The sequence below is a fragment of the Streptomyces atroolivaceus genome (assembly GCF_000717025.1).
Lineage (GTDB): Bacteria > Actinomycetota > Actinomycetes > Streptomycetales > Streptomycetaceae > Streptomyces > Streptomyces atroolivaceus.
On the sequence record NZ_JNXG01000018.1, the window covers coordinates 114982 to 172652 of the forward strand.

General features: G+C 70.5%; 46 protein-coding genes and 4 pseudogenes (2 of these 50 only partly in view). 43 read left to right on the top strand and 7 right to left on the bottom strand.

Annotated features, from left to right (window positions below; genetic code table 11):
• Positions 1–1090, bottom strand: the 5' portion of a protein-coding gene (locus OO67_RS29345) for a lysyl oxidase family protein (protein WP_033304786.1). The gene continues 635 nt to the left of window position 1, outside the view; the window shows 1090 of its 1725 coding nt (coding positions 1–1090); it begins with the start codon at positions 1088–1090; the stop codon falls past the left edge of the window.
• Positions 1091–1531: 441 nt separating this feature from the next.
• On the opposite strand from OO67_RS29345, the gene OO67_RS29350 reads away from it, so the two are divergent.
• From OO67_RS29350 to OO67_RS29415, 14 genes are all read left to right on the top strand, one after another.
• Complete coding sequence (locus OO67_RS29350; protein ID WP_033304787.1) at positions 1532–2293, top strand: DeoR/GlpR family DNA-binding transcription regulator; 762 nt, start codon at positions 1532–1534, stop codon at positions 2291–2293.
• A gap of 155 nt (positions 2294–2448) precedes the next feature.
• Complete coding sequence (locus OO67_RS29355) at positions 2449–3807, top strand: ABC transporter substrate-binding protein (RefSeq protein ID WP_033304788.1); 1359 nt, start codon at positions 2449–2451, stop codon at positions 3805–3807.
• A complete protein-coding gene (locus OO67_RS29360) occupies positions 3804–4769 on the top strand; it encodes a carbohydrate ABC transporter permease (RefSeq protein ID WP_033304789.1) in 966 nt (321 codons plus the stop codon). The genes OO67_RS29355 and OO67_RS29360 overlap by 4 nt, the downstream gene beginning before the upstream one ends.
• Positions 4766–5644, top strand: a complete 879-nt coding sequence (locus OO67_RS29365) for a carbohydrate ABC transporter permease (protein ID WP_033304790.1) — start codon at positions 4766–4768, stop codon at positions 5642–5644. The genes OO67_RS29360 and OO67_RS29365 overlap by 4 nt, the downstream gene beginning before the upstream one ends.
• The gene (locus OO67_RS29370) at positions 5644–6633 is read left to right on the top strand and encodes a zinc-dependent alcohol dehydrogenase family protein (RefSeq protein ID WP_033304791.1); all 990 of its coding nucleotides are present in this window, start codon (positions 5644–5646) and stop codon (positions 6631–6633) included. The genes OO67_RS29365 and OO67_RS29370 overlap by 1 nt, the downstream gene beginning before the upstream one ends.
• Positions 6630–7535: a PfkB family carbohydrate kinase gene (locus tag OO67_RS29375; protein WP_033304792.1), complete on the top strand. Its 906-nt coding sequence runs from the start codon at positions 6630–6632 to the stop codon at positions 7533–7535. Before OO67_RS29370 ends, OO67_RS29375 begins: the two co-directional genes overlap by 4 nt.
• A 273-nt stretch (positions 7536–7808) precedes the next feature.
• Positions 7809–10247, top strand: a complete 2439-nt coding sequence (locus OO67_RS29380) for a SpoIIE family protein phosphatase (protein ID WP_244300342.1) — start codon at positions 7809–7811, stop codon at positions 10245–10247.
• 167 nt (positions 10248–10414) lie between these two features.
• Positions 10415–10837, top strand: a complete 423-nt coding sequence (locus OO67_RS29385; protein WP_033304793.1) for a DUF6221 family protein — start codon at positions 10415–10417, stop codon at positions 10835–10837.
• 209 nt (positions 10838–11046) lie between these two features.
• Entirely contained in the window at positions 11047–11937 is an 891-nt protein-coding gene (locus OO67_RS29390; protein ID WP_033304794.1) for an SDR family oxidoreductase, read from the top strand.
• A gap of 99 nt (positions 11938–12036) precedes the next feature.
• Positions 12037–12279, top strand: coding sequence for a hypothetical protein (locus OO67_RS29395; protein WP_341864665.1), 243 nt, complete (start codon positions 12037–12039; stop codon positions 12277–12279).
• 341 nt (positions 12280–12620) lie between these two features.
• The gene (locus tag OO67_RS29400) at positions 12621–13214 is read left to right on the top strand and encodes a lamin tail domain-containing protein (RefSeq protein WP_033304795.1); all 594 of its coding nucleotides are present in this window, start codon (positions 12621–12623) and stop codon (positions 13212–13214) included.
• Between the two features lie 149 nt (positions 13215–13363).
• On the top strand, positions 13364–13861 hold the full coding sequence (locus tag OO67_RS29405) for a peptidylprolyl isomerase (RefSeq protein ID WP_033304796.1): 498 nt from the start codon (positions 13364–13366) through the stop codon (positions 13859–13861).
• Between the two features lie 345 nt (positions 13862–14206).
• Positions 14207–15001, top strand: coding sequence for an SDR family NAD(P)-dependent oxidoreductase (locus OO67_RS29410; RefSeq protein WP_033305005.1), 795 nt, complete (start codon positions 14207–14209; stop codon positions 14999–15001).
• Between the two features lie 26 nt (positions 15002–15027).
• Complete coding sequence (locus tag OO67_RS29415; protein WP_033305006.1) at positions 15028–15738, top strand: ribonuclease H family protein; 711 nt, start codon at positions 15028–15030, stop codon at positions 15736–15738.
• Positions 15739–15751: 13 nt separating this feature from the next.
• On the opposite strand, the gene OO67_RS29420 is transcribed toward OO67_RS29415, so the two are convergent.
• A complete protein-coding gene (locus OO67_RS29420) occupies positions 15752–16147 on the bottom strand; it encodes an ATP-binding protein (RefSeq protein ID WP_033305007.1) in 396 nt (131 codons plus the stop codon).
• 248 nt (positions 16148–16395) lie between these two features.
• On the opposite strand from OO67_RS29420, the gene OO67_RS29425 reads away from it, so the two are divergent.
• The 6 genes from OO67_RS29425 (at position 16396) to OO67_RS40195 (ending at position 20587) form a co-directional block, all read left to right on the top strand.
• Complete coding sequence (locus tag OO67_RS29425) at positions 16396–17250, top strand: helix-turn-helix domain-containing protein (RefSeq protein ID WP_033304797.1); 855 nt, start codon at positions 16396–16398, stop codon at positions 17248–17250.
• A gap of 120 nt (positions 17251–17370) precedes the next feature.
• The gene (locus OO67_RS29430; RefSeq protein ID WP_033304798.1) at positions 17371–17628 is read left to right on the top strand and encodes a WhiB family transcriptional regulator; all 258 of its coding nucleotides are present in this window, start codon (positions 17371–17373) and stop codon (positions 17626–17628) included.
• A gap of 41 nt (positions 17629–17669) precedes the next feature.
• Positions 17670–18008 (top strand): YkvA family protein, encoded by a 339-nt coding sequence (locus tag OO67_RS29435; protein ID WP_033304799.1) that lies wholly within the window; start codon positions 17670–17672, stop codon positions 18006–18008.
• Positions 18009–18045: 37 nt separating this feature from the next.
• Complete coding sequence (locus OO67_RS29440; RefSeq protein WP_033304800.1) at positions 18046–19947, top strand: rhamnogalacturonan lyase; 1902 nt, start codon at positions 18046–18048, stop codon at positions 19945–19947.
• 169 nt (positions 19948–20116) lie between these two features.
• Positions 20117–20323 (top strand): hypothetical protein, encoded by a 207-nt coding sequence (locus OO67_RS40190; RefSeq protein ID WP_244300343.1) that lies wholly within the window; start codon positions 20117–20119, stop codon positions 20321–20323.
• Between the two features lie 117 nt (positions 20324–20440).
• Positions 20441–20587 (top strand): hypothetical protein, encoded by a 147-nt coding sequence (locus OO67_RS40195; protein WP_244300344.1) that lies wholly within the window; start codon positions 20441–20443, stop codon positions 20585–20587.
• Between the two features lie 82 nt (positions 20588–20669).
• Here the strand turns inward: OO67_RS40195 and OO67_RS29450 are convergent, their stop codons facing one another.
• On the bottom strand, positions 20670–21401 hold the full coding sequence (locus OO67_RS29450) for a VOC family protein (RefSeq protein WP_033304801.1): 732 nt from the start codon (positions 21399–21401) through the stop codon (positions 20670–20672).
• A 223-nt stretch (positions 21402–21624) separates the two neighbouring features.
• Here OO67_RS29450 and OO67_RS29455 point away from each other — a divergent pair, with 223 nt between their 5' ends.
• Positions 21625–24060: a GH92 family glycosyl hydrolase gene (locus OO67_RS29455; RefSeq protein ID WP_033305008.1), complete on the top strand. Its 2436-nt coding sequence runs from the start codon at positions 21625–21627 to the stop codon at positions 24058–24060.
• 172 nt (positions 24061–24232) lie between these two features.
• Positions 24233–27559, top strand: a complete 3327-nt coding sequence (locus OO67_RS29460; RefSeq protein ID WP_033304802.1) for a LamG-like jellyroll fold domain-containing protein — start codon at positions 24233–24235, stop codon at positions 27557–27559.
• A gap of 227 nt (positions 27560–27786) precedes the next feature.
• Here the strand turns inward: OO67_RS29460 and OO67_RS29465 are convergent, their stop codons facing one another.
• Positions 27787–28806: a LacI family DNA-binding transcriptional regulator gene (locus OO67_RS29465; protein ID WP_033304803.1), complete on the bottom strand. Its 1020-nt coding sequence runs from the start codon at positions 28804–28806 to the stop codon at positions 27787–27789.
• Positions 28807–29022: 216 nt separating this feature from the next.
• Here OO67_RS29465 and OO67_RS29470 point away from each other — a divergent pair, with 216 nt between their 5' ends.
• Entirely contained in the window at positions 29023–29850 is an 828-nt protein-coding gene (locus OO67_RS29470) for a phytanoyl-CoA dioxygenase family protein (protein WP_033304804.1), read from the top strand.
• A gap of 60 nt (positions 29851–29910) precedes the next feature.
• Here the strand turns inward: OO67_RS29470 and OO67_RS29475 are convergent, their stop codons facing one another.
• Positions 29911–32262: a glycoside hydrolase family 2 gene (locus tag OO67_RS29475; protein WP_033304805.1), complete on the bottom strand. Its 2352-nt coding sequence runs from the start codon at positions 32260–32262 to the stop codon at positions 29911–29913.
• Positions 32263–32732: 470 nt separating this feature from the next.
• Here OO67_RS29475 and OO67_RS29480 point away from each other — a divergent pair, with 470 nt between their 5' ends.
• From OO67_RS29480 to OO67_RS29510, 8 genes and pseudogenes are all read left to right on the top strand, one after another.
• Complete coding sequence (locus tag OO67_RS29480) at positions 32733–33818, top strand: ABC transporter substrate-binding protein (RefSeq protein WP_033304806.1); 1086 nt, start codon at positions 32733–32735, stop codon at positions 33816–33818.
• 102 nt (positions 33819–33920) lie between these two features.
• Positions 33921–35528, top strand: a complete 1608-nt coding sequence (locus OO67_RS29485; protein ID WP_033304807.1) for a sugar ABC transporter ATP-binding protein — start codon at positions 33921–33923, stop codon at positions 35526–35528.
• The gene (locus tag OO67_RS29490; RefSeq protein ID WP_033304808.1) at positions 35525–36523 is read left to right on the top strand and encodes an ABC transporter permease; all 999 of its coding nucleotides are present in this window, start codon (positions 35525–35527) and stop codon (positions 36521–36523) included. The genes OO67_RS29485 and OO67_RS29490 overlap by 4 nt, the downstream gene beginning before the upstream one ends.
• Positions 36520–37560 (top strand): ABC transporter permease, encoded by a 1041-nt coding sequence (locus OO67_RS29495; RefSeq protein ID WP_033304809.1) that lies wholly within the window; start codon positions 36520–36522, stop codon positions 37558–37560. Before OO67_RS29490 ends, OO67_RS29495 begins: the two co-directional genes overlap by 4 nt.
• A 67-nt stretch (positions 37561–37627) precedes the next feature.
• On the top strand, positions 37628–38665 hold the full coding sequence (locus OO67_RS29500; protein WP_033304810.1) for a LacI family DNA-binding transcriptional regulator: 1038 nt from the start codon (positions 37628–37630) through the stop codon (positions 38663–38665).
• On the top strand, positions 38665–39762 hold the full coding sequence (locus OO67_RS29505; RefSeq protein WP_033304811.1) for an aldose epimerase family protein: 1098 nt from the start codon (positions 38665–38667) through the stop codon (positions 39760–39762). Before OO67_RS29500 ends, OO67_RS29505 begins: the two co-directional genes overlap by 1 nt.
• A 107-nt stretch (positions 39763–39869) precedes the next feature.
• Positions 39870–40146 (top strand): annotated as a pseudogene (locus OO67_RS40930) (GTP-binding protein); the annotation flags it as partial.
• A pseudogene (locus tag OO67_RS29510) lies at positions 40146–40865 on the top strand (GTP-binding protein); the annotation flags it as partial. The pseudogenes OO67_RS40930 and OO67_RS29510, both read left to right, overlap by 1 nt.
• Positions 40866–40988: 123 nt before the next feature.
• On the opposite strand, the gene OO67_RS29515 reads toward OO67_RS29510, so the two are convergent.
• On the bottom strand, positions 40989–41573 hold the full coding sequence (locus OO67_RS29515; RefSeq protein WP_078598349.1) for a YdeI/OmpD-associated family protein: 585 nt from the start codon (positions 41571–41573) through the stop codon (positions 40989–40991).
• Between the two features lie 100 nt (positions 41574–41673).
• Positions 41674–42054 (bottom strand): annotated as a pseudogene (locus OO67_RS29520) (alpha-L-rhamnosidase C-terminal domain-containing protein); the annotation flags it as partial.
• 205 nt (positions 42055–42259) lie between these two features.
• Between OO67_RS29520 and OO67_RS29525 the strand changes: the two are divergent.
• The 12 genes and pseudogenes from OO67_RS29525 to OO67_RS29580 form a co-directional block, all read left to right on the top strand.
• Positions 42260–43441: a S8 family peptidase gene (locus tag OO67_RS29525; RefSeq protein WP_033304813.1), complete on the top strand. Its 1182-nt coding sequence runs from the start codon at positions 42260–42262 to the stop codon at positions 43439–43441.
• A 377-nt stretch (positions 43442–43818) separates the two neighbouring features.
• Positions 43819–47910: pseudogene (locus OO67_RS29530) on the top strand (discoidin domain-containing protein).
• Positions 47911–48301: 391 nt separating this feature from the next.
• Positions 48302–49714: an extracellular solute-binding protein gene (locus tag OO67_RS29535; RefSeq protein WP_033304814.1), complete on the top strand. Its 1413-nt coding sequence runs from the start codon at positions 48302–48304 to the stop codon at positions 49712–49714.
• A gap of 88 nt (positions 49715–49802) precedes the next feature.
• The gene (locus OO67_RS29540) at positions 49803–50765 is read left to right on the top strand and encodes a carbohydrate ABC transporter permease (RefSeq protein WP_033304815.1); all 963 of its coding nucleotides are present in this window, start codon (positions 49803–49805) and stop codon (positions 50763–50765) included.
• Between the two features lie 15 nt (positions 50766–50780).
• Positions 50781–51728, top strand: coding sequence for a carbohydrate ABC transporter permease (locus OO67_RS29545; protein WP_078598350.1), 948 nt, complete (start codon positions 50781–50783; stop codon positions 51726–51728).
• 169 nt (positions 51729–51897) lie between these two features.
• Positions 51898–53532 (top strand): glycoside hydrolase family 13 protein, encoded by a 1635-nt coding sequence (locus OO67_RS29550; protein ID WP_033304816.1) that lies wholly within the window; start codon positions 51898–51900, stop codon positions 53530–53532.
• Positions 53533–53564: 32 nt separating this feature from the next.
• Positions 53565–53882, top strand: a complete 318-nt coding sequence (locus OO67_RS29555; RefSeq protein ID WP_033304817.1) for a cupin domain-containing protein — start codon at positions 53565–53567, stop codon at positions 53880–53882.
• A 159-nt stretch (positions 53883–54041) separates the two neighbouring features.
• Entirely contained in the window at positions 54042–54911 is an 870-nt protein-coding gene (locus OO67_RS29560; protein WP_033305011.1) for a YihY/virulence factor BrkB family protein, read from the top strand.
• 67 nt (positions 54912–54978) lie between these two features.
• Positions 54979–55671: a GNAT family N-acetyltransferase gene (locus OO67_RS29565; RefSeq protein ID WP_033304818.1), complete on the top strand. Its 693-nt coding sequence runs from the start codon at positions 54979–54981 to the stop codon at positions 55669–55671.
• A 5-nt stretch (positions 55672–55676) separates the two neighbouring features.
• Positions 55677–56558: a hypothetical protein gene (locus OO67_RS29570; RefSeq protein ID WP_033305012.1), complete on the top strand. Its 882-nt coding sequence runs from the start codon at positions 55677–55679 to the stop codon at positions 56556–56558.
• Positions 56559–56625: 67 nt separating this feature from the next.
• Entirely contained in the window at positions 56626–57252 is a 627-nt protein-coding gene (locus tag OO67_RS29575) for a helix-turn-helix domain-containing protein (protein WP_033304819.1), read from the top strand.
• Positions 57249–57671, top strand: the 5' end (the start) of a protein-coding gene (locus OO67_RS29580; RefSeq protein ID WP_051709995.1) for an MFS transporter. The gene runs 915 nt beyond the window's last position; only the first 423 of its 1338 coding nucleotides appear in the window; its start codon is at positions 57249–57251; its stop codon lies off the right edge, out of view. The genes OO67_RS29575 and OO67_RS29580 overlap by 4 nt, the downstream gene beginning before the upstream one ends.

Below are 57671 nucleotides of genomic sequence, written 5' to 3' on the forward strand. Positions count from 1 at the left end.
CACCCTCACCGATGGTGATGCCGTAGGCGGGCAGTGAGCGCAGGTCGGGCTTGGGGACGTCCGGCACGGTCGCCGTGCCCGTGGGGCGCTTGGCGTTCGGCCGTTCCGCGGGTGCCTGCCGGGAGCCGTCCGTGCGCCCCGGCCCGTCGCCCTGCGCCGAGCGGAGTCCCGAGCGCTTGGCGGCCCAGGGCACCGCGGCGGGCGCGGGCGGGTGAGGGCCGTGGCCCACGTTGTACGAGGGGCCCGCACCGGTGGTTCCGGACACCGGAGCGGGTGTACGCGCCGGGGTGTGGCCGGTGTGGCCGGTGTGGCCCGAGTGTCCGGCTCCATGGGCGGCGTGCCCCGTCGCGGAGCGGGCGCCCGCCTCGGCGGCGGCGCTCCCTTCCTCCCAACTGCGCTCGCGCACCGTCACCTTGACGGTCTGCGGCTTGGCGTCGATCTTGAACAGGTCGCGGTAGCGCTGGGTGACGGCCACCTCCGCGGTGTACGTCCCGGCCGGGAGCGCGACCGGCGCCGCGTAATAGCCGGCGTACGTGTTGGACGCCCATCCGTTCTCGACACCCCACACCGAGCCGAGCGTGAAGGGATTCGTGGGGCAGCTCTCGGGATACTTCGACGTGGCCGGGGCGTCGGGCTGGATCCTGCCCGAGGCGTTGTTCGGGCAGAACGGCTCCGTACGGTTCACCACCGCCTTGCCCGCGGCGTCCCTGACCGTGATGCGGATGAAGTCCGGCAGCCCTGAGAAGTCCTTCACCAGGCCCTCGGGGAGGGTCCTGGTCCGTGTCTTCGTCCCCTCTCGGATGACCTGGGTGGCGACGACCGGATCCTTGTAACTCTTCCGGGTCACCCGCAGTTCGAGCGGCGCTCCGGACGCCGTGAGATACGTCCCCAGATCCAGATAGACGCCCGGATCCTCCTTCCATGAGTCGAGTGTCACCGACTTCGACGCGGCGACCAGGCCGAGCTGCGGTCCCGTCTTCGCCTGCTTGCTGTCGGGCGCTGCCGCGACGACGCCCGCGGTCACGACGATCGCCGCGGCGGCCGCGACCGCCGGACGCCACAGGCGGCTGCGGGGGGTTCTGTTGCTCATCGTTCTCCGATGTCCGAGTGCCCCGTGGGGCAGTGGATTCGCTTTGCCCGTGAGAGAGGGCAACCATGGCCGCAGGTTGTCCGAAGTCCCCGTCGGCAGGGATTGTTGGCCGAAATCAGGCATTGAGGTGTGCAATGAGACATTTTCAGGCTGTTCCTGACGTGATCTTGAGATGGCTGTGCTAGAAGCCCCTGCGCCTGCGTGACCGCTGACGGGCGCGAAACGGGCGCCACCGGGGGTGAAACAGGCATCGCCCCGCTGCCCGGTCGTCACCGCAAGCCCGCCACCAGCGCGGAGGCCGGAGATGAAACGGGCGTGAACGGGCACAGGCCAGGGGGCGAAGAAGCTGGTCGAACAACCGTTTCTGCTTGTACAAACAATGCGTGGGCCCGAACGGACGCCGGGCCCACACCGGATTCGCACTAGCGCAGGGATGGTGGCGTGGGCACCGAGGAACGCCGACGAGGAATTCTCGAGACGGCCCGACAGGACGGTTCCGTCGACGTGAATCAGCTGGCCGAACGGTTCCAGGTGGCCAAGGAGACCATCAGGCGCGATCTGCACACGCTCGAGGAGCACGGTCTCGTACGGCGCACGCACGGTGGCGCGTACCCGGTCGAGAGCGCCGGGTTCGAGACGACCCTGGCCATGCGCACCACGCACCACGTGCCGCAGAAGTCACGGATCGCGACAGCCGCCGCGGATCTGCTCGGCGACGCCGAGACGGTCTTCATCGACGAGGGCTTCACCCCGCAGCTCATAGCCGAAGCCCTTCCCCGTGACCGGCCGCTGACCGTGGTCACCGCCTCTCTGGCCGTCGCGACGGTCCTCGCGGACGCGGAGAAGACCTCCGTGCTCCTGCTCGGCGGGCGGCTGCGCGGCAGCACCATGGCGACGGTCGACCACTGGGCCACCCGCATGCTCGCCGACTTCGTCATCGACCTGGCGTACGTCGGAGCCAACGGCATCTCCCGCCAGTACGGGCTGACCACCCCGGACCCGGCGGTCGGCGAAGTCAAGGCACAGGCCATGCGCAGCGCCCGGCGCCGTGTGTTCGCCGGGGTCCACTCGAAGTTCGGCGCGGTGAGCTTCTGCCGTTTCGCCGGTGTCGGCGACTTCGAGGCGATCGTCACCGACACCGGGCTGCCGTCGGCGGAGGCGCAGCGATACTCGCTCCTCGGCCCGAACGTCGTGCGGGTCTGACCGGACCGACCCGGGAACCGCCGTCCCCACACCCCGCCGACCTGGTCCCCGCACTCTCAGGAGGCCGGAGGTCAGCCCCGCCGTGCCCGGAACCGCCGAGGAGAGCGGGACACGGGCACCGATCCACGAGCCGCTACGACCGATCAGGAGAACTTATGCCCCACCAGCATCGACGCCGTGGAACCCGCGTGCGTGCGGTCGCGGGCACGGCAGTGATGGCTTTCCTCGCCTCCGGGTGCGCCGGAGCGGGCGGCACCGCGTTCGGAGGAGGTGACGCACTGAACGTACTCATGGTGAACAACCCGCAGATGGTCGAGTTGCAGAAGCTCACGGCGGAGCACTTCACCGAGGAGACCGGCATCAAGGTCCACTTCACCGTGCTCCCGGAGAACGACGTCCGCGACAAGATCAGCCAGGACTTCTCCAACCAGGCCGGCCAGTACGACGTCGGCACCATCAGCAACTTCGAGGTGCCCTTCTTCGCGAAGAACGACTGGCTGCACCCGCTCGACTCGTACGCCGCGGAGGACACCGCCTTCGACCAGGACGACATCCTCGAACCCCTGAGGGAGTCGCTCACCGCCGAGGGCAAGCTCTACGCCCAGCCGTTCTACGGCGAGTCGTCCTTCCTCATGTACCGCAAGGACGTCTTCGAGGCGAAGGGGCTCACGATGCCCGCGCACCCCACCTGGAACCAGGTGGCCGGACTCGCGGCGCGGGCGGACGGGGCCGAGCCCGGCATGAAGGGAATCTGCCTGCGCGGACTGCCCGGCTGGGGCGAGATCATCGCCCCGCTCACCACCGTCGTCAACACCATGGGCGGCACCTGGTTCACGAAGGACTGGGAACCCCGGCTCACCTCACCTGAGTTCAGGAAGGCCACGAAGTTCTACGTCGACCTCGTGCGCGAGCACGGGGAACGCGGCGCCTCCCAGGCCGGGTACGCCGAGTGCCTCAACAACATGACACAGGGCAAGACCGCCATGTGGTACGACGCCACGGCCGGTGCCGGCTCGCTGGAGGCGGCCGGCTCCCCGGTCAAGGGGAAGATCGGCTACGTATCCGCGCCGGTCGAGGAGACCAAGAGCTCGGGATGGCTCTACACCTGGGCGTGGGGCATCCAGAAGGCGTCCAAGAAGTCCGACGACGCATGGAAGTTCGTCTCCTGGGCGTCCAGCAAGGAGTACGAGTCGCTCGTCGGCGAGACCAGCGGCTGGTCCAACGTCCCGGCGGGCAAGAGGGCCTCCACCTACGACAACCCCGCATACCGAAAGGCGGCAGGCGCCTTCGCGGACGTCACCGAGCAGGCCATCTCGGGTGCCGATCCCAAGAACCCGGGCACCCAGCCACGCCCCGTGCCCGGTATCCAGTTCGTCGGCATCCCCGAGTTCACCGATCTCGGCACCCGGGTCGCGCAGGAGATCAGCGCGGCCGTCGCCGGCCGCCAGTCCGTCGACAAGGCGCTGGCCACCTCCCAGAAGCTGGCCGAACAGGTCGCCAAGGAGTACCGATGACCACAGCAGTCGGAACCACGCCCCAGTCGCCACCCCGGCCACCCGCACCCGCCCGCTCACGGAGGACCGGCCCACGGGCCTGGGCCACCAGAGCACCCCTCCTGCCCGCCCTGGTCTTCCTGATCGCCGTCACCCAGTTGCCCTTCGTGGCCACCCTGGTGATCTCCCTCTTCGACTGGAACTCCCTCAACCCCGACAAGCGCGCCTTCAACGGGCTCGACAACTACGCGTCCGTCTTCACGGACGCCGCCCTCCGCGACTCGGTCCTCACCACCATCCTGCTGACCACGGGTGTCGTCATCGCCACCGTGGTCATCGGACTGGCCCTCGCGCTGCTGCTGGACCGTACGTTCTTCGGCCGGGGCATCGTCCGCACCCTGCTCATCACGCCGTTCCTGATCGTGCCCGTCTCCGCCGCGCTGCTGTGGAAGCACGCGCTGTACAACCCGGAGTACGGCCTCCTCAACGGCGCGCTGAGCTGGGTCGGTGAGCTCTTCGGCGACACCAGCCCGAGCCAGCCGGACTGGATCGCGGACATGCCGCTGCTCGCCGTGATCGCCGCGCTCGTCTGGCAGTGGACCCCGTTCATGATGCTGATCCTGCTCGCGGGCCTCCAGAGCCGCCCCGCGGAGGTCGTGGAGGCCGCGCGCCTGGACGGGGCGAGTGCCTGGCAGACCTTCCGCTACCTGACCCTGCCGCACCTGCGCAGGTACCTCGAACTCGGAGTCCTGCTCGGCGCCGTCTACATCGTGCAGAACTTCGACGCGGTCTTCACGATCACCGCGGGCGGACTCGGCACCGCCAACCTTCCGTACACGATCTACCAGACCTTCTACCAGGCCCACGAATACGGACTGGCGTCCGCCGCGGGGGTCGTCGTGGTGATCGGCACGATCATCATCGCCACCTTCGCGCTCCGGACCGTCTCGTCCCTCTTCAGTGAGGAGGCGAACCGCGCATGACCACCACCACCGCCCCCGCGCCGGCCCCGTCCGCGCGACGGGTCCTGCGCAGAGCCAAACGGCGCAACACCGCGCTCGGTCTGCTGGCCTGGGCGGCAGGACTCGTCTTCTGCCTGCCCGCGTTGTGGATGCTGCTGACGTCGCTGCACGCGGAGTCCGACGCCGCGACCAACCCGCCCTCCCTCTTCGCACCGCTCACCCTCGACGGCTACCGGGCGTTCTTCGGCTCCGACACCGGCGTCACCCCGTGGCCGCCCCTGCTCAACTCCCTGGGCGCCTCCTTCTTCTCCACCGTCCTGGTGCTCCTGCTGGCGCTCCCGGCGGCGTACGCCCTCTCCATCAGGCGCGTACGCAAGTGGACGGACGTGATGTTCTTCTTCCTCTCCACGAAGATGCTGCCCGTCGTCGCGGGGCTCCTCCCCGTCTACCTGTTCGCGAAGAACGCCGGGATGCTGGACAACATCTGGCTCCTCGTCCTGCTCTACACCTCGATGAACCTGCCGATCGCCGTCTGGATGATGCAGTCCTTCCTCGCGGACGTGCCGGTGTCCGTCATCGAGGCCGCCCAGGTCGACGGCGCGAGGCTGCCGACCGTCCTGGCCCGGGTGGTCGCGCCGATGGCCGCTCCGGGCATCGCGGCGACCGCCCTGATCTGTTTCATCTTCAGCTGGAACGAACTGCTCTTCGCACGGGTGCTGACCGGCGTCGTCGCCCAGACCGCACCCGTCTTCCTCACCGGGTTCGTCACCAGCCAGGGCCTCTTCCTCGCCCAGCTGTGTGCCGCGTCCGTCGTCGTGTCCCTGCCGGTGCTCGCCGCCGGCTACGCCGCCCAGGACAAACTCGTCCAGGGCCTGTCTCTTGGAGCAGTGAAATAATGCGGGCAGCGATCGTCGAAGCCCCCGGCAAGGTCTCCGTCACCACCGTCCCCGACCCCACGCCCGGCCCCCGTGAGGTCGTCGTCTCCGTCGCCTCGTGCGGGCTGTGCGGCACCGATCTGCACATCCTGCAGGGCGAGTTCGCGCCCACGCTGCCGCTCGTCCCCGGCCATGAGTTCGCCGGGGAGGTCGTGGGCGTCGGACGTGACGTCACGGAGCTGGCCGTCGGTGACAGGGTCGCCGTCGACCCCTCGCTGCACTGCCACGAGTGCCGCTACTGCCGCAGCGGACGCGGCAACCTCTGCGAACGCTGGGCCGCCATCGGCGTCACCGTCTCCGGTGGCGCCGCCGAGTACGCCGTCGCCCCCGTCGCCAACTGCGTCAAGCTGCCCGAGCACATCGACGTGAAGGACGCGGCCCTGATCGAGCCGCTCTCCTGCGCGGTCCGCGGTTACGACGTACTGAGCAGCACCCTCGGAGCCGAGGTGCTGATCTACGGCTCCGGGACCATGGGCCTGATGATGCTGGAGCTCGCCAAGCGCACCGGGGCGGCAGGCGTGGACGTCCTCGACGTCAACCCCGAGCGCCTCGCCACGGCCGGCCTCCTCGGCTGTTCCCGGTCGGCGGCCGGAGCCGACGAGCTGGACAGGCCCGGTGGCTGGGACGTCGTCATCGACGCCACCGGCAACGCGGCGGCCATCCAGGACGGCCTCGGACGTGTCGCCAAGGGAGGGACGTTCCTGCAGTTCGGGGTGGCCGACTACGCGACGACGGCGGTCATCGAGCCGTACCGCATCTACAACCAGGAAATCACCATCACCGGCTCGATGGCCGTCCTGCACAGCTACGAACGCGCCGCGGCGCTCTTCGCCACCGGGGTCCTCGACCCCGCCGTCTTCATCAGCGACCGGCTGCCCCTCGACCAGTACCCGCAGGCCATCGACCGCTTCAAGGCGGGCATCGGCCGCAAGATCGTGGTCGAGCCGTGACCGGCGGGCCCGGTGCCGTCCTCGTACTCGGCGAGGCCCTGATCGACCTCGTACCCGTGGCCGGGGACGGAGGCGTGCGGGCCGCCCAGTTCGGCGGGGCTCCGGCGAACGTCGCCGTCGGGCTGGCCAGGCTGGGCACCCCGGCAGCGTTCGCCGGGGGCCTGGGCGGCGACGGTTTCGCCCGCACGATCGAGGAACGGCTGCTGGCGGCCGGGGTCGACCTCACGCTCTGCGAACGCTCCGGGCTGCCCACCGCGCTGGCCGTCGCCGAACCGGACGCCGGGGGGACGGGGTACCACTTCCATCTCCAGGACACGGCGACGTTCCGGCTGCCGGACCTCTCCGCGCGGGCCTCCGGCTTCGGGGCCGTGTACGTGGGCGGTCTCGCGGCCGTCGTGGAGCCGGCGGCAGCGGCCGTACGGGCCACCGCCCTCGCGGCCGCCGAGCACTCCCTCCTCGTCGTGGACCCCAATGTCCGCCAGGACCGCACTCTGGGCGCCGATCACGGCTCGGCGGCGCTGCGCGAGCTGTGCGACCTCGCGCACGTCGTGAAGGCCAGCGACGAGGACCTGGAGCGGCTGTGGCCCGGGGCGGACGCGGAGGAGACCTGCCGGAAGCTGGCGGCCGGCGGACGGCTGGTGATCCTCACCCGGGGCGCGAGGGGCAGTACGGCGTACACAGCCACCGCGCCGCCCATGTCCGTGGCAGCCACGCCGGTCGAGGTGGTCAACACGATCGGGGCGGGGGACGCGTTCGCCGCGGGTCTGCTGAGCCGGATGGGCGCCCTCGGCACGTTCACGGCGACACCGGAGCCGGAGGAGGTACGGGACATGCTGGCCTACGCGTCCGAGGCCGCCGCCTCGGTGTGCGCGCAGGCGGGCACGGAGCCCACCGTGACCTAGGTGTTGCCCTGTGAGGTTGGGGGCGCGGCGAGGTCCCGGCTTCCCCGCTCCGTGGAAGGAGCCGGGAGCTCGGGAGCCCATGGAGCGGGGGAGGCCGCCGATCGCCCTGCGGGGGAAGCAGCCGAATGCGTCCGGTACGGGGCCCGTACTCCGCCTCGCGGTCGCACCCACCGCGGGCCACGCCCTTCGGGCGTGCGGCGGGACTTCGCCGGCACCCCCTGGGCGCACGGTCGTGGACATGCGCACCCGCGCGCGGGTGCGCATCCTGACTGTGTGACCCGGAGCCCCGATGGCAGCCGAACGCCCGACGGACTGTCGCTCGTGCTCGCCCAGGCCGTGGTGAGTGCCGTCGACGGCGTCGGGGGGTACGCGGGCGGGGTCTACCTGCGCTCCCGGACCCCGGGCCTCCTGCTCATGGCCGTGCTCGCAGGGTTGCCCGGCCCCCTGCTGCGCCCATGGTGGCGGATGCATGTCAACCGGCCCTTCCCGGTCGCCGAGGCCTACCGCTCGGGCCGGCCGGTGTACCTGGGCGATGCCGAGGAATCCATGCGCCGGTTCCCCCAGCTGATGGCGGGGCTGCCGTTCCCCTTCGGATCGCTCTACGCTCCCGTCCCGGCCGGCACCACTCCCGTGGGCGTGCTCGTCGTCCTGCGCTATGCGACCCGGGGGGTACCGGTGGGCGGAGCCGACCGGCGCCGGTTGGAGGCCGTCGCCCGGGAGCTGGGCGCCGACATCGCCGCTCAGGGCTCGCCGGCCACGTGGGACGGCGAGCCCATGACCGTCCGGCTGCCTTCGGAGGCCGAGCGGCAGATGCGCGTCGGACACTTCGAGTGGGACGTGGGCAGCGGGGCTGTCACCGCGGACGACCGCACCCACGAGATGCTGGGGCATGAGCCCGCCGGCGCACGGGTGCGCTCCATGGAGGCCCTCACGGCCGGGCTGCTGCCCGAGGACGTGTACGGACTGTGGACACTGGGGAGCGGGGCCGCGCGGTCGGCCGAGCCCCGTGTGCGCCGGATGCCGCTGTGGGGGCCCGACGGCAGGCCCCTCGTGGTCGAGCTCTCCGGCCACCGGGAGCACGGCGGCGCGGCGGGCCTGCTGACGGGTGTCCTCCTCGACCCGGGAGCGGGCCCGGCCGTGCCCGACGCGGCCGACCGGATCCCGCGCGGCACGCTCTCCCACGACCGGCTCGGACGGATCACCTACGTCAACGGGGCGGCGGAGGACATCCTCGGCCACACCCGGGCGGAGCTGACCGGCCGGCCTCTGGGGGAGGCGCTGCCCTGGCTGGCGAACCCGGCCTACGAGGATCACCGCCGTGCATCCCTGTTCTCCGACGGCCCGGTCCACTTCCTCGCCCGGCGCACCCCGACGCAATGGCTGTCCGTGGCGATGTTCCCCGGCCGCGACGGGGTCACGATCACCTTCAGCCCGTCGCGGCGCCCCGGCCACAGCGCGGACACGTTCACAGCGAGGGGGGAGCCCGGCTCACCGGCCGACCGCTCCACCGTCCTGTACCGGCCGGTCGCCCTGGCCATCGCACTGACGGAGGCCGTCACCGCGCGTCAGGTATCGGCCGTCGTGACCGAGGAGCTGCTGCCCGCCTTCGGAGGCAGGCAGCTGGCCATCTACCTCCAGAACGAGCGGCGCCTCTACCTGGCCTGGGAGACGGGCTTCCCCAAGGGATTCCTCGACCGGTTCGACGGGGTGGGTCTCGACACCCACATCCCCGGTGTGGAGACCCTCACGACCGGCCGGCCGCTGTTCTTCGAGTCCATGGAGGCGCTGGGTGACGCCTATCCCGGCATCCCCATGGACGCCAGTGTCGGCGCCCGTGCCTTCCTGCCGCTCATCGCCTCCGGCCGCCCCGTCGGTTCGTGCATCCTCGGCTTCGACCAGCCCCGCGGGTTCAGCCCCGAGGAGCGCACCGTGCTCACCGCGCTGGCCGGGCTCATCGCCCAGGCACTCCAGCGCGCCCAGCGTTACGACACCGAGGCCGCTCTCGCCCGGGGGCTCCAGGACGCACTGCTGCCCCACCGGCTCCCCGTCGTCGACCACGTCGAGACCGTCGGGCGCTACCTCTCGGGCACCCAGGACATCGAGATCGGGGGCGACTGGTACGACGTCATCGAGACGGGAAGCGGCCTGGCCCTGGTCATCGGGGACGTCCAGGGACACGGTGTCGCCGCGGCTGCCACCATGGGCCAGCTGCGCAGCGCCGTGCGGGCCTTCGCCCTCATCGGGCACGAGCCGCAGGAGATCATGAGCGCCACGAACCGGCTGCTCATCGGCCTCGACCCCGGTCAGTTCGCCAGCTGCTGCTACGTGCTGCTCGACCCGGAAACCGGTGCCACGCGGGCCGTGAGGGCCGGGCACCCCCAGCCCGTCCTGAGGCATCCCGACGGCGAGGCCGAGGTCCTCGCTCTTCCCGGAGGAGTGGTGCTCGGAGTCGACCCGGACGCCTCGTATCCCGTCACGGAGCTGCGGCTCGGGCCGGGAGCCGTCCTCGCCCTCTTCACGGACGGGCTCGTGGAGAAGGCGGGTACCGACATCGACGAGGGCATCGAGCGCCTGCGCAGCACCCTTGCGGCGGTGGGCCACATGCCGCTCGCCGAGACCGCGGACCGCATCATCCGGCAGGCCAGGCAGGACGAGGACCGGCCCGACGACATCGCGCTGCTGGTGGCCGCCCGCCGCGCCCCGTCCCGCTGATTCCCGCCGGCCGGGCCGGGCGCGGTGTCCGTCATGCGGAACGCGCCGGGTGCCGGCTGCGCGCATGCGGCGCTGGTGAGGCATCCTCTGCTGGTCGGGCAGAACAGGCCCCTGGCGGTGAGTGGATCTTCCGCCGCAGCCTGTGACGGAGAAGGATTCGGAACCAGATGGCAGACAACTCGGACCTGTTGGCCTTCGTGCGGGCGCGCCTCGCCGAGGAGGAGGACATCGCGCGGGAAGCGGGTGGCGACGGCTGGCGGACTCCGGCGGAGGCGCCCGGTGAGGTGCACGACCGCACGAGCGGTATCGCGTTCGTCGTACGGTCCCGTGGCTACGACCGGCACATCGCCTTCCAGGACCCGGCACGCGCCCTGCGCCGCATCGAGACCAACAGGGTCCTTCTGGACGAGTACGAGGAGATCGCGGTCCTGGACACCGACCGGCCGGCCCAGGACTTCACCTCGGGCCGCGCCGTCGGGCTGGGTTTCGTCGTCCGGCAGATGGCCGCCGAACACGCGGGGCACCCCGCTTACCGGGTGAAGTGGCTGCCGCGGTTCTCCCACTGGGGCCCGCCCTCCCCTCCGGAATAGAAGGCGCGTCGGAGCCCGTCGGGCCACTCCGTGACCCCTCACCCGGGGTCCACCCCGACCGGACGGGCGACGTCCCGTGGCGGAGCGACGCCGGTTCGTCTCGCGGGGCGACCGCGCACCGGCAATGCTGGGGTGTGAGCGGTGGAAGCACCGTCCGTTCGCGAGCCGGCGCCGGCGACGCAGTCGCGGCCGATCCCGAGGAGACGCGTATGACGGGCACAGCTGGTCCTCTGGCAGGGCGCGTCGCCGTCGTGACCGGCGCGGCACGGGGTCTCGGCGCCGCCGTCGCACGGGACCTGGCCGACCGCGGAGTCACGGTCGCCCTGATCGGCCGGGAGGAACGGGGTCTGGCCGAGGTGCGGGACTCCCTGCCCGGCCGGGCGGAGTGCTGGGAGGTCGATGTCACGGACGAGGCCGGAATGGCGGAGGCGGCCCACGACGTCCGGGAGCGGCTCGGGCCGGTATCGGTCGTGGTCGCCAACGCGGGGCTGGCCGAGGGCGGTCCCTTCGCCGAGTCCGATCCGGTGACCTGGCGGCGCGTGATCGAGGTGAACCTGATCGGCAGCGCGATCACCGCGCGTTCCTTCGTGCCCCAACTGCGCGCCACGCGGGGCTACTACCTCCAGATCGCCTCGCTGGCCTCCATCGGTGCGGCTCCCCTGATGAGTGCCTACTGCGCGTCCAAGGCCGGTGTGGAGTCGTTCGCGCACTCGTTGCGCGCCGAGCTCGCCCATGAACACGTCGGCGTCGGCATCGGCTACCTGAACTGGACCGATACCGACATGATCCGTGACGCCGACCAGAAGCCCGTGCTGCGCGAGCTTCGGGCTCACATGCCGAGGCCCGCGCGCAAGGTCTACCCGGCGGACCAAGTGGCGCGCCACATGGTGCGGGCGATCGAACGGCGCCGTGCTGCCGCGTACGTCCCCGCGTGGCTCCGCGCGACGCAATTGGTGCGTGCCGGGATGCCCCCGGTCGTCACCGCGTTCTCGAAGCGCGAGCTGCCCAGACTGATGCGGGAGACGTCGTTCGAGGCCACGGGGCTCCTGGGGGCCGGCGGCCGGGCCGACTCCCTGGGCCGTCGAGGGCCGGACGGCTGAACGGCGTCCCGCGCGGAGCCGGCGCGCGCCGGACTGAGTACGGGGCCGTCGTGGGTCTGAGTACGTGACCCGATCCGGACCATGGCCTCCGCTGGTCGAATGGGACCCATGCTCCCCGACGCGCCGACGCGCCCCCGCATCCAGAACCTGACCTGCGCCGGAACGGCGCTGGTCGTGACCCTTCTCCCGCTGGCCGTCGGCGTCCTTCTGGCCAGGACGACGGCGCTGGATCCGATGGCACCCGTGAACGCGCTGGTCACCAGCGGCGGCCAGCGCGCACGTCTCGCCCCCTCGCGATGGATGCTGAAGGCTCGAACGCGCGAACTCCTTTCCCGGCGGTGAGGGAACTCCTGTCCAGGTAAGCGCTGTCCCTTCTGTTACACGGATACGCGCTGCCCGCGCAGGGCGCCGAGGGGAGCTGGGTGGGGGTGGGCGGGGCGCCATGACCAGGTGAACGGTGCCCCCGACGGGTCGGTGCAGCGATCAACGATTGACAGGTCTACGACCGGCGACATCCGTGCCGAATGCAGTCGTGTGTGACAGAAATGTCCGTACTTCGTCACATGAATCAGGGCACCTTTCGGCCATCTCGAAAGCGGGACAAAGTTTGCGTTCCCGGCACGACGCCGGGGTCGGAAAAGCGCCCGGCACTCCATTCCGGGCCTGCATGATGAGGGGTTTCCATGTCCCGTTCCGCACGACGGATCACCGCCACCGCTCTCGCCTCAGGCGCCCTGCTCGCCGCAGCGGCTCTGCCGGCAACGGCCGATGGCCGGGACCGCGGCCACAACCGGCCGGCGCAGCGCTCGGCTGTCGTCCTGGGCGAGATCCAGCACGACAGCCCCGGCCGCGACAACGGATCGAACCGCAGCCTGAACGCCGAGTGGGTGACCGTCACCAACACCAGCCGCCACTCCGTCAACCTCCGCGGCTGGACGCTGTCCGACGAGAGCCGCCGCACGTACAGGTTCGACCTGCGGCTGCCCGGGCGCTCCTCCGTCCGCGTCCACACCGGTGTCGGCCGTGACACCCGGCACGACGTGTACCAGGACCGCCGCAACTACGTGTGGGACAGCAGGGACACCGCCACGCTCCGTGACAACCGGGGCCACAAGGTCGACTCCGAGTCCTGGGGCCGGCACCGTGACGGCGGTCACCGCGACGGTGGCCAGCGCGACGGTGGCCAGCGCGACGGTGGCCAGCGCGACGGTGGCCAGCACGACGGTGGACACCGCGACGGCGGACACCGCGACGGCGGACACCGCGGCAACCGCTGATCAGTACCGGTAGGGGGAGCCTGCGTTCTCCTTGACCGGAACGGCGTACCACGGCTCACCCCTGTGGTACGCCGTACTCGTGCGATCCGCGGCCGCGGTGGGGCGGGGCCTGTGCACGGGGAAGCTGCGGGTGATGTCAGGATGGACTCATGACCATCAAGGCGTATTTCGACATCACCATCGACGACCAGCCCGCTGGGCGGATCGTGTTCAACCTTTTCGACGACGTGACCCCCAAGACCGCGGAGAACTTCCGCGCGCTCGCCACCGGTGAGAAGGGCTTCGGTTACGCGGGCTCGCCGTTCCACCGGGTCATCCCGGACTTCATGCTCCAGGGCGGTGACTTCACCCGGGGCAACGGCACCGGCGGCAAGAGCATCTACGGCGAGAAGTTCGCCGACGAGAACTTCACCCTGAAGCACAACAAGCCGGGCCTGCTCTCGATGGCCAACGCCGGCCCGAACACCAACGGTTCGCAGTTCTTCATCACGACCGTCGTCACCCCCTGGCTGGACGGCAAGCACGTGGTGTTCGGTGAGGTCGCCGACGAGGCGAGCATGGAGCTCGTCCGCAAGATCGAGTCGTACGGCTCCTCGACCGGCAAGACCAAGTCGGCGATCGCCGTCTCCGAGTCCGGCGTCCTCTAGGCACGCGACGGGGCTCCCGGCCGGTTTCCACGGGCCGGGAGCCCCGAGCCGTGTCCGCCTGCCGCCGCCCGTCCGCGAGCGAGGCCGTGAGGCCCAGCCCGGCCGGTGGGGAAGCCCAGCCGCGCCACTCCGAGGCGAGCTGGGCGGTGAACGTGGCGGCGAGCGGTGAGGCGGGCAGCCCGGCTCCGGGGTCCGGCGAGCACGGTGCAGTCCTCGCCGGCGACCGGCCGGGCGAGTCGCGCAGCCCGCCGGTGCGGTACGCCGGGTGCCGGAAGGCGTCCCGGGCCGGGGAGTGCCAGGGTGGAGACCCTGTACACCGTGGGCACGGGACGAAGGGACCGCGAGATGCGGATCGATCTTGCCGGCAGGACCGCGGTCGTGACCGGCTCCTCCCAGGGCATCGGGCTCGCCATCGCCACGGGGCTGGCCGGTGCCGGGGCGCGCGTCGTGCTGACCGGACGGGGCCAGGACCGGCTCGACGGGGCGGCGGACGTCCTGCGCGGCACGGAGCCGGACGCCGACGTCCTCACGGTCGCCTGCGACCTCGCCACCGAGGAGGGGGCCGCGGAGCTTCACGAGGCCGTGCCCGCCACGGACATCCTCGTCAACAACCTCGGCGTCTTCGGCTCCCGGCCGCCGCTGGACATTACGGACGAGGAGTGGCGCGCCTACTTCGACACCAACGTCCTCAGCGCGGTCCGTCTGATCCGCCTCTACCTGCCCGGAATGACCGCGCGGGGGTGGGGCCGCGTCCAGAACATCGCGAGCGACTCCGCGATCGTCATCCCCGCCGAGATGATCCACTACGGCATGTCGAAGACCGCGTTGCTCGCGGTTTCCCGCGGATTCGCCAAGGAGGCCGCCGGCACCGGGGTGACGGTGAACTCGGTGATCGCCGGCCCCACGCACACCGGTGGGGTCGAGGACTTCGTCCGCGAGCTCGTGGGCGGGGACCTTCCATGGGACGAGGCCCAGCGCGCGTTCATGCGCCTGCACCGCCCGCAGTCCCTCATCCAGCGCCTGATCGAACCCGAGGAGATCGCGAACCTCGTCGTCTATCTCAGCTCGCCGCAGGCGTCCGCCACCACGGGCGCGGCCGTGCGGGTGGACGGCGGGTACATCGACTCGATCGTGCCCTGACCTTCCGGACTGGCATGATCGGGGGCATGAACGAGCGCATCATCGCCGCGTGTGACGGGGCATCGAAGGGCAATCCGGGACCTGCGGCCTGGGCGTGGGTCGTGGCCGATGGCCTGGGCACCCCCCAGCGGTGGGAGGCGGGGCCGCTGGGAACCGCCACCAACAACGTCGCCGAGCTCACCGCCCTGCTGGAGCTGCTGAAGTCGACCGACCCGGTCGTACCCGTGGAAGTGCGCATGGACTCGCAGTACGCGATGAACGCGGTGACCAAGTGGCTGCCGGGATGGAAGCGCAACGGCTGGAAGACGTCGGCGGGCAAGCCGGTCGCCAACCGGGAGCTGGTGGTCGGCATCGACGAGCTGCTGAGCAGCCGCGAGGTTACCTTCCGCTACGTGCCGGCGCACCAGGTGGACGGCGACCCGCTCAACGCTCTGGCCGACCAGGCCGCGAGCGAGGTGGCCGTCTCGCAGCAGGCCGCGGGAACGGCGTACGGCACCGCGGACATGCCGGTGCCCGCACCTGCCCGTTCGACGAAGAGCCGGGCGGCGGGTGCGGGTGCGGGAGCGGCGAAGGGCGGGGCTGCCGGTGGCTCCGCGGGCCGGACGCGTTCCGGAGGCACGATCCGGGCCAAGTTCGCGGGCCGGTGCCACTGCGGGAAGCCGTACGCGGCCAAGGACATGATCGCCAAGAATCCGAACGGCTGGGGTCACCCGGAGTGCCGGGCGGCGCTCGCCTGACCGTCCCGTGGCGTCAGAGGTCGGCCCACACGAGGCGGCCGGACACGCTGGTGCGCGTGCCCCATCGTGTCGCCAGCACATCCACGAGCATCAGGCCGCGGCCGTCCTCGGCCACCGACGCGAGGCTGAAGCCGTCGCCCGGCCCGCCGACGGCCACGGGGCCAGGGCCCTCCGTGTCGTGTCGCCCGTCCGCCGAAGCGCCGTACGGCTCCGGGCTCCGTGGACCTGGCAGCGCCGGTATGTGCCGCCGGCCGCGGTTCCACACGCAGATGCGCACCCGGCCGGGGGTCCGTAGCAGGCGGCACCGGATCCTCCGGCCCGCGGTGTGCTCCACCGCGTTCGTGACCAGCTCGGTCACGACCAGGGCCGCCGTCTCGATGCGCTCGTCGGGCTCTCCCCAGCCACGCATGGCTTCCGTCACGCGGTGCCTGGCCACGGGGACACCCCGGGGGAGGCGGGGGATCCACCAGCTGTGTGCGCTCCGCCCGCCCGAGCCTTCCGGGGTCAGACGTGCGCACGTGACTATTTCCGACATGTACGTACTCTCCGTGCAAAGTGCATACTTTGCAAGAGGCAGAATGCCTGGATGGTTCCGGATCGGCGCCGAGCCGCTCCGGAGCCCGCACCGCCGCGGCGCTTGCGAGGAAGGGTACGTGGATGAGGCCCCGGTCCGGTCCCACCGTCCAGCACCGTGTCCTGGCGTCCCGCCTGCGGACACTGCGGGAGCGTGCGGGTGTCAGCCTTCAGGCGGCAGCCGTGGCCCTGGGTGCCCATCCCGCCACCGTCCGGCGGATCGAACGCGCCGAGACCGGGCTCGACGCGCGGCAGGTCCGTGTACTCCTGGACCGTTACGCGGTCTCCCCGGCCGAGGCCGAGCCGATCATGGCGGGACTCGCGGCCGCCAGCCTGCCGGGCTGGTGGCACCAGTGGCGTGACGTGATGGAGCCCTGGCAGCAGGAGGTCATCGGTATCGAGTCCTCCGCCGCGGTCGTCCGCACCTGGCATCCCGCTCTGGTTCCCGAGCTGCTGCGCACCCCGGCCTACGAGGCCGCCCTGTGCCGGGCCCTGAGCGCCCACGCCGCGCCGCGGCGTGACCGGCACCTCGAGCTGCTGGCGGAGCGGCAGCGTCGGCTGGAGGAACGCGGGGCGGCCCTCTGGGCCCTCTTCCCGGCCGCCGCCCTCCGTACGAGCGTCGGCGGACCCGCGGTGATGGCCGAACAGCGGGCCGTGCTGGAAGAGGCCGCGCACCGGCAGCACCTCACGGTGCAGGTCGTGCCCCTCGACTTCCCGCCTCACCCCATGACCGGTGTCCCGCCGCTGCACCTGCTACGCGTCCCGGCCCCGGAGATCGGCGACCGCGCGGTTCTGGAAACCCCCGGGTCCCGGGTGGACATCATCGACGAACCGGCCGCCGTCATGGACTACCGCATCCGGCTGGACGCTGCGTGCGCGGCTGCCCCGCACCCGGGTTCACCCCTGCCGAAGGGGACCGGGAGCACCGGAAACCCCTGAAGGCCGCGCCTGTTGTGGTTTCGAACGCCGGATGACGGTCACGCGCACAGTGCGGAACCGAAACGAAGCGGAACCCAGCACGGCCCGACGGACCGTTTCCTGCGAGAAGGAGTGAGAGTCATGGACAACTGGCGTATGCACGCGGAGTGCCGCGAAGAGGACCCCGACCTGTTCTTCCCCATCGGCAGCACCGGCCCCGCGCTCGTACAGGCAGAGGAGGCCAAGGCCGTCTGCGGCGCCTGCCCGGTGCGGGAACAGTGCCTGGACTGGGCCCTGGAGAACGGCCAGGACGCGGGCGTATGGGGAGGCATGGACGAGAACGAACGCCGCGCCCTCAAGCGGCGCCGCGCCAGGCAGCAGGCCAGGAGCCACGGGTGAGACCTCCGTGCTCCGGCCGTGCCGGTGGGAGATGATGAGCCATGGACACCTCGGTCTGGCTCCTCATCGGCGCGCTCGTGCTCCTGCTCATGGCGGGTGCCGCCGCCGTCCTGCTGGTACGCGTCATCCGGGCCAGGAGGCTCCTCGTCGACGCGGGCATCCCTCTGCGCAACAAGGCGCTCGTGTGGGCGTCGGTGATCTACACCGTGTCGCCCGTCGACCTGCTGCCGGACCCGGTCTACCTCGACGACATCGGCTTCCTGCTGCTCGCCCTGCGCTCGCTGCACGCCGCGGCGCATGCGGCCGGTGCGGGGCGGGGCCGGCCGGCCGCGGCACAGACGGAAGCCGGCGGCAACCTTTCGGCGTCCGGGAGCAACTGAGGGGGCGTAAGCCATCCCCGGCCAGAAGGTGCCTCTCGTGGAACCTCTGCTTCCCCACTCCGATTCCCACCCCTGCCGCAGACGCCGGATCTCCCGTACCCGTGGGCTGGTCGGCGCTCTGGCGGCCGGACTGCTCGCGGCCGGCGGTCTCGTGGCACTCGGCCCGACCTCGCAGGCCGCCACCGCCCGGCAGGCCGAGGCGCTCGACCGCGGCGTCGTGAGCGTGCACACCGACAGCGGGAACCTCGTCAGCTGGCGCTGGCTGGGTACCGATCCCGACAACGTTTCCTTCAACGTCTACCGTGCCGGTACCAAGGTCAACGCCTCGCCGGTCACCGCGTCCACGAACTACTTCCACTCCGGAGCGCCCGCCACCGCCGACTACACGGTGCGCGCGGTCGTCAACGGCGTGGAGCAGGGCGACTCGGTACACGCGATCCAGTTCCGCGCCGGATACAAGGACGTGCCGATCAGCCCGCCCGCCGGTGGGACGACCCCCGACGGTGTCGCCTACACCTACGAGGCCAACGACGCGTCCGTCGGCGATCTGGACGGCGACGGCGCCCTCGACTTCGTACTGAAGTGGCAGCCCACCAACGCCAAGGACAACTCCCAGTCCGGCTACACGGGAAACACGATCATCGACGGAGTCCGCCTCGACGGAACCAGGCTCTGGCGGATCGACCTCGGGCGCAACATCCGCTCCGGCGCGCACTACACCCAGTTCCAGGTGTACGACTACGACGGCGACGGCCAGGCCGAGGTGGCGATGAAGACCGCCGACGGCAGCGTCGATGGTGCCGGCAAGGTGATCGGCAGCTCGTCGGCCGACCACCGCAACTCCTCCGGATACATCCTGTCCGGGCCCGAGTTCCTGACGATGTTCAACGGGCGGACCGGCGCGGCGATGGCGACCGTGGACTACGTGCCGGCCCGCGGCACGGTGTCGTCGTGGGGCGATTCCTACGGCAACCGGGTCGACCGCTTCCTCGCCGGTACGGCCTATCTGGACGGCGCCAGGCCGTCCCTGATCATGGCCCGCGGGTACTACACGCGCAGCGTCATCGCCGCCTGGGACTGGCGGGGCGGAGCCTTCACCCGGCGCTGGACCTTCGACACGAACAGCTCGACCAACTCCGGCAAGGGATACGACGGCCAGGGCAACCACCAGCTGTCCGTCGCCGACGCCGACGGAGACGGCAAGGACGAGATCATGTACGGCGCCATGGCCGTGGACGACAACGGCTACGGACTGTGGACGACGAAGAACGGCCACGGGGACGCCATGCACGTGGGGGACCTCGATCCCTCCCGGGCGGGCCTGGAGGAGTTCAAGGTCGACGAGGACAGTTCCAAGCCGTCCTCGTGGATGGCGGACGCCAGGAACGGCCAGATCCTCTGGTCCACGCCGGCGAGCGGGGACAACGGACGCGGGGTGTCCGGTGACATCTGGGCCGGCAGCGCCGGCGCCGAGTCCTGGTCCTCCGCCGTCTCCGGTGTGCGCGGCCCGAAGGGCAACGTGGTCACCAGCCGTAAGCCGTCCAGTTCCAACTTCCTGTCATGGTGGGACGGCGACACGACCCGCGAACTCCTCGACGGCACCCACATCGACAAGTACGGCACCTCGGCCGACACCCGGCTGCTGACCGGGGCCTCGGTCCACTCGGGCAACGGAACCAAGGCCACGCCCGCGATCTCCGGCGACCTCTTCGGAGACTGGCGTGAGGAAGTCGTCTGGCCGACCACGAACAACACGGCCCTGCGCGTCTACTCCACGCCGCACGAGACCGGCACGAAGATCACCACACTGCTCCACGACACCATGTACCGGACGGCGCTCGCCTGGCAGAACACCGCGTACAACCAGCCCCCGCATCCCAGCTTCGCCATCGGCAGCGGGATGGCGACCGCGCCCCGGCCGAGCATCGTCACGCCGTAGCCCGCAGGCGGGCCGTGGCCCCTTCACCCGGGGCACGGCCCCGCTCGCCCGCGGCTCAGGATCTCGCGGCGCGTCCCGGCTCGGGGGCCCGGCGATCGGCCGGAACGGCTTCCGTCCCGGCGAGCACGACCCGCGCGCCGTTTCGTAGCTGCCCTGAGCCGCTCGGTCGGTGATCACCACGGCGGCCGAGGAGTCCCACGCGGGTATCCTGCCGGGGGATTTCCAGGTGCAGCGTCCAGGGGACGCGGTTTCGGCCGGGGGCGACGTGGTGCGCAGGTTCAGGACGGTGGTCCCGGTCCTCGCCCTGGTGGCGGTGGTTGCGGGGTGTGCCTCGTCCGAGGGGACGGACGGCCGGCGGCTGACCGAACAGCGGTAGAACTACTGCACACAGCTGGGGGCGTGGCAGAAGGCGAGGAACGCCGCGCGCACGGAACCCCCGGACCAGTCGGGGTACGACGAGGTCGGGGCCGTCGCTCAGGACGCATTCCTCGCGATGCGACCGCTCCGGGACGAGACAGTCGGCGGAGGCCGCACCCTGGGCGAGGCGACGGCGGCGGCGATGAACGACGGTGACTCCGAGGCGGAGGGGCGGGTCGTGCAGTACTGCGGAGACGCCGGCTTCGAGACACTGACCCGCTAGGAACCCTCCTGTCAGCGATCCCGGCGGAGCCGTCGGCGCCCGAACGGCCCGGGGCCCGGCCCTCAGGCATGGACCGCGACCGCTATTCGCCCGTCACGGGGTCGCGCCGCGTGAGGCAGTAGACGCCACCCGCAGGGTCCCGCATCACTGTCCACCCGTCCCCGTCGCGTACGAATTCGGCGCCGCGCCCTTCGTGCAGGGCGCGCCCGGCTACGAGGTCCGAGCAGGCCAGGTCCGGATGCGCCGAGGCCGGGCGGGGCTCGTCCAGGCGCTGGACGAGCAGGTGGACGGGCAGATCCTGGGACGGGCGGAGCACATGGAACTCGGGGTGGACACCGGGACGGGCGTCCCAGCCCGTCAGCGCGGCCCAGAAGGAGACCTCGGACTCGAACGCCGCCGGTGACACGTCGAGACAGATCTGGTCCAGCCGGCTCGTGGTACCTCCGGGGTCGGTGAAGACCGGCGGCCGTGTCTTCTGGCCCCGCCACGGCACGACACAGAAGGGCTGTCCGCCGGGGGAGCGCAGGACGGTCAGTTCCGGGTGCCGGGCCTCGCCCTCGGCGCCCAGCCGGCGGGCCCGTGCGGTGAAGGCGGACACGTCCTCCACCGCCAGATCGGGATGCGCTCCGCCGGCCCCGCCCACCGCCTGGGTCGCCAGGCAGGCGTCGGCCCCCTCCGGAAGCAGTGTGGTGAATTCGCCGCGCTCACCCCACGGCGTGGAGATACGAGTCCCGGTGACCGTGCTCCAGAAGCCGGCTGCGCGGCCGGCGGCCGTTGCGGGGCGGTCGATGAAGGCGTAGGTCCAGCGGATCACAGTGCTCCTCCGTGGCGATGCGGTGCGACTTCTCTCGGTCCTCATGGTGTCAGGAGCCCTTCCACGGCGGCCCGTTCACCACTCGTTCACCGGCCGGATCCGTCCGTGGCATTCCCTCGCACGCTGCGGGGACCTACGCTCGGCCGAATCGATCAACGCCGTCCGCGCCGTGGCCCGGTGGGGTTGACAACGTTGTCCCTCAATGCCGGAGGTATCCGAGAACATGCCCTCCAGACCGTCCGCGGCCCGGCGTCTCGTCGCGCGGGCCGCCGCGATCACGCTCACCGGCGCGCTGGCCGGCGCCGTCCTGCCGCCGGCCGCCCAGGCCGACGCGCTCGTCACGCGGCCCACCGCCTACGTGGATCCGATGATCGGCACGGCGAACGGCGGCAACACCTACCCCGGCGCGGTCCGGCCGTACGGCATGATCGCCTGGTCGCCCACCAGCACCACGGGTGACCAGACGAGCACCGGGGCGGCCAACGGTTACGAGTACGGGGTCACCCGGATGCGCGGACTGAGCCTCACGCACGTGAACGGAGCCGGGTGCAACCCCGGAGCCGCCGGCGACGTCCCGATCATGCCGTTCGTCGGCGATGTCACGTCCTCACCGTCCGCCGACACCAAGGACGCGGTCTACGCGTCCGGCTTCTCGCACGACAACGAACGTGCCGTGCCCGGCCGTTACACCGTCGGCCTGGACTCCGGCGCCACCGCCGACCTGGCCGTGAGCGAGCGTGCCGGTGTGGCCGACTTCAGTTTCCCGGCGGACGAGCCGGCCAACCTGCTGTTCAGGGTGTCCAACTCCCTCAACGGCAGCGAGGACGCCGAGATCGAGATCGACACCGCGCACCGTAAGGTGACCGGTTCGGTGCTCACCGGAGCGTTCTGCGGCCGGCGCGCCAACGGCGGCACCAACAACCGCAAGAGCTACTACCGGCTCTACTTCAGCGCCTCCTTCGACCGCGACTTCGCCACCACGGGTACCTGGCGCGACAGCACCCTCACTCCGGGGGCGACCAGCGCGAGCGGTGGTGAGGGTTACGCCACCGGGGCGGACCGCGCCGGGCGGGGATCCGGCGGCTACGTCGGGTTCGACACCTCGGCCGACGACGACGTCCGTATGCGGATCGGGATCTCCTACGTGAGCCAGGCCGGTGCCGAGGCCAACCTCCGCAAGGAGATCACCCCACGGGCGAGCGTCGACGACGTGGCCCGGGCGGGGTCCGCCGCCTGGGACCGGGAGCTCGCCTCCGTGCGCGTCGGCGGCGGCGGCGAGGCGCAGCGCACCTCGTTCTACACCGCGCTGTACCACTCACTGATGCAGCCGAATCTGATCAGTGACACCGACGGCCGCTACCCCGGCATGGACGGGAAGCCGCACCGCGTGACGCGCGGTCAGAAGGCTCAGTACAGCAACTTCTCCGGCTGGGACCAGTACCGCGCTCAGATCCAGCTGCTCGCCCTCCTCAAACCGAGGATCGCGGGCGACTTCGCCCAGTCGCTGTTCAACTTCGCCCGGCAGAACGACGGCGTCTGGGACCGTTGGGTTCACGTCAACGGCGCCACGCACGTGATGACGGGCGATCCCACGGCCGCCACCCTCGCCACGTTCTACGCGATGGGTGTACGCAACTTCGACTACGAAGGGGCCTTCGACTCCCTGGCCCGCCAGGCCACGGTGCCCCACCCGGACGGTCTGTCCGACGCCGGATGCCCCGGCCAGTGCACCGGTCAGCGGCCCAACCTCGCCCAGTACCTGGAATCCCACTACGCGGCCCACGACGTCTGCCACTGCTGGGGAGGTGCCGCCGAGACGCTCGAGGACGCGGTCGCCGACGCGGCGCTCGGCCGGTGGGCCCGGCTGCTCGGGCGTGACGAGGAGGCCGCCGCCTTCGAGGAGCGCGGCCTCTGGTGGCGCAACGTGTTCAACCCCGAGGCCGGCGACGGAGCGGGGACCACCGGCTACATCCAGGCGAGGAACCTCGACGGCTCCTGGGTGACCCCCTTCAGTCCGGGCAGCGACCGGGGCTTCGCGCAGGGAACCAGCGCCACCTACACCTGGATGGTCCCGCAGGACGTGCAGGGCCTGGCCGAGTCGATGGGCGGCCGGGAGGTGGCGGCGAAGCGGCTGGACGGCTTCTTCCACAAGGCGGACGGTTCCTGGTCGGTCAAGGGCGGTGACGCGCTGCGTTACGACCCGACCAACGAGCCGGGCATTCATGCCCCTTGGCTGTACAACGCGCTGGGGCAGCCCTGGAAGACCCAGGAGACCGTACGTGAGATCGTGAACACGGTCTACGGGACCGGCCCGCGCGGACTGCCCGGCAACGACGACCTCGGAACGATGTCGGCCTGGTACGTCTTCGCCGCCCTCGGTGTGTACCCGCAGACGCCGGGCAGCGCCACCATGCTGCTCGGGGCGCCGCTCTTCCCGACCGCGCTGCTGGACCGGCCGCAGGGCGGGGACATCCGCATCAGCGCGCCGCAGGCCGATGCCACACATCCGTACATCGACGCGGTGAAGGTCGACGGGCGGGCGAGTGACAGGTCCTGGACGGACGCCCGACTGGTCACCCGGGGAGGATCGCTGAGCTACCGGCTCGCCGACCGCCCGAACACGTCCTGGGCCACAGGACCTGCGGGTCTTCCGCGGTAGGGCCACGACTGGATCCGGTCCGGGGCCCGGTGGGCGGTGTGATGCCGCCCGCCGGGCCCCTCCCGCCCTCCGCGGAGGGCGGGAGGGGCACTAATTTTCTATCGTTGAAAATTCTGCGTGCACGACCGTTGTCAGGTGTTTGAGGCTGTGGCTCAATGTTCGACTATGTGCAGTGCTCCGCGGTCAGGGGCACTCCGGCTTCTTCGACGAGGACGACGCCTTGATACGACAACTAGCCCGCCCCCGCACACTTCTGAGAACACTCGCCTGCACGGCGGCGCTGCTGCTCCCCGTGGGGGCCACCCTGGTCCCGGCCGCCGCCGCGGCTCCCGCCGAAGGCGCTGCCGCCTCCTCGGCGGCCGCGGCGAAGGATCCCTCCACGGAGGTGCACGGCCTCAAGGGCGAGTACTTCGCCATGTCCGCACCCGGCGCCCGCGACTTCGCGAAGCTCGGCGCGGTGGCGCTCGACCCCGACATCAACTTCCCGGGGCTGACGGGGGCGTTCGAGTCGGCCACCGGAAAGACCGAACACACCACCGCCCGCTGGACGGGGCAGATCGAGGCCCCGGAGGACGGCGAGTACACCTTCGCCGCCATCGGCGACAACGGCTTCCGGCTCTTCGTCGACGACAAGCCGGTCATCGACCACTGGGAGCCGGACTGGGACAAGGAGCAGACCAGCGCGCCGGTGTCCCTGAAAGCCGGTGAACCGCACACGTTCCGGCTGGAGATGTTCCAGGACACCGGCGGGGCGAACATGTTCCTGCGCTGGTCGAGCGCGAAGCTCGCCAAGCAGATCGTGCCGGAGTCCGCCTTCACCCCGCCGGCCGACTTCGAGGTCTACCCGGTCGGGCTGAGCGTCGCCGGGAACGGGCTGAAGCTGCAGGCGGCGTTCGACCACGAGGTCAGCGGCATCGAGGACGTGAAGGACCACCTCACCATCGAGGCGGACACCACGCCGATGCCCGTCAAGTCGGTCGCCGGCGTGCCCGGCAACCGCAAGGCGCTCGTCGTCACCCTGGGCGCGGCTGTCCAGAAGGGCCAGCAGGTCAAGTTCGTGTACGACGGTGAAGCCGGCCTGAAGAACGGCGACGAGACCGTCCCGGAGATCAGCCGCAGGGCGAAGAACCTCTCCACGCACCGGCTGCTCACCCCGTGGGGCGAAAAGGTCGACCACAAGAACCCGATGCCCGAGTACCCCCGTCCGCAGCAGGTGCGCGACGACTGGAAGAACCTCAACGGACCGTGGGAGTTCGCCGGGGCCGAGGCCGGCGAGAAGCCCGTCTTCGGCAAGAAGCTCGACGAGCGCATCACCGTGCCGTACCCCGTCGAGTCCCAGCTCTCCGGGCTCGAGCGCCACGAAGACCACATGTTCTACCGCAAGCTCGTCACGGTGCCGAAGAGCTGGTCGGTCGGCAAGCGGAGCAGCGACGACCGCCTGAAGCTCAACTTCGGCGCCGTCGACTACCAGGCGAGGGTCTGGGTCAACGGCAAGCAGGTCGCCGAGCACACCGGGGGCTACACCGCCTTCAGTGCCGACATCACCGATGCTCTCAAGGGCCACGGGCCCCAGGAGATCGTGGTCGCCGTCACCGACACCACGGGACCCGACCAGCCCACGGGCAAGCAGTCCGCCAACCCCAGCGGCATCTTCTACACCGCGTCCTCCGGTATCTGGCAGACCGTCTGGATGGAGCCCGTCGCTCCGGCCGCCGTCGACTCCCTGAAGACCACCCCGGACATCGACAAGGGCCGGCTCGCCCTGACGGTCAACTCCGAGGACGCCTCCAGGTCCGCCCGGGTCACCGCGGTCGCCCGCGACAGGAAGGGCAAGGTCGTCGGCACCGTCACCGGCCCGGCCAACAGCGAGCTGAGCCTCCCGGTCGCCAGGCAGCACCTGTGGACGCCGGACGACCCGTACCTGTACGACCTGGAGGTCACCCTCAGGGACGGCCGCTCGAAGGACACCGTCGACAGCTACTTCGGCATGCGCTCCTTCGGTGTCGCCAAGGTCGGCGGATACCAGAAGCTGGTGCTCAACGGGAAGCCGTTCTTCTCCCTCGCCCAGCTCGACCAGGGCTTCTACCCCGACGGCCTGAACACGGCGCCCAGCGACGACGCCCTGCTCTTCGACCTGAAGACCCAGAAGGACCTCGGCTTCAACTCCGTCCGCAAGCACATCAAGGTCGAGCCCGCACGCTGGTACCACCACGCGGACCAGCTGGGTCTCCTGGTGTGGCAGGACTTCGTCTCCGGCAACATCACGGGCGAGAAGGGCCAGAAGGCCTTCCTCGACCAGGGCGCCGAGATGATGGAGCAGCTGCACAACTACCCCTCCATCGGCGCCTGGATCGTCTTCAACGAGGGCTGGGGTGAGTGGGACCGCATCGAGACCGGCAAGATCACCGAGAAGGTGCAGGCCGCCGACCCCTCGCGCGTCGTCAGCGCCCACAGCGGTGTCAACTGCTGCAACTCCAAGGGGGACTCCGGCAAGGGCGACATCATCGACCACCACGACTACAACAACACCGACCCGGCCTTCCCCGACGAGACGCGTGCCGCGATCGACGGTGAGCACGGCGGCTTCACCCTGCGGATCCCCGGCCGGATGTGGCCCGGTGCGCCCACCGCGATCTACAGCGGTGTCGCGGACAAGGACGCCCTGACCGCCAAGTACGTCGACAACACACGCACGTACTACCTGGAGGCCGCCGGCGCCGAACTCTCCGGCTCCGTCTACACCCAGGTGACCGACCTGGAGAACGAGCTCAACGGTCTCTGGACGTACGACCGCCGCGAGATCAAGGTCGACCCCGCCAAGGTGCGGAAGATCAACCAGGAGGTCATCGCCGCCGGCGCCGCCGCGGGCGAGCGGGACACGGTCAAGGGTGGCGGCGCCTGGTCACTCGACGAGAACAAGGGCACCGAGGCTGCCGACAGCGGCCCGAACCGCAAGGACCTCACCCTCTCCGAGGGCACGTCCTGGACGGCCGGAGTGCGGGGCTCGGCGCTGAAGTTCAACGGTGACGGTCAGTACGCCGAGACCGACGGACCGGTCGTCGACACCACCGGCGACTACACCGTGTCGGCCTGGGCGTCGCTCGACGCGCTTCCCGGCAACTACGCCACCGTCGTCAGCCAGGACGGCCGGCGCCAGGAGAACCCGTTCTACCTCCAGTACGGACAGGGCGGTTTCGCCTTCTCCACCCCGGGCGCCCACCGCGCCCGGGCCGAGATGAAGCCTGAGCTCGGCCGGTGGTACCACCTGGTCGGCGTCCGCAGCGGTGACGAGATCAAGCTGTACGTCGACGGCGAGCTCGCCTCCACCGCGGCGGCCGGTGCCGCCGATGTCAGCACCGGCGGGCTGTCCGTGGGCCGCGCCAAGTGGTCGGGCGCCGACACCGATTTCTGGAACGGCTCCGTCGACCAGGTGAAGGTGTACGACAAGGCACTCACCGGCCAGGAGGTGACCGCGCTCCACGACGGCGAACAGCCGTAGGGGGCACCCCGCGGGACCGCTCCCGGCAGTGCGCAGGCGCGCCCGCACGGGGAGGAACCACGCAGGACCGCTCCCGGTAGTGTGCGCACGCGCCACACTGCCGGGAGCTCCGCGATGCCCCGGGGTCCAGGCCACCCGGGCCGGGGCGAACGCAGACACCCGGCGAGGGACTGCCGTGGATCATGCCGAAGACGTCAGCTGCGGGCGTGAACGCCCCCCCCCGGCCGTCACACCGGGGTGACCGAGGCTCCGGTGCTCTCCCGGGCCAGCACACGGTGCGGGACCACGATGCGGCGGGCGGGGAGCGCGGCCACCGGGCCGAAGACGCGCTCGGTCAGACACTGCACCGCGCGTTCGGCGATCTGCTCCCGGTCCGGGGCGACCGTGGTGAGGGAGGGGGCGGCGAACCTGCCGTCCTCGATGTCGTCGAATCCCATCAACGCGAGGTCCTCCGGCACCCGCACGCCCTGTTCGGCCGCCACGCGCAGTGCACCGAGGGCGAGTTCGTCGCTGAAGCAGAAGACGGCGTCGGGGGGCTCGGGCAGAGCCAGAAGTTCACGCAGGGCCCGCGCCCCTTCCGCCCGGTGCAGGTCGGCCACCTCCACCTCGGCCACCGGACTCAGCCCCGCCTCCCGCAGCCCTTGACGGAAGCCTTCGGCGCGCAGTTCGGCCGTGCCGTGGCCCAGTCCGGACTGCAGGCCGATCGCTGCGATGCGCCGACGGCCCCGGGAGACGAGATGCCGAGCGGCATCGCGCGCCGCCCCCACGTTGTCCAGAGCCACGTGGTCGATGGACCCGTCCGGCTCCAGCTCGCCCAGGACGACCAGGGGCAGGCCCCCGGCGAGCGAGGCCAGATCGGCGGGGGACGTCGACCACGGGCTGATGATCATCCCGTCGACCTGGTGTCCCTCGGACCCGTCGAGAAGACGCCGCTCCAGATCCGCCCGCCCCCCGGTCCGCTCCAGGAGTACCGTCCAACCGCGCCCCTGCGCGGCGTCGATGAGGAGGCCGGCCAGTGCGCCGAAGTAGGGGGAATGGATCTCGGGCACGACCACCCCGATGAGTCCGGTGCGTCCCTGCCGGAGGTTACGGGCGGCGAGGTTGGGGCGGTACCCCAGCTCTTCCACCGCCGCCATGACGCGGGCGCGCGTCGCCGGGGCCACTGCCGCGGCGTTGCTCACGACATTGGAGACGGTCCGGACGGACACTCCGGCGAGCGCCGCGACGTCCTTGAGTCTCGCTGTCACAGTCGGTGGGCTCCTGTCCCTCTGGGGGCGGGCGGTCGGTGGCCCGTGCCCTCTGCGCTGTGCACCGTAACAGCCCTGTCGGATCACGGTGTGCACTTCCTCTTGCCACGTTGATTGCAACGTTGCAACATTGACGCGTCGGCAGCCGGCAGAGGGGAACATCCCACCGGTGCCTGCTTGTTGTGCCCGTCTCCCGTCCGTGAAGGGACCACCGCCATGCCCGAAGCCGCCCTCACCCCGCAGCTCGACGCGGCCGTTCAGGACCTGTACACCGCCGGCGTCACCGCATGCCGGGGCGCCTTCACCCCGCAGTGGGCCGACGCGATGCGCGAGGACATCGAAGGAGCCTTCACCGAGGCGCGCGGCCGGGAGGGCGGGGCGGTCGGCCGGGGACCCCACCGCTTCTACGTCGAGATCCACCCCGAGCAGCTGCGGGGCTTCGTGGACCTGGTCGACCATCCGTGGGTTCGCTCGGTGTCCGAGGCCGTCCTGGGGCCCGACTACCGCATAGTCGAGCTGGGCTTCGACGTCCCGCTGGCCGGAGCGGTGAACCAGCCCTGGCACCGGGACTTCCCCATGCCGGACGCCACCCGGCACCGGCGCCGGCTGACGTCCCTCGCCTTCAACCTCACCGCAGTGGACACGCGTGACGACATGGGTCCCTTCGAGATCGCGCCGGGCACCCAGTGGGACGACGACGCCCGGTTCGGCCACGCGATGTTCCCGCCCCGCGACACCTACTCTCGCTACGCCGCACTCGCCGAGCGCAAGTATCCGCGGCGTGGGGACATCTCGGCTCGGTCCGCCCTGACGATCCACCGGGGCACGGCCAACCACTCGTCCGAATCCCGGCCGGTCCTGGTGCTCGGCATCGACGCACCGGGGGCCGGTAACGACGCGCAGCACGACATGGCGGTGACCAGGGAGTACTGGGCCTCTCTGCCGGGGCGGGTCCGGGCCCATCTGCACTGTCCGGTCGTGGACGAGCTCAGCCCCATCGTCCAGAGGCACACCATCGAGGGCCTGGTGATGGGCGAGGCCTGACACACCGGAGCCCGGCGGCGGCCGGACCGGGCCGGCCGCCGCCGGGCTCGACGGCTCACCTCACGGCGCCCAGGGCGCGTCCACCGCCCACGTCGTGTCCTCGGTGAAGGTGGCCGCGTTGTCCCACGCGTGGCCGCCGCCGGGCGTGGCCAGCCACACCTCGGAACCGATGTGGCGCAGATAGCTGCCGGGCAGATTGGCGCTCGACAGCCGGACCCCGCCCTGACCCGCGACCGCGCACCAGGTGGCGTCGGCCTTGAAGAGGGCCGAGCCGTCGTTCGCGTCGCGGCGGATCCGGAAGTCCCGGTGGCGCAGGTACTCACCGGGATAGTTGCGGGACTCCAGCGAGTAGCAGTTGCTGTTCGCCAGGCCGGTGACGATCTTCCAGGTGGCGTCGTTCTTCAGCAGCGCGGTGCTGCCGCTGTCGACGACCGCCGTGTAGGCGAGTTCCTGGGAGTGGCGCAGGTACTTGGTCGTATGACCGGGCGTGGTGACCCGCAGCGACGTGTACTGCCCGGTGGGCAGGGTGACCGGCGGCGGGGGTGTCTTCGACGCCTGGATGAGGGCCTGGTTGGCGGCCTTCACCCGTGCGGTGTCGACCTTCACCACCTGGCGGTCGTAGGTGAGCAGCCCGTTCGCCTCGTTCTCGACGTCCGTGATCTCGGTGTAGACGGAAGCCGAGAGCCCGGCCGGCAGCTGGCCGACCCGGATGGCGTCGAGGAGCCCGACGAACCGGTTGTTCAGAGCGCCGGTGCCTGCCTGGTCCTCGTAGCTGAAGCCGCCGCCCGGATACCACTCGTGGCCGGGGACCTTGTACCCCAGTCCGCCGAACTCGCCGAGTACGGCGGCCCGGGTCGCGGTGGGCGCCGTGTTGCCGGGGCCGACGTACACGTGGTTGTCGATCACGTCCCCGTTGCCGCCGTCCACGGAGCCGCAGCAGTTGACCCCGCTCATGTTGTCGACCAGCCGGGACGGGTCGTAGGCCTTCACCTCGTCGGCGATCCTGGCCTGGTCGTACTGGCCCCACCCCTCGTTCTGGTTGACCCACATGACGACCGAGGGAGAGCTCCGGTGCTGGTCGATGACCGCGTGGTACTCGGCCTCCCACTGGGTCCGTGCCGCGGCGTCCGGGGTCTTCCCGGTGTCCATCGAGGGCATGTCCTGCCAGACGAGGAGGCCCAGTCTGTCCGCCCAGTAGAACCAGCGCTGTGGTTCCACCTTGATGTGCTTGCGCACCATGTTGAACCCGAGGTCCTTGTGCGCCTGCAGGTCGTACCGGAGCGCGGCGTCGGTGGGAGCCGTGTAGATGCCGTCGGGCCAGTAACCCTGGTCGAGGGTGCCGGTCTGGAAGACGAACTTCCCGTTGAGGACGGGACGCAGTACGTTGTCGACCTTCGCGACGGCGATGGACCGCATGCCCGCGTAGCTGCCCACCGTGTCCACCACGTCCGTCCCGTCGAGCAGCTCGGCGCGTACGTCGTACAGGAACGGGTCGTCCGGGCTCCACAGCCGGGGATTCGGCACCGGTACGGAGATGTCGGCGCCGGGTGCGCCGGTCGCCGTACCCACGACGGTGCCTCCGCTGGAGACGGTGACTCTCGCGCTGCGGCCACCGGCCGCGGCCGCCCGCACCTTCACGCGCAGGGTGCTGTTGCCGAGGTTCGGTGTCATGTCCAGGCGGGTGACGTGCGAGGCCGCCACGGGCTCCAGCCAGACCGTCTGCCAGATCCCCGAGGCCGCGGTGTAGAAGATGCCGCCGCCCGGATGCGGGTTCACGTCGTTGATCCGCTGCTTGCCGACGGCCTGGCCGCCGGTCTGTGTCGGGTCGTACACGGAGACGACGACGGTGTTCGTGCCGCCGTTGAGGCGTGGCGTGATGTCGTACGAGAACGAGTCGAAGCCGCCCTTGTGGGCGCCGACCTGCGTGCCGTTGACCCAGACGGTGCTCTGCCAGTCGGAGGCGCCGAAGTTGAGCACGACACGGCGGCCGTTCCAGTTCGACGGGACGGTGAACGTCCGCTTGTACCAGAGCTTGTCGTTCTCGGTGATCTTGCGCTTGATGCCGGAGAGCGCGGACTCCGCGACGAACGGCACCCGGATCTGCTCGGAGAAGGCCGCCGGCTGCCCGGCGTCACGGCCGGTCACCGCGAAGTCCCAGATGCCGTTGAGGTTCGCCCAGTCGGGCCGCGTCAGCTGAGGGCGCGGGTATTCGGGGAGCGGCTTGTCGACGGGCACCTGGTTCGTCCAGGGCGTGGTCATGGGCGCCGGCTTCGGTGTCCAGGCCGTGGGTGCGGCGGCGGCCGGGGCGGTGCCTGCCCCGACGAGTGCGGTGGCGAGCAGCGCCAGCAGGCCGGTGCCGGCGGTTAACCGTCTCCACCAGGCGCGGGGGCGTGGTACGGGTGCGGATCGCATAGTGGGACTCCTTCGGGAGAAGCCCCCGCACCGGCCGGCGCGGGGGCGTGACATCAGGTCAGAGCAGCTGCCAGAGATGGTCGGCGGTGACGGCGCGACAACTTACTTGCAACGTTGGAAAATCGATGTCGGCGGTATGACAGCACGCGGTCAAGCCGGTGTCCAGGGTTGGCGCAGTACCTGGTGCGGTACCGCCCTGCGGCCGGTGTGCGGGAGGGGCAGGCGGGGGCGACACGTTTTGGAAACGCATCGACAACTCTCTTGCCGCCTGTGGCGCCTCGCCTATATAACGTTGTAAACCGAGCCGCCGAGAGGCCGCACAAGCTCCTCACGACCACCGTTTCCGCAGCTCGCAGCGGGGTCGTGAGGGATACAGCGTCATCTGCCGCCGAGCGACAGATGCACCGTCCCGCCATGCCTGGCCGCACGCCGAACGGTGTGCCGTCACCTCGCCAAGGAGCGTCCCGCGCATGATGACCCAGCGTCGATCCCGTACCCTCGCCGCGGCCTGCCTGCTCGCCGCCACCGCCACGCTGGCCGTTTCCGGCTGCTCGAAGTCGGAGACCTCGAACAGTGCGGGCGGTGACAGCAGCCAGGGAGCTCAGGCGGCAAAGTCCCCCGAGGCGGCCTCCGGCCCCGGCTGTTCGCTGCAGAGCTACGGCGCACCCGAGATCGACCTCAAGGACGCGGTGGTCGGCTTCTCCCAGTCGGAGAAGGAGGCCAACCCGTTCCGTATCGCCGAGACACAGTCGATCAAGGACGAGGCCGCCAGGATCGGGGTCAAGAAGCTGCTCACCACCAACGCGCAGTCGCAGCTGTCCAAGCAGATCAGCGACATCCAGGACATGCTCTCCCAGGGTGCGCAGTTCCTCATCATCGCGCCGCTCAACTCCGACGGTCTGGAGCCGGCGCTGAAGGCCGCGGCGGCGAAGAAGGTGCCCGTCCTGACCATCGACCGCAAGGTCAACTCCACGGCCTGCAAGGACTACGTGGCCTTCCTCGGCTCCGACTTCGTCGAGCAGGGCAAGCGGGCCGCCGACGCGATGATCAAGGCGACCGGCGGCAAGGGCAAGGTGGCCATCCTCCTCGGCGCCTCCGGCAACAACGTGACCACCGACCGGACCAAGGGCTTCGTCGACCAGATCAAGGCCGAGGCACCCGGCATCGAGATCGTCGCGCAGCAGACCGGCGAGTTCGCCCGTGACAAGGGCCAGCAGGTCATGGAGCAGCTCATCCAGTCCAAGCCCGACATCACCGCCGTCTACGCGGAGAACGACGAGATGGGCCTCGGCGCCGTCACCGCGCTGAAGGCCGCCGGCAAGAAGCCGGGCAAGGACGTCAAGATCGTCTCGGTCGACGGCACCCGCAACGCCGTGCAGGCCCTGGTCAACGGCGAGTACAACGCCGTCATCGAGTCCAACCCGCGCTTCGGACCGCTGGCCTTCGCGACCGCCCAGAAGTTCTACGGCGGCGAGGAGATCCCCGAGAACGTCATCATCACCGACCGCGCCTACGACGAGACCAACGCCAAGGAATCGCTCGGCGGGGCGTACTGATCCGCTCCTGAACCCAACGGTCCCGGCCGCCGTGGCACCCGCATCGGGCCACGGCGGCCCCGGGACCTCACCCCCCTGGACAGCGGAAGGCCAGAAACACCCATGGCACCACCCGAAGCAGTACCTCAGGCACCGGAGGCGGCCGTTTCCACGGCCTCCGCCGTGCTCGAAGCCCGCTCGGTGAGCAAGAGGTTCCCCGGAGTCGTCGCCCTCGACGACGTCGGTTTCTCCCTGCGCGCGGGGGAGACCCACGCGCTGGTCGGGGAGAACGGCGCGGGCAAGTCGACCCTCATCAAGGTGCTGACCGGTGTGTACCGGCCGGACGGGGGCGAACTGCGGATGAGCGGCGAACCGGTCCGCTTCGCCCGGCCGTTCGAGGCACAGCAGGTCGGTATCTCCACGATCTACCAGGAGGTCAACCTCGTCCCCCTGATGAGCGTGGCGCGGAACATCTTCCTGGGCCGCGAACCCAGGAACCGTCTCGGCCTCATCGACTTCACCCGCATGCACCGCGAGACGGGCGAACTGCTCGACGGCTTCGGCGTACGCGTCGACCCCCGGCGCCCCCTGCACACCCTCGGCGTCGGCACCCAGCAGATGGTCGCGCTCGCACGGGCGGTGTCCGTCAACGCCCAGGTCGTCATCATGGACGAGCCCACCTCCTCGCTCGAACCACGCGAGGTGGAGACCCTCTTCCGCGTCATCGAACGTCTACGCGGCCAGGGCATCGCCGTCCTGTACGTCAGCCACCGCATGGACGAGCTCTACCGGATATGCGACCGGGTCACCGTCCTGCGCGACGGACGCCACATCCACACCGGCGACCTCGCCGGCCTCGACCGGATGCAGCTCGTGTCGATGATGCTCGGCCGCGACCTCTCCGAGGTACGCCGCTCCGGCGTCACCAACTTCGCCGCGGAGGGACACGAGGCCGCCCGCACACCCGTACTCACCGCGACCGGCCTCTCCAGTCGCCTCCAGCTCCACGACATCTCCGTGTCGCTGTACGCCGGAGAGGTGCTCGGCCTCGGAGGCCTGCTCGGCTCCGGCCGCAGCGAGACGGCCAAGGCGCTGTCCGGCGCCCTGCCCCTGGACGCGGGCGAACTCACCGTCGACGGCACCACCCTGAAGCGGCTCACCCCCGCCGCCGCCATCCGGGCCGGCATCAGCCTGCTGCCCGAGGACCGCAAGGCCGAAGGCATCGTGCCCGGTCTCTCGGTCCGCGAGAACATCGTGCTGGCGGCCATGCCCCGTCTCTCCAGGGCCGGCGTCGTCTCGCGCGCCAAGCAGGACCGCATCGTCGACATCTTCATGAAGCGCCTGCGGATCAAGGCGTCGAGCCCCGAGCAGAAGGTCGGGGAACTCAGCGGCGGCAACCAGCAGAAGGTCCTGCTGGCCCGCTGGCTGTGCCTGGAGCCCAAGGTCCTGCTGCTCGACGAACCCACCCGGGGCATCGACGTCGGAGCCAAGGCCGAGGTCCAGAGCCTCATCGACGACCTCGCCCGGGAGGGCCTCGCCGTCCTGCTCATCTCCTCCGACATCGAGGAGCTCATCGAGGGCGCCGACCGGATCGTCGTCCTGCGCGGCGGAGCGGTCGCCGGTGAGCTGTCGGGCGACGACGTGGCCGAGGACCGGCTGCTCGCAGTGCTCGCCGACCACGCACCGGAGCCGGTGGACAGGGCCCCGGCCGCCCAGGAGGACCCCCGATGACTCAGACCGCAGTCGCCCCGCCCGCGAAGGGCGGCACACCCCGGAAGCCCGTGAGCCCACTGGCCCGGCTGCGCGACCCCGCCTGGTACCAGCGGTACGGCGTGTACGTGGCCGTGGCGGTGGTGCTGCTCTTCAACGCCCTGTTCACCGAACACTTCATGACCGCGGACAACTTCCGCACCCAGCTCGTCCAGGTCGCCCCCATCGTCATCGTCGCCCTGGGCATGGCCCTGGTCATCGGCACCGAGGGCGTCGACCTGTCCGTCGGCTCGACCATGGCGCTCGCCGCCGCCTTCCTCCCGCTTTACCTGGGATACGGGCTCATACCCGCGCTCCTCGTCGCCCTGCTGGCAGGCGCCGTCGTCGGAGCGGTCAACGGCGCACTCGTCTCCCTCGTGGGGCTGCAGCCCATCGTGGCCACGCTCGCGCTCTTCGTCGGAGGCCGCGGACTGGCCCTCGTCATGGCCGACGGCCAGCTCAAGCAGATCGTCAACCCCGACCTGCTGTCGCTGGGCACCGGCTCCTTCCTCGGCGTTCCCCTGGTCGTCTGGATCGCCGGAGTGCTGGCCGTCGCAGTCGCCTTCCTGGTGCAACGCACCACCTTCGGCCGGCAGGTCGTCGCCGTCGGCGGCAACCGTTCCGCAGCCGCGCTCGCCGGACTGCCCGTCAAGCGGATCCTCATCGGCGTGTACGTGATCTGCGGGGTGCTCGCGGCTCTCGCCGGCATCCTGGCCACGGCCAGGCTCACCGCCAGCGACCCGTCCTCGCTCGGCACCCTCATGGAACTCTCCGCCATCACGGCGGTCGTGGTCGGCGGCACCCCCCTCAACGGCGGCTCCGTCCGGGTCCTCGGCACCGTGGCGGGCGCCCTGCTCATGCAGCTCCTGCGCGCCACCCTCGTCAAGCACGACCTGCCCGACTCCACCGCACAGATCGCCCAGGCGGCCATCATCATCGCCGCCGTCTACGTCGCCCGGGAGCGTCGGTCCCGATGAACGAAACCAAGCCCCTCCCCACCGCCCCGGCCCCGGTGCCGCCGGCAGCGCCCGCGGCCCGCCCCGCCGGCGCCGAGCAGACCGGCCGGCAGCGCGCCGCCGAACTCCTCCAACGCCAGGGCGTCCTCGCGGTCCTGCTGGCCGTCGTGATCGCCGCCTCGTTCATCTACCCGACGTTCGCGTCCCTGGACAACGCCCGCGGGGTGACCATCCAGGCGTCCTTCCTCGCCGTGGTCGCACTCGGCATGACCATGGTCATCATCACCGGTGGCATCGACCTGTCCGTCGGATCGGTCTTCGCCCTCGGAGGGGTCCTCGCCGCCTGGGCCTCGCAGTACGGCTTCCTCGCCGCACTACTGCTCCCGCTCGTCGTGTGCGGCGGGATCGGCCTGCTCAACGGGTTCCTGATCGCCCGGGGGAACATGGCGCCCTTCATCGTCACCCTCGCCACACTGCTGGGCGCCCGAGGCCTGCTGCTCGCCCTCACCGACGAGGGAGCCACCACCTATCTGGTGCCCAAGGACTCGGCCTTCGGCGAGCTCGGCCAGGGCAGCGTCTGGGGCTTCGGCTACCCGATCATCATCGCCCTGGTGCTCTTCGGAGCCGGCGGACTGGTCCTGCAGCGCACCTCGTTCGGCCAGACCCTCTTCGCCGTGGGCGGAAGCAGCGACGCCGCCACCCTGATGGGCCTCCCCGTCGCCCGTACGAAGATCCTCGTCTACACGCTCAGCGGCCTGCTCGCCGGACTGGCCGGCGCCCTCAACGCGGCGAGGCTGTCCTCCGGCGTCACCATCGTCGGTGTGGGCATGGAACTCGACGCGATCGCCGCCGTCGTCATCGGAGGCACGCTCCTCGTCGGCGGCGCCGGATCCATCAGCGGAACCCTCTGGGGCGTCCTGTTGCTGGCCGTCATCCAGAACCTGATCAACCAGATCGGTTCGCTCAACTCCTCCTACCAGTCGGTGGTCAGCGGCGGCTTCCTTATCGTTGTCGTGGTGGCGCAGCGCTATCTCGCGCGCAGTCGCAGAAGCACCTGACGACGAGCCGGCCGTTCAGGGCCGGACGAAGAGCCAAGCCGAGCCGAGCCGAACACCAAGGAGTGCCGTGGGCGTCAGCCTCAAGGACGTTGCACAACGGGCGGGCGTGTCCATCAAGACCGTGTCGAACGTGGTGAACAACTATCAGCACGTCACACCCGCCATGCGCACCAAGGTGCAACAGGCCATCGACGAGCTCGGCTACCGGCCGAACCTCACCGCTCGCCATCTGCGCAAGGGCCGCACCGGCATCATCGCCCTCGCCGTGCCCGAATTCGGCAACCCGTACTTCGCGGAACTGGCCGGAGCGGTCATCGACGCTGCGGCCCGGCACGACTACACCGTCCTGGTCGACCACACCGCCGGGCTCAGGGAGAAAGAGCTCCTGGTCAGCCAGGGATTCCGGTCCCACGTGATCGACGGCCTGATCCTCAGCCCCATCCACCTGGAGACCGAGGACCTCATGGCGCGAACCGAGACGGCGCCCCTGGTCCTGCTGGGTGAGCGCGAGTACGAGGCGCCGTACGACCACATCGCGATCGACAACGTGGCGGCGGCCCGCGCGGCCGTGTGCCACCTCGTCGGCCAGGGCAACCGGCGGATCGCCTTCCTCGGATCGCGTACCGGCCGGGAACGCCAGCCCGCGCACCTGCGGCTCCGGGGCTGGCGCGAGGAACTCGCGGCCGCCGGCATCACACCGGACGAATCCCTCGTCGTGGTCACCGACGGCTACGGCCGGGAGGACGGCGCCGCCGGCATGGCGCAGCTCCTGGACCGGGCGGACAGGCCCGACGCCGTCTTCGCGTACAACGACCTCATCGCCATCGGCGCCATGCGGACCATCACCGAACGCGGCCTGCGCATCCCGGACGACATCGCCGTCGTCGGCTTCGACGACATCGAGGAGAGCCGCTACACCACCACCACGCTCACCACCATCGCCCCCGACAAGGAAGCCATCGCCCGGCTCGCCGTCGACAGCCTCGTCGAACAGCTCGCGGGCACGCCCGTCGCCGAACCTCGCCGGCCACGCCCCGGCTACCGCCTCGTCGTCCGCGAATCCACCACGCCCGGGCCCGACTCCGGCCACACCGAGGACCTCTGATGCCGCGCCCCACCGTGCACCGCACCCCGTTCGGCTCCGCCCAGGGGGCCCCCACCGACCTGTGGACCCTCGACAGCGGGACGGGGGTCAGCGCCGGGATACTGACCTACGGCGCGTCCCTGCACCGCCTCACCGTGCCGGACACCGCCGGCGCCACCACCTCCGTCGTCCGCTCGCTCTCGACGCTCGACGACTACACGGCCGAGCACCCCTACTTCGGCGCCGTCGTCGGCCGTTACGCCAACCGCATCGCCCACGGCCGCTTCGTCCTGGACGGCACCGAGCACCACATCCCCGCCAACGACCGGGGCCACGCCCTGCACGGAGGGCCGGACGGCTTCCACACCAAGGTGTGGGAAGGTGCCCCCGACCGCACCGACGACAGCGTGTCCGTACGTCTCACCCTGCACAGCCCCGACGGAGAGATGGGCTTCCCGGGTGCGCTGGACGCCACCGTCACGTACACCCTCGACACGGCGGGCACGCTGGCCGTCGACTACGTCTCGGTGACCGACCGCCCCACGGTCGTCAACCTCACCAACCACGCCTACTTCGACCTGGCCGGCCACGACGACGTCCTGGGCCACCACCTGGAGGTCGACGCCGACGCCTATCTGCCGGTGGACGACGACGGCATCCCCCTGGGACCGCCGGCCGAGGTCCGCGGAACCCCCTTCGACCTCACCGCGCCTCGGGTGCTGGGGGAACGCCTCGCCACCGAGGACCCGCAACTGCGCGCCGCGGGCGGCTACGACCACTGCTGGGTGCTGCGGGACGCGGGCGGCGGCCTGCGCCGCGCCGCACGCCTCACCGCTCCGGACGCGGCACGCGTGCTGGAGGTGTGGACGACCGAGCCCGGCATCCAGGTCTACACCGCCAACCAGCTCGACGGCTCCTTCACGGACGGCACCGGGCGCCGCCACGAGCGGCACGGCTCGGTCTGCCTCGAGACACAGCACCTGCCCGACTCACCGAACCGGCCCGACCTGCCCAGCACCGTACTGCGCCCCGGCGAAACCGCGCGCAGCCGTACCGAACTGCGTTTCCCGCACCTCGGGGATCAACCGATTGCCCTCCGGCGCGGCGGCCTGCTGTAATTCCGGCACCAACCGATCAACCCGGGAGATATCCGTGCGCCGAGCTTCTGTGTTCCCCCCGACAGGAATGCACACCTGTCTCGAGGACCTGAAGCTCAGCGCACACATTGAACCTGGGAATTCTGGCGCACGTCGACGCGGGTAAGACGAGCCTGACCGAGCGGCTGCTCCACGACGCCGGAGTCATCGACACGGTCGGCAGCGTCGACGACGGCAGCACAGACCGACACCCTCGCCCTGGAGCGGCAGCGAGGCATCACCATCAAGTCCGCCGTGGTGTCCTTCGCCGTCGACGGCGTCACGGTCAACCTGATCGACACCCCCGGCCACCCCGACTTCATCGCCGAGGTGGAACGGGTCCTCGGCGTGCTCGACGGCGCGTTATCTGCCTGGAGCGGCCGGCGGGAACCGGTGCGGCCGTGGAGTTCATCGACAAGGAGCCGAATCCCTTTCTCGCCACCGTCGGACTCCGCGTGGAGCCCGCAGCTTTCGGCAGCGGAGTGGAATTCCGGCGGGAAGTGGAGCTCGGCTCCATGCCGTACGCACTGATGCGCGCGGTGGAGGACACCGTGCTGGAGACGCTCGGCCAGGGAATTCACGGATGGCAGGTCACCGACTGCACGGTCACCACGACCCATTCCGGGTACTGGCCCCGGCAGAGTCATTCGCACGCGGTGTTCGACAAGAGCATGTCGAGTACGGCGGGCGACTTCCGTCATCTGACGCCGCTGGTGCTGATGGACGCCCTGAAGCAGGCAGGGACCACGGTGTACGAGCCCCTGCACCGCTTCCGCGCCGAGCTCCCGGCCGATGCGCTCGGCCCGCTCGTGCCGGTCCTCGCCCGGCTGCGGGCAGTCCCCGCGCCCCCGGTGACGCGCGGAGGGGTCTGCACGGTGGAGGGGGTGATCCCCACCGCGCGCGTCCATGAGCTGCAGCTGCTGCTGCCCGGGATGACGCGTGGCGAAGGGATGCTGGAGTCCGCGTTCGAGGACTACCGGCCGGTCACCGGACCTGTCCCGCACAGGTCCAGGACCGACCGCGATCCGCTGAACCGCAAGGACTACCTCCTGCGCACCCTGCGGCGGGTCGACGGCGGGCGGTGAGGGACGGCAGGCGTGACGGACGCGCATCCCCGCGCGCCCGTCATGTCCCGCTTCACTTCAGGTAGCCTCCCGCCGTCCCGTGCGCACGCGCCGCGAGTTCGTCCACCGCACGGGGACGAACCGTCAGGGCATCTTCTCGCCCGACACCAGCTTCGTCACCAGGCGTTCCAGACGGGAGGCCCTGAGCTCCGGCGTCCTCGCCCTGAGGAGCTGCAGGATCACGAGGTACCGGTCCGTCCTGCCGAGCCGCTCGAAGCGTTCCGCCGCGCGCGGCTCGGCTGCCAGCGCGGCGGAGAGATCGGCGGGCACCGTGGCCTCCTTCTGTGAGGGGTAGGCCGTCTCCCAGCGCCCGTCCTCGCGTGCCGCCCGTACCGCGGCGAGTCCGGGCTCCCTCATCCGGCCGGCCGCAGTCAGCGCCTCCACCTTCCGTACGTTCACGAGGGACCACGCGCTTCCCGGCCGGCGGGGCGAGATCCGCTGGAGGTAGTACGTCTCGTCCGAGGACTTGCGCTGCCCGTCGATCCATCCGTAGCAGAGAGCGGTGTCGACCACCTCGGAGGCCGTGACGGATTCGATGCCCGAGCTCTTCTTCGCGATCCTCAGCCACAGACCGGAGGACGCCCCGTGGTGCTCCTCCAGCCATCGCGCCAGGCCCTCCGCCCGCTCGAAGAACAGCGGTTCCGCGCCGGGAGTGGTGTGGTCGGCCACAGTCGTGACGCCTCCTTCGGGAACGTCCCAGGTCTTGGGGAGCAGGCTAGGCGCCCTGTAGGACGGTTGCCGTCCTACAGGGCACCCGGGGCGGCACAGGTCAGTCGGAGGCCGCGAAATGATGGGTGCCCGATCCCATGGTGGAGACGGCACCACCCCCGACGTCCAGCCGCTGGAAGGCCGCAGGGCACCGGCCGGCGCTCCGCCTGTCGCCGCCCGGTACCCACACCTCGGCGGTCGTGTTCGCCGGCAGCACGGCCCGGAGGGCGAAGCCGTCCGCGTCCTTCCTCCACCGCGTGGCGACCCGCCCGTACGCTGAGCCGAACCTGCCTTCGGAACCGTAGGCGTAGCGGTTGAAGGAGTTCTGAGTTCTTCCCGCGTCCTGGAAGCTGCCGTCGGCGGCGCCCCTGTCGATCTGGTAGCCCCAGCTCGGGAAGGTCCTCTGCATGAGCAACGGGTAGGCGGCGTCCGTGTGGCCGGTGTCCGTGAGGCAGGTCCGGGTTCACTCGCAGGAGGAGTCGTAACCCTTCATGCGACCGGCCGAATGGTCCTTCCCCGGTACCGATCGTTGCGCTGTCCGGTTGACGCGGCTCAGGCCCGCCGGGGATGTGGACGAAAGGTCAGGTGTTCGCACTTCGCGGACCTGACGGGTCCGCGATCCGCTCCTCCATCTCAAGGGAGAACGCATGCGCCTGCGCGCCCACTGGGCACCGGCCGCCCTACTGCTGATCGCCCCTCTGATCGGCACCACCACGGCCACGGCCGACACCGGGGAGACCCTCGTGCCGGTGCAGAAGTCGGCCCGGGCCGTGCCCGGGCAGTACATCGTCACTCTCTCGCCCGAGCAGAAGCCTGCCGCCATGGCCCAGCAGCTCGGCGTCAGCACCCTCTTCACCTACAACAAGGTCCTGCACGGTTTCGCGGCCTCGCTCACGGCCGCCCAGCTCGAGCAGGTGCGCGGCGCGGCGGGCGTACAGAGGGTGGAGGAGAACAGTGAGGCCTCCGTCTCGCCACCCGCCGTCAAGCCGGCCGGGAAGCGGGCCGTGGCCGGAAGCTGGGGGCAGGACCGCATCGACCAGCGGAATCTGCCGCTGGACGGCACGTACGACGTGGACGGCACGGGTCAGGGCGTGACCGCGTACATCCTCGACACCGGCATCGAGTCCGGCCACAGCGAGTTCGGCGGCCGGGTGGACGCCGGGTACGACGCGATCGGTGACGGCCGCAACGGTGAGGACTGCAACGGCCACGGCACGCACGTGGCCGGGACCGTGGCCGGTGCGACGTACGGTGTCGCCCCCGCGGCCTCCCTGGTGCCGGTCCGGGTGCTCAACTGCCAGGGCTCGGGCACCTGGGCCGGGGTCATCGCGGGCCTCGACTGGATCGCCCAGAACGCCGAGCAGCCGGCCGTGGTCAACGCCTCGCTCGGCGGGCCCGCGTCGTCGGCCGTCGACGACGCGTTCGACGCGCTCGCGGCGGAGGGCACCCTGCCCGTGGTCGCGGCGGGCAACGAGGACCAGGACGCCTGCGACGTCTCCCCGGCACGCGCCGACGGCGTACTCGCCATCGGCGCGAGCGATGATCAGGACCGGCAGGCGACGTTCAGCAACTGGGGTACCTGTGTGTGGCTCTACGCCCCTGGTGTGGACATCGTGTCCGCGAACCTCGGTGGCGGTTCCACGACCCTGAGCGGAACGTCCATGGCCAGCCCGCACGTTGCCGGTGTCGCGGCGCTCTACAAGGAGCAGAACCCCGACGCGGCCCCGCAGGAGGTCGCCGACTGGCTCGCCGCCGAGGCGACCCCGGACGTGCTGACGGGCCTGGGGTCCGGCTCGCCCGACCGGCTCCTCCACACCGGCGGTCTCTGACCTCCGGCCGGCTCCACGGGAGCGGGGTCCGCGTCCTGCGGGCCCCGCTCCTCGCTGTGTCGTGGAACAGGTACTTTCGGTTGGCTGACCAGGGTACGCAAAAAACTTACGTCGATTGCGTACGTCTTTCGGAGGAAGGGCCGGGCTGCGCAGCCCTCCTCGATGCTTCTCGAGGTACGCCACTCAAGGCCCCTCTGCTGCGCTCTGACGTGTTCCGGTTTCTGTCGCAAGCGTGGACGCTCTCGCACTTCTCTGCAACTCTCTGACCGCAAAGCGCAAAACTCAGCTCGATGCGTGCGGGAACAGGTGCCGCAGGGCTGTGCCGACAGAGCCGCGCCCTCGGCGTGTACCGCGCCGAGGCCGAAGATCGGGGACCTATGAGAGCCCAACGCTGGAGATGGCGGACCCTTTCCGCCGTGGTCACGACCAGTCTTCTGATGATCGGATGGCCGTCGCTCACCGCCGCGGCGGCCGACGGACCGAACATCGCCGCAGGCCGGGCCACGGCGGCGAGCAGTGCCGGCGGCGAGTACGCCGCCCGGAACGTGACGGACGGCAATCAGGCCACGTACTGGGAAGGGACCGGCGGCACACTGCCGCAGTGGGTGCAGACCGACCTCGGCTCCACCGCCAGGGTCGAGGAGGTGCGGCTGAAGCTCCCCGCGAGCTGGGAGAGCAGACAGCAGACGCTCTCGCTCCAGGGGAGCGCCGACGGCACCAGCTTCTCCACCCTGAAGACCTCGGCCGCCTACACCTTCGGTCCCGGCACCTCCAACGAGGTGCGGATCTCCTTCCCTGCCACGCAGACACGTTTCGTGCGGGTGAACATCACGGCCAACACGGGCTGGCAGAACGCCCAGCTCTCCGAGCTGGAGGTCCGTGCGGCGGGGGAGTCGTCGGCGAACCTCGCTGCGGGCCGGACGCTCACGGCGAGCAGCTACACCGAGACGTACGTGGCCGCCCACGGCAACGACGCCAACCGCGCCAGCTACTGGGAGAGCAGGAACAACGCGTTCCCGCAGTGGATCCAGGCGGATCTGGGCTCCTCGGTCCGGGTCGACCGCGTCGTGCTCCGGCTGCCCGACGGCTGGGAGCAGCGGACCCAGACGCTGAAGATCCAGGGAAGCTCCAACGGCTCGGACTTCAGTGATCTGACGGCGTCCAAGGCCTACAGCTTCAGCCCTGCCGGCGGTCAGTCCGCGACGGTCTCCTTCGACACGACCACCACCCGTTACGTGCGCGTGCTCGTCACCGCCAACTCCGTCCAGCCGGCCGCCCAGCTTTCCGAACTGGAGGTCTACGGCCCGGCCACCGGTGACACGCAGGCGCCCACCGCGCCGTCCGGTCTGGCCTTCACGGAGCCGTCGACCGGGCAGATCAAGCTGACCTGGACGGCCTCCTCGGACAACAAGCGAGACCGTCTCCTACCACGTCCGGGCCAAGGACGCGGCGGGCAACCAGTCGGGCAACAGCAACACCGTCACCCGCACCGGCGATTCCGGTGACACGCAGGCGCCCACCGCGCCGTCCGGTCTGGCCTTCACGGAGCCGTCGACCGGGCAGATCAAGCTGACCTGGACGGCCTCCTCGGACAACACTACGTCGTGCGGGCCAAGGACGCCGCGGGCAACGTCTCCGGCGCCAGCAACACCGTGACGCGCAACGGGTCGACGAGCGGCGCCTCCGACCTCGCCGTCTCCAAGCCGATCACCGCGTCCTCGGTGGTCCACACGTTCGTCGCGGCCAACGCCAACGACAACTCCCTCAGCACGTACTGGGAGGGCGCGGGCGGCAGCTACCCCAACACGCTGACGGTCGAGCTGGGTGCCAACGCCGACACGGAGAGCGTCGTCGTCAAGCTGAACCCCGACAGCAGCTGGGGAGCGCGCACCCAGAACATCCAGGTACTCGGACGGGAGCAGGACGCCACCTCGTTCACGAGCCTGGCCGCCGCCAAGGACTACGCGTTCAGCCCGGCGACGGGCAACACGGTGACGATCCCGGTCACCGCCCGGGTGGCCGACGTCCAGCTGAAGTTCACCTCCAACAGCGGATCCGGCGCAGGTCAGGTCGCCGAGTTCCAGGTGCTGGGCGCTCCGGCCCCCAACCCGGACCTGCAGGTCACGGCGGTCGCCGCCTCGCCCTCGGCCCCCGTGGAATCAGACCCCGTCACCCTGTCGGCCACCGTCCGCAACTCCGGTGCGGTCTCCTCTCCCGCCGGGAAGCTGGACTTCGAGCTCGGCGGATCCAAGGTCGCCACCGCTTCGGTGGGCGCTCTCGCCGCAGGCGCCTCCGCCCAGGTCGCCTCGTCCATCGGAGCCCGCGACGCGGGCAGTTACACGCTCGGGGCGGTCGTCGACCCGGCAGACGAGATCATCGAACAGAACGAGACGAACAACCGCTTCACCGGCGGCACCCCGCTGGTCGTGAAGCCGGTTTCCAGCTCCGACCTCGTGGCGAGCGCGGTCACGACCTCCCCGTCGGGCCCCTCGAACGGCGACACGGTCACCTTCTCCGTCGCCGTGAAGAACCAGGGCTCCGTGGCGTCCGCGAGCGGCAGCCACGGGATCACCCTCAGCCTGATCGACTCCAAGGGGGCCACGGTCAAGTCCCTCACCGGCGCGCACAACGGCGCCATCGCCGCGGGTTCCACGACGTCGCCGGTCTCCCTGGGGACCTGGACGGCTGCCAACGGCTCGTACACGGTGAAGGTGGTGCTCGCCGAGGACGCCAACGAACTGCCGGTGAAGCGCGCGAACAACACCAGCACCGAATCGCTCTTCGTCGGGCGCGGCGCCGACATGCCGTACGACATGTACGAGGCGGAGGACGGTGTCACCGGGGGCGGGGCGAAGGTCGTCGGCCCCAACAGGACCGTCGGTGACATCGCGGGCGAGGCGTCGGGCCGCAAGGCCGTGACGCTCGACAGCACCGGAAACTACGTCGAGTTCACGACGCGGGCGCCCACCAACACCCTGGTCACCCGGTTCTCCATCCCGGACTCCGCGGGCGGCGGTGGCATCGACTCGAAGCTGAACGTCTACGTGGACGGTACCTTCCTCAAGGCGATCGACCTCACCTCGAAGTACGCCTGGCTGTACGGGAACGAGACCGGACCGGGCAACGCCCCCGGCTCGGGAGCGCCCAGGCACATCTACGACGAGGCGAACATCATGCTGGGGAAGACCGTCCCGGGCGGCAGCAGGATCCGGCTGCAGAAGGACGCGGCCAACACCAGCACGTACGCGATCGACTTCGTCAGCCTGGAGCAGGTCGCCCAGAAGGCGAACCCCGACCCCGCCCGGTACGCCGTGCCCGCGGGCTCCACCCACCAGGACGTGCAGAACGCCCTGGACAAGGTCCGGATGGACACCACCGGAAGCCTGGTGGGCGTCTACCTCCCGGCCGGTGACTACTCCACCTCGAGCAAGTTCCAGGTCTACGGCAAGGCCGTGAAGGTGGCGGGAGCCGGGCCCTGGTTCACGCGGTTCCACGCGCCGTCCACACAGGACAACACCGACATCGGATTCCGTGCGGAGGCCAGTGCGAAGGGTTCGTCGTTCTCCGACTTCGCGTACTTCGGCAACTACACGTCCCGGATCGACGGGCCGGGCAAGGTGTTCGACTTCTCCAACGTCTCGGACATCGTGATCGACAACATCTGGAACGAGCACATGGTGTGCCTCTACTGGGGGGCCAACACCGACAACGTCACCATCAAGAACTCCCGGATCCGCAACATGTTCGCCGACGGCATCAACATGACCAACGGCTCCACGGACAACCACGTCACGAACAACGAGGCGCGGGCCACCGGGGACGACAGCTTCGCGCTGTTCTCGGCGATCGACGCCGGCGGCGCGGACATGAAGAACAACGTGTACGAGAACCTGACGTCGATCCTCACGTGGCGGGCGGCGGGAGTGGCCGTGTACGGCGGCTACGACAACACCTTCCGCAACATCCACATCGCCGACACCCTGGTGTACTCCGGGATCACTGTGAGTTCGCTGGACTTCGGCTACCCGATGAACGGGTTCGGGACCGGCCCCACGGCGATCGAGAACGTCTCGGTCGTGCGGGCCGGCGGTCACTTCTGGGGGACGCAGACCTTCCCCGGGATCTGGCTGTTCTCGGCCTCCAAGGTCTTCCAGGGCATACGGATCTCGAACGTGGACATCGTCGACCCGACGTACAGCGGGATCATGTTCCAGACGAACTACGTGGGAGGGCAGCCGCAGTTCCCGATCAAGGACACGGTGCTCACCGACATCTCGGTCTCGGGCGCACGCAGGAGCGGCGACGCCTTCGACGCGAAGTCGGGCTTCGGGCTGTGGGCGAACGAGATGCCGGAGGCCGGCCAGGGGCCTGCTGTCGGTGAGGTCACCTTCAACGGACTGAAGTTCAGCGGCAATGCCCAGGACGTGAAGAACACCACCTCCACCTTCAAGATCAACATCAACCCGTAGCAGGCCGGGACGGCGCGGAGGGGTGCTCCCCGGGGCTCCGGAAAGGGGTCCCGGGGCGCCCGGTGTCCGCGTAACCTCTTGCAATCAGAAGTCCGCCTCTTGCGGACCTCGGGCGCGGAGTCGGCGATGAGCCCCTCCCTGCCGACCGGGACGTGGGCGGTCGGGCGGGTCGTGCGGCGCGCCCGACTCGTCCGGGATGAGTCGGGAGGAGTGGCTCCATCGAGGCGCCGGGCTACTCCAGCCCGGCGCCTCACCGCATGCGGAGTGCTGTCAAACATTTACCAAATCTGCGCGAGATATTGCGCTTACTTGTCGCCGGTGGTTGAGTGTGCCGCGCCCCGGCAGACAGCCGGCCGAGGCCTTCCGCGCTCATGCCCGAAGGGGACCACCGATGAGAAGTGCTGGGTTTCGCCGTACCCGCCGTGCCTCCGCGGCCGCCGTCGTCACCGCGCTCGCCCTGACCGCCCTTGCCTCCTGCGGCACGAGCAGCAGCGGCGGCGGGGACGACGACTCCGGCAGTGGCTCGTCCGATCCGTCGGCGCCGCTCGACCCGAAGGCCGAGGTGACGCTGTCGATCGACTGCATGCCGCCGGCCGCGAAGGCCGCGGAGCTGCGCGAGTGGAACGAGGACGTCAAGACGTTCAACAAGAAGTACCCGAACGTCAGGATCAACGGGAAGTCGACGCCCGGACAGTGCCTGGAGCCGCCGCGCTTCACGGCCATGCTCAAGGGCAAGTCGCAACCGGACGTCTTCTACGCGTACTTCACCGACCTCCAGCAGGTGCTGGACAACGACGGTGCCGAGGACATCTCCGCCTACGTCAACGACACATCCGTACCCGCTCTCAAGGACATCCAGCCCCAGGTGCTCGACGTCGCCCGCAAGGACGGCAAGCTCTACGCGCTGCCTACCAGCAACTACACCATGGGTCTCATGATCAACCGGAAACTGTTCACGCAGGCCGGGCTGGATCCTGACACCCCGCCGGCGACCTGGGAGGAGGTCCGCGCCGCGAGCAGGAAGATCGCGGCGCTCGGCAAGGGCATCGCCGGTTTCGGCGAGTACAGCGCCGGCAACAACGGCGGCTGGCACTTCACCGCCGCACAGTACGGCCTGGGCGGGGACGTCGTGGACGCGAGCGGCAGGAAGGCCGCCTTCAACGACGACAAGGGCAAGCAGGTCCTCCAGCAACTGCACGACATGCGCTGGGAGGACGACAGCATGGGACGGACCCAGCTGCTGAAGTGGGGCGATCTGCAGAAGCAGATAGCCACCGACAAACTCGGGATGTTCCTCGCCGCGCCCGACGACATCACGTACATGGTGCAGCAGCTCGGCGCGACGTACGAGAACTTCGGCATGGGGCCGATCCCCGGCGCCGAGGCCACTCTGTTCGGCGGAAACAACTACATGGTCAAGAAGGGCAGTTCGCCCGACAAGATCAAGGCCGCCGTCGCCTGGCTGAACTTCCAGAACCTCACACCGAAGAAGGGGCAGTTCGACTGGGGCCGCAGGAAGGCCGACAACCTGCCCGTCGGGCTTCCCCAGCCCAACTTCTTCCTCGGTGAGAGCAAGAAGGCGGACGACGCCGAGCGTGTCACCCACGCCACGATGCCCGTCGAGAACTTCAGGGCCTTCATGGACAACCCCGTCCAGGGGAAGGCCGAGCCGCCGAAGGCCCAGGAGATCTACAAGATCCTCGACAACGCGATGTCCGCCGTGCTGACCAACAAGGACGCCGACATCGACAAGCTGCTCGACACCGCCGAGCAGCAGGTCAACCAGGTCCTGGCGAACCAGTAGCGGAGGGGCGGACGCCGGGCCGGGCGGGCCCGGCCCCGCATCCCGACCCGCCGTCGGCGAGCGACCGTACCGGCACCGAGGAGACACCATGTCGGCCCCCACCCTGTCCACCGGGAAGGCGAGCGCACCGCCACCCGGGCACCACCACCCCACCACCGGGCCGGACTCCGCCCGCGAGGAGTTCGTGCGCGCCCTGCGCCGCAACATCACGGCGCACGGCTTCCTGATCGGAGCCGTCCTCTGCTTCTCCTTCTTCTCCTGGTATCCGATGGTCAGGGAATTCCTCCTGGCCTTCCAGAAGACCGAGGACGGCAGGACGACCTGGGCCGGCTGGTCCAATCTGAGCTACGTCTTCAACGACCCCGCGTTCTGGCAGGCCTGGCGCAACACCCTGCTCTTCACCGTCCTGGCGCTCCTGCTGGGCTTCGCCGTCCCGTTCGTCGTGGCCGTCGTGCTCAACGAGTTCCGGCACGCGCAGGGATACCTGCGCCTGCTGGTCTACCTGCCCGTCATGCTGCCGCCGGTCGCCTCCGTACTGCTCTTCAAGTACTTCTACGACCCCGGCTACGGACTCTTCAACCGCATCCTGGAATTCCTCCACCTGCCCGCCCAGCAATGGCTCCAGGACCCCGGCACCTCCATGCTGTCCGTCGTCATCGCCTCCACCTGGATGAACATGGGAGGGGCCACACTGATCTACCTCGCCGCACTCCAGGGCATCCCCGGCGAGCTGTACGAGGCGGCCGAGCTCGACGGCGCCGGGCTGTTCCGCAAGATCTGGCACGTCACCATCCCGCAGACCCGTCTCATCCTGTCGCTCCTGCTGCTCATGCAGATCATCGCGACGATGCAGGTCTTCACCGAGCCGTTCCTGCTCACCAACGGCGCCGGCCCCGAAGGCTCCACCACGACCGTCGTCTACCTCATCTACCAGTACGCCTTCAACTTCAACAACTACGGCGGAGCGGCGGCCCTCGGCCTCCTCCTGCTGGTCGTACTCGCGGGCTTCTCCGCGGTGTACGTACGCCTCAGCCGCAGCAGTGAAGACTAGGACGGGAGCACGACGATGGCATCGAGCACGCTTGTCTCCCGGCGCGGAACCCGCGGACGGAAGGCCCGCCGCCGGGACACGGGCCAGGGCCGCCAGCGGACCCTCATCTCACCGGCCCAGCTCGGCCGGCCACGGGGAAGGGCTGTCTACTGGATCGTCTTCGCCCTGGTGGCGCTGGGCTTCACCCTCGTGTTCCTCGGCCCCCTCTACTGGATGGTGACCGGCGGCCTCAAGACCACCCAGGAAGTCGTACAGAGCCCGCCCACCGCCTTCCCCTCCTCGATCCACACGGAGAACTACTCCCAGGCGTGGAACGTGATGGACCTGGCCCAGCTGCTCCTCAACACCCTCTACTACGCGTTCGGAGCGCTCGCCTTCCAGCTCGTCCTCGACGTGGCCGCCGCCTACTCGCTGTCCAGACTGCGGCCGGTCTTCGGCAGGGCCATCCTCGGCATGATGCTCGCCACCCTCATGATCCCGGCGACCGTCCTCGTCGTGCCGCAGTACCTCACGGTCCTCGACGTGCCGATCTTCGAACGCAACCTGCTCAACTCGCCCTGGGCGATCTGGCTGCCGTCGGTCACCAACGCCTTCAACATCTTCCTGCTGAAGCGGTTCTTCGACTCCATACCGGGCGAACTCCTCGATGCCGCGGCCATGGACGGCGCCTCACCCCTGTGCACCCTGCGCTCCATCGTCCTGCCGATCTCCCGGCCGATCCTCGGGGTCGTCTCCATCTTCGCGGTCGTCGGGGTCTGGAAGGACTTCCTCTGGCCCATGCTGACCCTGCCCGACCCGGGCAAGCAGACCCTCAACGTCGGCATCTACTCGCTGTCCAACGGGGTCCCGCAGAACGTCCTCATCGCCGCGCTCACCATCGCGTCCGTACCGACGCTGCTCGTCTTCCTGCTCTTCCAGCGCAACATCATGAGCGGTCTCACCGCGGGCGGCCTGAAGGGTTGACGCATGGTGCTCCCCGTTCGGATCAGGCGGGGCTCCCTGATCCGGTCCGACCGGACGGGAGACCCCTCCGAACCACCGCCTTCCACCAGCACTCCGCCGCCGGCCCTCCCGCCGCACGCCCCGCGTCCGGGCCGGGGGCGGAGTACCTCCTGCCCGAAAGGAACGCCACGTGGCAGCCAACCGTCCGACCGAGGCCACCGCACCGTGGTGGCGCGACGCCGCCATCTACCAGATCTACGTACGCAGCTTCGCCGACGGCGACGGAGACGGCACAGGTGATCTCGCGGGAGTACGGGCCAGGTTGCCCTACCTGGTGGAACTGGGCGTCGACGCCCTGTGGTTCACCCCCTGGTACCTCTCCCCCCTGGCCGACGGCGGCTACGACGTGGCCGACTACCGGGCCATCGATCCCGCCTTCGGGAACCTCGCCGAGGCGGAGAAGCTCATCGCCGAAGCCCGTGATCTGGGCATCCGCACCCTCATCGACATCGTCCCCAACCATGTCTCCGACCGGCACAGCTGGTTCGAGGCGGCGCTGGCCGCCGCACCCGGCAGTCCCGAACGCGACCTCTTCCACTTCCGGGAGGGACGCGGCGACCACGGGGAGCTCCCGCCCAACAACTGGGTCTCCGAATTCGGCGGCACCCCGTGGACCAGGGTCGACGACGGCCAGTGGTACCTGCACCTGTTCGCCCCGGGCCAGCCCGACCTCAACTGGGCGCACCCCGCGGTCCGTCAGGAGCACGAGGACGTGCTGCGCTTCTGGTTCGAACGGGGCGTCGCCGGCGTGCGGATCGACTCGGCGGCCCTGCTGGCCAAGGACCCGGCCCTGCCCGACTTCGCCGAGGGCACCGACCCCCACCCGTACGTCGACCGCGACGAACTCCACGACATCTACCGCTCGTGGCGCGCCATCGCCGACCGGTACGACGGCATCTTCGTCGGCGAGGTCTGGCTCCCCGACTCCGAACGCTTCGCCCGCTACCTGCGGCCGGACGAGCTGCACACCGCCTTCAACTTCAACTTCCTGGCCTGCCCCTGGGACGCCGGGCTGCTGCGCTCCGCGATCGACGACACGCTCGCCGAGCACGCCCCCGTGGGAGCACCCGCCACCTGGGTGCTGTGCAACCACGACGTGACCCGCACGGTGACCCGGTACGGACGTGAGGCGACCGGCTTCGACTTCGCGGCCAAGGTCTTCGGCACGCCGACCGACCTGGAGCTTGGCACCCGCAGGGCGCGGGCCGCCGCCCTGCTCTCGCTGGCGCTGCCGGGCGCCGTCTACCTCTATCAGGGTGAGGAACTCGGACTGCCGGAGGCCGACATCCCCCGCGACCGGATCCAGGACCCCATGCACCTGCGCTCCGGGGGCACCGACCCCGGGCGGGACGGCTGCCGGGTGCCCCTGCCCTGGTCCGCCGACGAGCCCGGCGCGGGCTTCGGATCCTCGGCCGAACCATGGCTGCCCCAGCCGGCGGGCTGGTCCGCGTACGCCGCCGACGGGCAGAGCACCGACCCCGGCTCCATGCTCACCCTCTACCGTGAGGCACTGCGACTGCGCCGCGGCGAACCGGGTTTCGCCGCCGCCCCGGGCGAGACCGCCGAGGGCCGGCTGGACTGGCTGCCCTCGGCACCGGGCGTCCTCGCCTTCCGGCGGACTCACGGACTGATCTGTGTCGTCAACCTTTCGGGGAGCCCGGCCCAGCTCCCCGGCCACGACGAGATCCTGCTGACCAGCGCCCCGCTGGAACCCTCCGGTCTGCTGCCCGACGATACGGCGGCCTGGCTGCGAGGGACGCGTTAGCGGGGGAGCGGGGGCTGCGGCACAGTGGTCGTATGGATGATCTCAACGCTCTCGCCGACGAGCACCTGGCCGCCGCCCGCGCCCACGCGCACGGACGCAGCGCGCATCTGCTGCTGCGCCAGGAGCCCTTGCGGCAGACGGTGATCGCGCTCACCGCGGGGTCCGCCCTCGACGAGCACAACGCGCCGCCCGCCGCGTCCCTCCAGGTGCTGCGCGGTGCGGTACGGATCACCGCGGAATCCGGAGACGTGGACCTCGCGGCGGGCGGGCTGCACCCCATCCCCCAGGAGCGGCACGGACTGCTGGCGCTGGAGGACGCGGTGGTGCTGCTCACCGCCGTGAACGACTGAGCGCACCTGGAGTACACCCGCGGGACCGAGGCATGAGAGAAAGGGGGACAGCCGGGGCGCCGGGCACACCGGTGGCGGCGTCCTGTCCGTCCGCCTTCCTACGTCCCACGGAGTATCCGCGTGCCCAGCAGGACCCACGACCCCGTCGCGGAAGGAACCCTGTCCCCGGCGGGGCGCACCCCGGGGAGGCACTGGCGTGCCGCTCTGCGCCGCACCCCCGTATCGCTGTGGAACGACGACCTCTCCGACTGGGCGGCAGCCCTCACCTACTACGCCATCCTGGCGCTGCTCCCCGCCCTCCTCGTCACCGTCTCCGTCATCGGTCTGGCGAACCCGGGTGCCACCAACGCGCTGATCGCCGACATCACGGCCTTCGCCCCGGCCGAATCGGGAGCGGCGCTGCGGCGGCCGCTGGAGGCGGCCACCCAGGAGCGCACGGCCGTCTGGCTGCTGGTCGCCACCGGCAGCGTGAGCGCCGTGTGGTCGGCCTCCAGCTATCTGGCGGTCTTCCGCAGGGCGATGCACGCCATGCACCAGGTGAAGGACACCCGGCCCGCCCTGCGCCAGGCGCACGTCATCGTGGCCTCGGCCGTCGGCTTGCTCGTCCTGCTGATGGCCAGTGCCTTCGCGCTCGTACTCACCGGGCCTCTGGCGCGCTGGCTCGGACGGCGGGCCGGGCTGGCACACGCGGGTGAGACGGTGTGGGCGGGCCTCAAATGGCCCGTGATGCTCTGCCTCGTCGCCTGCCTCATCCTGGTCCTCTTCAGCACCGGTCCGCGCTCCGCGCGGAGTGTGCGGCAGGCGCTGCCCGGTGGGGTGCTCGCCGCCTTCCTGTGGCTGATCGCCTCGGCGGGATTCGCGCTGTACGCGACCCACATCGGCAGTTACAGCCGGCTGTACGGCTCGCTGGCCGGCCTGGTCGTCTTCCTGATCTGGATCTGGTTCACCAATCTCGCGCTCCTGACCGGAGCCCAGTTCAACGTCGAACTGGCCCGCACGGAGGCCCACAAGGTGCGGGAGGAGACCTGAGGCGCCAGCGGACCTGATGCGTCCGAGGGGGCTTGTGGGAGCGCTCCCAGGGCGGAAGTATGGGGCGATGACCCGGACCGCGTACGTACGCCCCTACCGGCACGCCGACCAGCAGGCCCTCGCGGACATCTGCGTCCGCACGGCTGACGACGGCGGTGACAGCACACATCTGTATCCCGATCCCGGGCTGATGCCCGCGCTGTTCGCCGAGCCCTACGCCCACCTCGAACCGGACCTGGTCTTCGTCCTGGACGACGGGTCCGGACGTGCGGTCGGGTACGTGCTGGGGACGGCGGACACACGGCGGTTCGTGGAGGCCTTCCGGGAGACCTGGCTCCCCCGGGTGGCGGACCGGTTCCCCGAGCCCGTGGGGGAACCGGAGTCGCTGACCGAGAGGATGACGGCCCTCCTTCACCGCCCCGAGCGCATGATCCTTCCTGAGCTGGACGAGTACCCCGCGCACCTGCACATCGACCTGTTGCCGCCGTGGCAGCGCAAGGGCCACGGCAGGGAGCTGATGAGCGCGTTCCTGGACGCGCTGCACCGCAAGGGGGTCCGAGCCGTCCACCTGTCCATGGTGACGGTGAACGCCCCGGCCAGGGCGTTCTACGACCGGCTCGGGTTCCAGGTGGTCGACGTGCCCGACCCCGGCGCGCTCACCTATCTGGGGCGCCCGACGGAGGGTGTGGAGCCGACGGGCTGGGCAGGTAGTGGGTGGCGAGCCCGGGAGAGGGCCCGGGACGCCGGTTCGGAGAGGTGAGTGTGATGCCGGAGCAGAGCGCGTGGAGCTTCGCGGACGACCGGGGCCGGCTGGTGGCGGCGGACAGCCGGCCGTCCCGGGTGCTCGCGTACGTCCAGGCGGGAGCGACGCTGTGGGACTACGGGATACGCACGGAGGGCGTCTTCGGGTCCGGGCACGACGGGGCGGAGCCCGACCGGGCCAAGACCGGATCGCTCCCGCTCGACGTCGTGGACTACCGGGGTGCGGGCGACGGCCTCGACGTGGACACGCTGTTACGCGGGGGTCCCGACCTGGTCGTCGCCGTCAGCTACGGCCACGGCCAGCTCTACGGACTGGACCCGGACACCGCCAAGCACCTGGAGGAGCACGTCCCGGTCGTCGTGATCGACGTGGGCCAGGCCCGCACCCTCGACCGGGTGGCCGCGCGGTTCGCCGAGCTCGCACACTCGCTCGGCGGCGCGCCGGTCCCGGGCGCCGCGGGCGAGCTGCACGCCGCCCGTGAGCGGCTCCGGGCCGCGGCCCGTGCGACGTCACCCGGTCCCGGGGTGCTGGCCCTCTCGCCCGCGAGCCAGGAGCAGGCCTATGCCGCCCGCCCCCGGATGTGGCCCGAACTGCGTGTCCTGGCAGAGCTGGGCGTCGGCCTCGTGTCCCCTCCGGAGGGCGCCGGTGTCAACTGGGCGACCGTCGACTGGGCGGCCGCGGCAGCCATGCGGCCCGGCATCGTCCTTGCCGACACCCGGTCCAACGCGCTCCCGCTGCACGAGATCACCGCCCCTGCCTGGAGGGCCGCCGGGGCGCGCGCGCGGATCGTGCCGTGGAACCCGGAACCCCTGTGCAGCCCGCAGGGTCATGCGCGCTTCCTCGCGCTCGTCGCGGACGCGGTGGAGGGGGCGGCCGCCGGCTGAAAAGGATTCCCAAAAATATTCTGCAAAAACTATTTGGCAAAGTGTCGATGCGCTCTAGGCTGCCGCCATGGACAGCGACACGACGCACCGTGTGATCGATCCCGAGCGGGACCCGGCGGCCCTGAAGGCGCTCACTCACCCCCTGCGCCTCAGGCTGCTCGGCCTCCTGCGGCTGCACGGTCCCGCCACCGCCAGCGAACTGGCGGCCAGGACCGCGGAGTCGTCCGCCTCGACCAGCTACCACCTGCGGGTGCTGGCCAAGTACGCCTTCGTCGCGGAGGCGGAGCACCGCGACGGACGTGAGCGCCGCTGGAAGGCCGTGCACTCCGTCACCTCGGCGGACAACGCGGCGATGCTGGCCACGCCCGCGGGCCGGGCCATGCTGGTCCTGGGCAGACGCCGTCAGATCGAGCACCTGCAGCAGACCATCGAGCAGCACGAGGCGGACATCGACACGGGCCGGCTCGGCGAGGAGTGGCACGACCCGTCCGGGATCGACGACCTGATGCCGCGGCTGACGCCGGAGTCCCTCCGCGAACTCCGCGACGCGATCACGGCCAAGCTCACGGAGCTGACCGCACGGGACGAGCACGACCCCCGGGCCCGGAGTGTCGTGCTGCTCACCGCAGGACTCCCGCTGGCGGCGGGCGCCCCCGCCGCCGAAGCCGCCCGCGAGACGGGCATCACCCGGTGACCCCCGCGAGCCGGGCGGCCGAGGCCGCACCGCCCGATGAACGCACCGCCCGCCGCCGGTTCGTCACCGTGTCCTTCCTCTTCTGGCTGCCCGCAGGCCTCGCTCTGGCCTCGATGGTGCTGCTCCTCACCGAACGGGGCCTCTCCCTCGCCGTGGTCGCCGCGGTGTTCGCCGCCCACTCCCTGACCGCGGCCGCGCTGGAACTCCCCACCGGCGGCCTCTCCGACGTCATCGGCCGCCGCGCCGTCCTGGCCTGCGCAGGTGTGCTCAACGCCTGCGCCCTCACCCTCATAGGCCTCGGCACGACCCCGTGGGTGCTCGCCCTCGGCGCGGCTCTCATGGGTGCGGGCCGCGCCCTGTCCAGCGGGCCCGCCGAAGCCTGGTACGTCGATACCGTTCACGCCCACGCCGGCCCGGGG

What these genes read in the sequence shown, in the direction of transcription:
- OO67_RS29355 (WP_033304788.1), top strand. Translation starts at nt 2,449, where the DNA reads ATGCCCCACCAGCATCGACGCCGTGGAACCCGCGTGCGTGCGGTCGCG.
- OO67_RS29360 (WP_033304789.1), top strand. Translation starts at nt 3,804, where the DNA reads ATGACCACAGCAGTCGGAACCACGCCCCAGTCGCCACCCCGGCCACCC.
- OO67_RS29365 (WP_033304790.1), top strand. Translation starts at nt 4,766, where the DNA reads ATGACCACCACCACCGCCCCCGCGCCGGCCCCGTCCGCGCGACGGGTC.
- OO67_RS29370 (WP_033304791.1), top strand. Translation starts at nt 5,644, where the DNA reads ATGCGGGCAGCGATCGTCGAAGCCCCCGGCAAGGTCTCCGTCACCACC.
- OO67_RS29385 (WP_033304793.1), top strand. Translation starts at nt 10,415, where the DNA reads ATGGCAGACAACTCGGACCTGTTGGCCTTCGTGCGGGCGCGCCTCGCC.
- OO67_RS29390 (WP_033304794.1), top strand. Translation starts at nt 11,047, where the DNA reads ATGACGGGCACAGCTGGTCCTCTGGCAGGGCGCGTCGCCGTCGTGACC.
- OO67_RS29395 (WP_341864665.1), top strand. Translation starts at nt 12,037, where the DNA reads ATGGGACCCATGCTCCCCGACGCGCCGACGCGCCCCCGCATCCAGAAC.
- OO67_RS29400 (WP_033304795.1), top strand. Translation starts at nt 12,621, where the DNA reads ATGTCCCGTTCCGCACGACGGATCACCGCCACCGCTCTCGCCTCAGGC.
- OO67_RS29405 (WP_033304796.1), top strand. Translation starts at nt 13,364, where the DNA reads ATGACCATCAAGGCGTATTTCGACATCACCATCGACGACCAGCCCGCT.
- OO67_RS29410 (WP_033305005.1), top strand. Translation starts at nt 14,207, where the DNA reads ATGCGGATCGATCTTGCCGGCAGGACCGCGGTCGTGACCGGCTCCTCC.
- OO67_RS29415 (WP_033305006.1), top strand. Translation starts at nt 15,028, where the DNA reads ATGAACGAGCGCATCATCGCCGCGTGTGACGGGGCATCGAAGGGCAAT.
- OO67_RS29420 (WP_033305007.1), bottom strand. Translation starts at nt 16,147, where the DNA reads ATGCGTGGCTGGGGAGAGCCCGACGAGCGCATCGAGACGGCGGCCCTG.
- OO67_RS29425 (WP_033304797.1), top strand. Translation starts at nt 16,396, where the DNA reads ATGAGGCCCCGGTCCGGTCCCACCGTCCAGCACCGTGTCCTGGCGTCC.
- OO67_RS29430 (WP_033304798.1), top strand. Translation starts at nt 17,371, where the DNA reads ATGGACAACTGGCGTATGCACGCGGAGTGCCGCGAAGAGGACCCCGAC.
- OO67_RS29435 (WP_033304799.1), top strand. Translation starts at nt 17,670, where the DNA reads ATGGACACCTCGGTCTGGCTCCTCATCGGCGCGCTCGTGCTCCTGCTC.
- OO67_RS40195 (WP_244300344.1), top strand. Translation starts at nt 20,441, where the DNA reads ATGCGACCGCTCCGGGACGAGACAGTCGGCGGAGGCCGCACCCTGGGC.
- OO67_RS29455 (WP_033305008.1), top strand. Translation starts at nt 21,625, where the DNA reads ATGCCCTCCAGACCGTCCGCGGCCCGGCGTCTCGTCGCGCGGGCCGCC.
- OO67_RS29470 (WP_033304804.1), top strand. Translation starts at nt 29,023, where the DNA reads ATGCCCGAAGCCGCCCTCACCCCGCAGCTCGACGCGGCCGTTCAGGAC.
- OO67_RS29475 (WP_033304805.1), bottom strand. Translation starts at nt 32,262, where the DNA reads ATGCGATCCGCACCCGTACCACGCCCCCGCGCCTGGTGGAGACGGTTA.
- OO67_RS29480 (WP_033304806.1), top strand. Translation starts at nt 32,733, where the DNA reads ATGATGACCCAGCGTCGATCCCGTACCCTCGCCGCGGCCTGCCTGCTC.
- OO67_RS29485 (WP_033304807.1), top strand. Translation starts at nt 33,921, where the DNA reads ATGGCACCACCCGAAGCAGTACCTCAGGCACCGGAGGCGGCCGTTTCC.
- OO67_RS29490 (WP_033304808.1), top strand. Translation starts at nt 35,525, where the DNA reads ATGACTCAGACCGCAGTCGCCCCGCCCGCGAAGGGCGGCACACCCCGG.
- OO67_RS29495 (WP_033304809.1), top strand. Translation starts at nt 36,520, where the DNA reads ATGAACGAAACCAAGCCCCTCCCCACCGCCCCGGCCCCGGTGCCGCCG.
- OO67_RS29505 (WP_033304811.1), top strand. Translation starts at nt 38,665, where the DNA reads ATGCCGCGCCCCACCGTGCACCGCACCCCGTTCGGCTCCGCCCAGGGG.
- OO67_RS29525 (WP_033304813.1), top strand. Translation starts at nt 42,260, where the DNA reads ATGCGCCTGCGCGCCCACTGGGCACCGGCCGCCCTACTGCTGATCGCC.
- OO67_RS29535 (WP_033304814.1), top strand. Translation starts at nt 48,302, where the DNA reads ATGAGAAGTGCTGGGTTTCGCCGTACCCGCCGTGCCTCCGCGGCCGCC.
- OO67_RS29540 (WP_033304815.1), top strand. Translation starts at nt 49,803, where the DNA reads ATGTCGGCCCCCACCCTGTCCACCGGGAAGGCGAGCGCACCGCCACCC.
- OO67_RS29545 (WP_078598350.1), top strand. Translation starts at nt 50,781, where the DNA reads ATGGCATCGAGCACGCTTGTCTCCCGGCGCGGAACCCGCGGACGGAAG.
- OO67_RS29555 (WP_033304817.1), top strand. Translation starts at nt 53,565, where the DNA reads ATGGATGATCTCAACGCTCTCGCCGACGAGCACCTGGCCGCCGCCCGC.
- OO67_RS29565 (WP_033304818.1), top strand. Translation starts at nt 54,979, where the DNA reads ATGACCCGGACCGCGTACGTACGCCCCTACCGGCACGCCGACCAGCAG.
- OO67_RS29570 (WP_033305012.1), top strand. Translation starts at nt 55,677, where the DNA reads ATGCCGGAGCAGAGCGCGTGGAGCTTCGCGGACGACCGGGGCCGGCTG.
- OO67_RS29575 (WP_033304819.1), top strand. Translation starts at nt 56,626, where the DNA reads ATGGACAGCGACACGACGCACCGTGTGATCGATCCCGAGCGGGACCCG.